This is a genomic window from Teichococcus rhizosphaerae, from assembly GCF_002631185.1.
Classification (GTDB): domain Bacteria; phylum Pseudomonadota; class Alphaproteobacteria; order Acetobacterales; family Acetobacteraceae; genus Pseudoroseomonas; species Pseudoroseomonas rhizosphaerae.
This window is the reverse complement of record NZ_PDNU01000005.1, coordinates 1-55,554: the sequence shown is the minus strand read 5'-3', so window position 1 is coordinate 55,554 and position 55,554 is coordinate 1. Positions and strand designations below refer to the sequence as shown.

The window sequence follows — 55,554 nt, the reverse complement described above, 5'->3', positions numbered from 1 at the left end:
GGCCGCCGCCTGGCCCTGGCTGGCCTGGGGCTGGCTGACCGGGGGCTGGGCGGCGGGAGGCGCGGCGGGCGCCGGGGAGGGCGCGGGCTGGGCCAGGACAGGGGCCGCGGCAAGCAGCAGGGGGAGGATGAGTGCAGTGGATCGCATGGGATGCATGTGCCTTCGCGGCTGGACGGTTCAAGATGACGGATGGCGCCCCGCATCACAATCGGCGCGGGCCCGGCGGGTGAGGACGCGGGCAGGGCAAGGCCCGGAGCGGCGGCGGCGGAGGCCCACGCCGCCTTGGGCCTGGGCTTTCCCGGCCGTCATTCCGGCTTTCGTTGACCCTGAGGCGGCCGGCGCCTATCTGTCACGGCCAAAGCAGCCTGTTGCCCGCCCCAGGCGGACCCGGAGGCCCGGGCCCGGCCTTCCTCGGACTGGCCCCCGCGCCCCCCGGCCGGAGGGGGAAGGGGCGCCGGCGGCCCTCGGAGAGTTTCGAAACAGCATGTTCGCCCGCCTCGCCCGCGCCATCTTCGGCACCTCGAACGACCGCATGCTGAAGCAGTTCAGCGCCCGGCTGCCCGACATCACGGCCTTCGAGCCGAAGCTCGCCGCGCTGCCGGACGCGGAGCTGCAGGCGCAGACCCCGAAGCTGAAGGCCCGCCTCGCCGCCGGCGAGAGCCTGGACGACCTGCTGCCCGAGGCCTTCGCGACCGCCCGCGAGGCCTCGAAGCGCGTGCTCGGCATGCGCCACTTCGACGTGCAGATGATCGGCGGCATGGTGCTGCATTCGGGCCGCATCGCCGAGATGAAGACGGGCGAGGGCAAGACGCTGGTGGCGACGCTGGCGGTCTACCTCAACGCGCTGTCCGGCAAGGGCGTGCATGTCGTCACCGTGAACGACTACCTGGCGCAGCGCGACAGCGCCCAGATGGGGCGGCTCTACAACTTCCTCGGCCTGTCCTGCGGCGTCATCGTCCATGGCCTGACGGATGTCGAGCGGCGCGACGCCTATGCCTGCGACATCACCTACGGCACCAACAACGAGTTCGGCTTCGACTACCTGCGCGACAACATGAAGTACCGGCTGGACGAGATGGTCCAGCGCGACTTCAACTTCGCCATCGTCGACGAGGTGGACAGCATCCTCGTGGACGAGGCGCGCACGCCGCTGATCATCTCCGGCCCCGCCGAGGACAGCTCCGAGCTGTACCGCAAGGTGGACGCGGTGGTGCGCGAGCTGGTGCGCGACAAGGAGACCTTCGAGAAGGACGAGAAGCTGCGCACCGCGGCGCTGACCGAGGCCGGCACGGCGACGGTGGAGCGCATGCTCTCCGAGGCGGGGCTGCTGGAGGAAGGCAACCTCTACGACTTCCACAACGTCACGCTGGTGCACCACGTCAACCAGAGCCTGCGCGCGCATGTGCTCTTCGCGCGCGACGTGGACTACATCGTCAACCGCGAGGGCAAGCTCGTCATCATCGACGAGTTCACCGGCCGCATGATGGAGGGCCGCCGCTACAGCGAGGGCCTGCACCAGGCGCTGGAGGCCAAGGAAGGCGTCGAGGTCCAGCCCGAGAACCAGACGCTCGCCTCCATCACCTTCCAGAACTATTTCCGCCTCTACCCCAAGCTCGCCGGCATGACCGGCACGGCCTCGACCGAGGCGGACGAGTTCGCCGAGATCTACAAGCTGGAGGTGGTCGAGATCCCGACCAACCTGCCGGTGATCCGCCAGGACAGCGACGACGAGGTGTACCGCTCGGCGGCGGAGAAGTACGAGGCGGTGGCGAAGCTGGTGAAGGAGGCGCAGGCGCGCCGGCAGCCGGTGCTCGTCGGCACCACCAGCATCGAGAAGTCCGAGCTGATCAGCGAGCTGCTGCAGAAGCAGGGCGTGCCGCACAAGGTGCTGAACGCGCGCTACCACGAGCAGGAGGCGGGCATCATCGCCCAGGCCGGCCGCCCGGGCGCCGTCACCATCGCCACCAACATGGCCGGCCGCGGCACCGACATCAAGCTCGGCGGCAATGCCGAGATGCTGGCCGAGGCGAGCTTCCCCGGCGCCCGCGAAGGCGCCGAGTGGGAGGCGCATCTCGCCGCCATTCGCGAGCAGGTGAAGGCGGACGAGGCGGTGGTGAAGCAGGCGGGCGGCCTGTTCGTCATCGGCACCGAGCGGCATGAGAGCCGGCGCATCGACAACCAGCTGCGCGGCCGCGCCGGCCGCCAGGGCGACCCGGGCGCCAGCCGCTTCTTCCTCAGCCTCGAGGACGACCTGATGCGGATCTTCGGCTCGGACCGCATGGGCGGGATGCTGCAGAAGCTCGGCCTCAAGGAAGGCGAGGCCATCATCCACCCCTGGATCAACCGGGCGCTGGAGAAGGCGCAGAAGAAGGTCGAGGCGCGCAACTTCGATACCCGCAAGAACCTCCTCAAATACGACGACGTCATGAACGACCAGCGCAAGGAGGTGTACGCCCAGCGCCGCACCTTCATGACGGCGGCGGACGTGTCGGAGACGGTGGAGGAGATGCGGCGCGAGACGATCGACGCCATGGTCGCGCGCGCCATCCCGGAGAACGCCTATCCGGAGCAGTGGGACCTCGTGGGCCTGCAGGAGCGCGTGCGCAACGACCTCGGGCTCGACCTGCCGGTCGAGGCGTGGGGCAAGGAGGAGGGCATCGACGAGGTGGCGGTGCGCGAGCGCCTCCAGGCCGCCGCCGAGCAGATGGCCGCCAGCCGCGCCGCCAATATCGGCCCCGACCTGATGCGGATGGTCGAGAAGCAGCTCCTGCTGCAGGTGTTCGACGCGGTGTGGAAGGAGCACCTGCTGTCGCTCGACCACATGCGCCAGGGCATCGGGCTCCGTGCCTATGGCCAGCGCGACCCGCTGAACGAGTACAAGAGCGAGGCGTTCAACCTCTTCAACACCATGCTCGAGGACCTGCGCGAGCGCGTCACCTCGCTGCTGCTGCGCATCGAGCTGAGCCCGGCCTCGCCGCCGCCCATGCCCGAGCCGGTGATGGTGACCGACATGCGCCACCCCGAGCCGGACATGGCGGGTGCTGCGCCAGCGGATTGGGGCCACGCCCCGGCCGAGGCCGGCTTCGCCCCGGCGGTGCCGCGCGCCGTGGAAGGGGTCGATCCGCAGGACCCCGCCACCTGGTACCGCACCCCGCGCAACGCGGCCTGCCCCTGCGGCTCGGGCAAGAAGTACAAGCACTGCCACGGCAGGCTGGGCTGAGGGCCGGGCGGACGGAAGGGGCGGGGGAGGGAACTTCCCCGCCCTTTTTCCATCCCGCCGCTTCAGCCGGCATGCGCCATGCCGGCATGGTGCTGGGCCAGCCAGCCATGGATGGCGCGCGTCATGGAGCGGGCGAGCAGGGCGCGGTGCGCGGCGCGGTTCAGCGCCGCCTCGTCCCGTCGGTCCGACAGGAAGCCCATCTCCACCAGCACGCTCGGCACGTCGGGCGCCTTGAGCACGGCGAAGGAGGCCTGACGGTGGGTGTTGGGCAGCAGCGGCACGCTGCGGCCGAGCGCATCCACCACGAAGCGGGCCATGCGGGCCGAGCCCACCTTGGTTTCCTGCCGCACCAGCGAATAAAGGATGCGCTCCACCTCCGGCGAGACATCCGGCAGGCGCAGCCCGCCCGCCGCGTCGGCGCGGTTCTGGCTCTGCGCCAGCCGGGCGGACAGGCTGTCCGAGGCACGGTCGGACAGGGTGTAGACGCTGGCGCCGCGCGCGCCCGGCGCGGAATCGGCGTGCAGCGAGACGAACAGCGCCGCCTGCCGCTTGCGGGCGAACTCCACCCGGCCATCGAGCGAGACGAACACGTCGCGCCCGCGCGTCAGGGCCACGCGGCAGCGGCCGCCGGCCTCGAGCTGGCGCTTCAGCTCCAGCGCCGCGGCCAGGGTGATGCGCTTCTCCAGCGTGCCCGCCGCGCCGATCGTGCCGGGGTCCTTGCCGCCATGGCCGGGGTCGAGCACCACCAGGGGAAGGGATGAGCCGGAGGCGGTGGCCGTGGCGCCGAACCGCCCTTCGGCGATGGTGCCGCGCGCCAGCTGCGCGAAGCCGGGCTGCGTGCCGGGCGCGATGTGGATGGCGAGCTGCCGCCCCTCCGCCCTGGCCTCGGCGACCGAGACGGGCCCGGCGAGGTCGATCAGCAGCCGCTTGTTGGCGTTGTCCCAGCGCGCGCCCCGCACCAGCCCGGCACCGGCCAGGCGCGCCGGGCCGCGCCAGCTGCTGCCGGGCAGGCTGAGCACCAGCCGCGCCGGCCGCGTCGTGGCGCGCAGCGACCAGCGCGTGGCGCCGTTGACGTCGATGGTCAGGCGGCTTCCGCCATCGGCGCGGACCAGCCGGGCGGCGGTGACGGCGGCCTCGGCCGGGGCCGGCAGCCCGGCGAAGGCGAGCCCCAGCGCCATTTGCAACAGCTGCCGGCGGCCGGGTGAATCAGACATGGCGCGGCGAACTCCCCCTCGATGAGCCTGGCGGAGCCGGCGGGCTTTCCCCCTCCCGGCGGCCCCGGCCGGGCGCGGCCCTCCCCAGGGCGCGCCCGCCACCGCCGGCGCGGGGCGCGGCGGTGCCCCGGGGGCGGGCAGGAGCGGGAAAAGGCGGCCATGCCGGCCGGCCCGCTCCAGGCCGCACCCTCGGTGGCCCAGCCTCTATCATGGCAATGCCTGATGATCACGGCATTACTTCATGTAACATCTCAGGAATGCTATGCCTTGTGGAAGGAGCAGGCCCCGCCTATGGTGGCTTGCCCCGGCGGCGACGCTGCCGGTGGAGGTTCCGGGCACGGCCGCCCGGGCTTTTCCTGGCCCCGCCGCGCTGCGGCGGGCCGGAAGTCCGCGTTGGCCTGAAGGATCTGGCAAGGGATTGCCCCTTATGATCGGGGGCGCGTGCATCCCGGCTTCGCCAGAGCCCCGCTGCCCGCTCCGCCGGCGCGTGCACCATGGCGCGGAGGGATGATGCGGCGTTTCCACCCGTCATCCTGGCTCGTGCCTGCCGCTGGCCCGTTCGTGCCCGCCCGGCGTCGCTTCGCGATGTGGCGGCACGGTCCCGGGGCCTGCGCGCGGCGCGCCCAACAAGGGCCCCCCCATCATGGGGCGCGGCCCGCCGAGACGAGAGGTCGAGACCAGAGCCGCATGGCACGCCCATCGCCACGCCGCCTGCGCGACCCCGCTGCCTCGGGCCTGCCCACCCATTGCCGCCACCGGCAGCGCGACCGCGCCGGTGGCTCGGAGCATCCCGGTTCATGACCAAGCGCATGCTGATCGATGCATCCCACGCGGACGAGACCCGCGTGGTGGTGCTGGACGGCAACCGGCTCGAAGAGTTCGACATCGAGACCGAGAACAAGCGCCCGCTGAAGGGCAACATCTACCTCGCCAAGGTGATCCGCGTGGAGCCCAGCCTCCAGGCCGCCTTTGTCGAGTATGGCGGCAACCGCCACGGCTTCCTCGCCTTTGGCGAGATCCACCCCGACTATTACCAGCTCCCCGTCGCCGACCGTGAGCGCCTGCTCGCGCTCCAGGCCGCCGAGGCCGCCGAGGACGAGGCGGATGACGACGGCGAGGAGGTGAGCGAGGCCGAGGCCGACGCCATGGCCGCGCGGATCGAGCGGATGGCGGATGCCGACGAGGGCGCCGGCACCGAAGGGGCCGCCTCCGGCGAGGCCGAGGCGCTGCTGGCCACCGAGGCCGCCGCGGCCGAGGCCACCGTGCCGCATGAGGGCGTGCCGGTGGGCGACGAGGCCGACAGCTCCGCCCCCGAGGCGGCGCCCGAGATGGTCGGCGGCCGCGACAAGGACGAGGAGAACGGCCGCGACGAGCGCCGCATCCCGCCCCGCTTCCTGCGCCACTACAAGATCCAGGAGGTGATCCGCCGCCGGCAGATCATGCTGGTGCAGGTCGTCAAGGAGGAGCGCGGCAACAAGGGCGCGGCGCTGACCACCTATATCAGCCTCGCCGGCCGCTTCTCCGTGCTGATGCCGAACAGCCCGCGCGGCGGCGGCATCTCCCGCAAGATCACCTCCATCGCCGACCGCAAGCGCCTGCGCGAGGTGATCGAGGAGCTGAACATGCCGCGCGGCATGAGCATGATCGTGCGCACCGCCGGCGCCGGCCGGCCGAAGCCCGAGATCCGCCGCGACTGCGAGTACCTGCTGCGCCTGTGGGACGACATCCGCGAGCGCACGCTGGATTCCACCGCGCCCGCGCTGATCTACGAGGAAGCCGACCTCATCAAGCGCTCGATCCGCGACGTGTTCGGCCGCGACATCGAGGAGATCCAGGTGGAGGGCGAGGGCGCCTACCGCCAGGCGCGCGACTTCATGCGGATGCTGATGCCGCAGAACGACCGCAAGATCCGCCTCTACAAGGACGCCACCGTGCCGCTCTTCGCGCGCCATGGCGTGGACCAGCAGCTCGACGCGATGATGTCGCCCGTCGTGCAGCTGAAGTCGGGCGGCTACATCGTCATCAACCAGACCGAGGCGCTGGTCGCCATCGACGTGAACTCGGGCCGCGCCACGCGCGACCGGCACATCGAGGACACCGCGCTGCGCACCAACCTGGAGGCCGCCGACGAGGTGGCACGCCAGCTCCGCCTGCGCGACCTCGCCGGCCTCATCGTCATCGACTTCATCGACATGGAGTCGTCGCGCAACGACGCCCAGGTGGAGCGCCGGCTGAAGGAGGCGCTGAAGCAGGACCGCGCCCGCATCCAGGTCGGCCGCATCAGCCATTTCGGCCTGCTGGAGATGAGCCGCCAGCGGCTGCGCCCCAGCCTGACCGAGCATTCCTTCGCCACCTGCCCGCATTGCCAGGGCCTGGGCATCGTCCGCACGCCGGAAAGCAGCGCGCTGCAGGTGCTGCGCCAGATCGAGGAGGAAGGCGCCAAGCGCCGCGCCGCCGAGATCGTGGTCTCGATCGCGCCGGAACTCGCGCTGCACATCCTCAACCGCCGCCGCGAGCGGCTGGCGGAGATCGAGGCGCGCTATGGCATGGCCGTGCTGTTCGAGCCCGACGCCAAGCTGCTGCCGCCGGCCATCCGCATCGAGCGCACCCGCGCGCAGACCGTGGTGGAGCCGCCGAGCGCCCCCGCCGCGCTGCGCATGGACTACGCCCCCGAGGCGGAAGCCCCGGCCGCCGCCCCCGTTTCCGTGCCGGAGGCGCCCGCCGCCGAGCCCGCCGCGGATGAGGCGGTGGCCGAGCAGGCCGGTGCCGCCGCCATTCCCGCCGCCGCCGCCGAGAATGGCGAGGACCGTGGCAATGGCGAGAACCGCCGCCGCCGCCGCCGCCGCCGCCGCCGTGGTGGCCGCCGCGAGGATGGCACGCCGCTGCAGGCCGGCGACTTCGTGGGCGCGGAGGAGCCGGAGGGCGAGGGCGAGGGCGAGGAGGACGAGGCCGAGGCTGAGGGCGTGACCTCCGCCGAGGCCGCGCCGGAGGCGCAGCCCGCCGCCGCCGGGACCCCCGCGGCCGATGGCCCTGCCCTGGATGGTGAGGAGGAGCTGCGGCGTGGGCGGCGTGGCCGCCGCGGTGGCCGCCGCCGCTTCGGCGAGGGGGCGGCGGTGGAGCAGCCGCGTCCGCGCTATGCCGGCCCGACGCCCGCCGATCCCTTCGGCGGCACGCTGGACGACATCTTCGACGCCATGGCGGCGGCCGAGGAGGCGGCGCAGCATTCCCCGGCGCCCAAGCCTGCCGCCGCACCGCCCGTGACGCCGCCCGCCGTGCCCGATGTGGCGCCGGTGGCCTCCGTCGCGCCGGTGCCGCCGCTGCCGGGCGCGGAGGAGGTGCTGCCGGCCACCGGAAGCGTGGCCCTGCCGGGGTCCGCACCATTGCCGGAAAGCGCGCCGGCCGAGGTCGCCCCGGTGGAGGTCGCCCCGGTGGAGGCCGCGCCGGTCGCTCCGGTGGAGGTCGCTCCGGTGGATGTTGCGGTGGAGGCGGCGCCCGCCAAGCCGCGCCGCGCCCGCAAGGCGCCGGCCAAGGCCGCCGCCGCGGCGCCGGAGGCGGCCGAGGCTGCCGTGCCGGATGCGGAGGCCGTGCCCGCCAAGCCGCGCCGTGCCCGCAAGGCGCCGGCCAAGGCCGCCGCCGCGCCGGAGGTGGCCGGGGCTGCCGTGTCGGATGCGGAGGCCGTGCCCGCCAAGCCGCGCCGTGCCCGCAAGGCGCCGGCCAAGGCCACTGCCGCGCCGGAGGTGGCCGAGCCCGCCCCGGTGAGCGGGGCCGCCGCCGCGCCGGAAGCGGCGCCTGTGGCAGAGCCGGAGGCCGCGCCCGCGCCCGTTGCCGTGTCGGAGCCTGCTGCGGCTTCCGCCCCGGCCGAGCCGGAAGCGGCCGCGCCGGTGCAGCCCGTGCTGGTGGACGCCCTGCCGGACGCGCCCAAGAAGCGCGGCTGGTGGAAGCGCTGAACCCCATGGCCCCGTGGCGCGCCGCGCCACGGGGCCTGGACCTTTCCGCATGAACACCGCCGAATTCGCCCCCCTTCGCACCGAGCGCCTGACGCTGCGGCCCCTGCGCGCCGAGGACGCGCCGGCGCTGCACCGGCTGATCAACGACTGGGAGGTGGTGCGCTGGCTCAGCCGCGTGCCCTTCCCCTATTCCCGCGAGCTGGCCGATGAGTGGATCGCCTCCACCCACAAGCGGCTGGCGGAAGGCTCCGCCTGGCACCTCGCCATTGTCGGCCAGGATGGCGACACCGAGGTGCTGGTGGGCTGCGTCGGGCTGACGCGGGAGCCGGATACCCGCCGCGCCGAGCTGGGCTACTGGATCGGGCGCCGCTTCTGGGGCCATGGCGTGGCGGCCGAGGCGGCGGGCCGGCTGGCCCGCTGGGGCCTCGCCAATCTCGACCTGGACAGCATCTTCGCCCATGCGCTGGAGGACAATGGCCGCTCCGCCGGCGTGCTGCGCCGCATCGGCCTGCGCGAGACGGGCAAGGGCGAGGTGCAGTTCCTGGCGCGCGGCGCCCGCCTGCCGGTGACGCTGTTCGAGGGCGGGCGCGAGGACCTCACCGCGCCCGTGCCGCTGCCGGAGACCTTCGTGGCCGAGCCGCCGCCGGACGCGAAGCCGATGCTGCTGGTGGCCGCCTGCGCGCTGATCGACCCCGATGGCCGCGTGCTGCTGGCCCGCCGGCCGGAAGGCAAGCCGATGGCCGGGCTGTGGGAGTTCCCCGGCGGCAAGCTCGACCCGGGCGAGACGCCGGAGGACGCGCTGATCCGCGAGCTGAAGGAGGAGCTGGGCATCGATGTCTCGGCCGCCTGCCTCGCCCCCTTCACCTTCGCCAGCCACGATGCCGGGCGGTTCCACCTGCTGATGCCGCTCTATCTCTGCCGCCGCTGGGAAGGCGCGATCACGGCGCGGGAAGGCCAGGCGCTGGCCTGGGTGAAGCCGCAGAAGCTTTCCGAATACGCCATGCCGCCGGCCGACAAGCCGCTGGTCGCGCTGCTGCGCGATTTCCTGTGAACCGGGCGGGGGATAGACTCCCCCGCGACGCCGCCCAGGGGATTCGCGCATGACCAATCCAACCGCCTGCCTGCTCATCATCGGCAACGAGGTGCTGTCGGGGCGCACGCAGGATGCCAACCTGAAGTTCATCGCCACCCGGCTGGGCGAGATCGGCATCCCGCTGCGCGAGGTGCGCGTCATCCCCGATGTGCCGGACACCATCATCGCCACGGTGAACGAGGTGCGGGCGAAGTTCACCTATGTGTTCACCACGGGCGGCATCGGCCCGACGCATGACGACATCACCGCCGAATGCGTCGCCGCCGCCTTCGGCGTGCCGTGGGAGCCGCATCCGGAGGCGTGGGAGCGGCTGGCCGCGCATTACGCGCGCCAGGACCCGCCGGCCGAGTTCAACGCCGCCCGCCAGCGCATGGCCACCATGCCGCGCGGCGCGGCGCTGATCGACAACCCGGTTTCCGTGGCGCCCGGCTTCATCATCGGCAATGTGCATGTGATGGCCGGCGTGCCGCGCATCATGCAGGCGATGTTCGAGGGGCTGGCGCCGAGGCTCGCCGGCGGCACGCCGGTGCAGTCCCGCGCCGTGCACGCCACCGGCATGCTGGAAGGCACCATCGCCGAGGGGCTGGGCGCCATCCAGGCGCGCTACCCGGAGCTCGACATCGGCTCCTACCCCTATTACCGCCCGGAAGGGAACGGCGTGGCGCTGGTGGCCAAGGGCACCGAGCCCGCGCGGGTGGAGGCGGCCCTGGGCGAGATCACCACCTTCATCACCGAGCTGGGCTACGTGCCGGTGCAGGGCGAGCCGCGCTGAAGGCAGGGCCGGCTGAAGGCAGGGCCGGCTGAAGACAGGACGGGGGCGCATGAACCCGCCCCCGGCGCCCCGCTTCCCTTTCCCGGCGCTCAGGCGGCGGGGGGGAGGCCGGAAAGCTCGGCCACCAGCTCGCCCAGCGCCGCCGAATCCATCCCCCCCCGGCCGCTGTTGACCAGCGCCTCCATCATCTGCGCCGCGAGCGCCGTGGCGGGCGCGAACACCCCGTGGTCCCGCGCGGCGCCGATCGCCAGCCGCATGTCCTTGCGCATCAGCTCGGCGCGGAAGCCGGGCTTCAAGGCGCCGTCCAGGTAGCGCTTGGCGTGCGCCTCCAGCACGGCCGAGCGGGCGGAGCCGCCAAGCAGCGCCTGGCGCATCGCCTCCGGGTCGAGCCCCGCCTTGCGGCCCAGCGCCAGCGCCTCGAACACCGCCTGCATGGTGGCGGTGATGATGAGCTGGTTGGCCGACTTGCAGACCTGCCCGGCGCCCGCCGGCCCGAGATGCGTGGCGCTGCGCCCGACCGCGCCGAACACGGCGGCGGCCGCCTCGAAGGCGGCGCGGTCGCCGCCCACCATGCAGGTCAGCGTGCCGTCCCGCGCGCCGGCCGGGCCGCCCGAGACGGGGCTGTCCAGCAGGTGGGCGCCGCGCTCGGCCAGCAGGCGCGCGGCGAAGCCGGCGGCGGGGGCGGCGGCGATGGAGGAGAAGTCGATCACCACGGCGCCGGGGGAGATCCCCTCCGCCACGCCGCCGGGGCCGAACAGCACCGCCTCCACATCCGGCGTGTCGGGCACGCAAAGGCCCACGCAGGCGGCGCCGCGCGCGGTCTCGGCGGGGCTTTCCGCCCAGCGCGCCCCGTCCGCCTCCAGCGTGGCGGCCTTGGCCCGGCTGCGGTTGTGCACGGCCAGCGCGAAGCCGGCGCGGCGCAGATTGGCCGCCATGGCGGCGCCCATGACGCCGAGGCCGACAAAGGCGACGGAAGCAGGCGGGGCGATCGGGGTCATGCTGTTCTCCTCAGCTCCGGCGCAGCGCGCCGCGGATGTCGTCCAGCAGCGTGTCCATGGCGCGCTGGAAGTCGGGGCCGCTGGCATAGCCGTCCACCTCGCGGATGCGCTCCATGAAGCGGGTCCAGGCGGGCGCCTTCATGCCCTCGCGGAAGCGGTCGTGGTGGTAGGTCACCATGGCGTCGGTCAGCCCCGCCGGGCCGATCCAGCCCTTCTGGTTGTCCGCCTGCACGTCCCAGCCCAGCTCGCGCAGCGTCGGCACCTCGGGCCAGGCGGGGGACCGCTCGGCGGAGGCGAGGGCGATCGGCACGATGTCGCCCGAGGCGGCGAGGCCGCCCAGCTCGTCCGAGGCCTGCACGCCGAGGTCGATCTCGCCCGAGAGCAGCGCCTGCGCCACCGGGCCGCCGCCGGTGTAGGGGACGTGCAGGAACTCGACGCCGGCGCGCCGCTCCAGCAGCAGGAACAGCGAGTGGGACAGGGTGCCGGCGCCGGCCGAGCCATGGGTGATGCGCCCCGGCTCGGCCTTGGCCGCCGCCATCACCTGCCGCATGTCGGAGAAGCGGCCGCCCTTGCCGCGCACGCAGATGAAGTGGCCGTTCCGCGTCAGGCGGATCACGGCGCGGAAGGAGGATTTCGGGTCGTAGGGCACCTCGCGGTGGGCGGGGATCGAGGTGCTCTCGCTGCCGCCGGCCAGCAGCAGGGTGTGGCCGTCGGGCGCGGCGCGGGCCACGAAGTCCGCGGCGAGCGCGCCGCCGGCGCCGGGGCGGTTCACCACCACCAGCGGCTGCGGAAAGAGCGGTGCGCAGGCCTCGGCGATGGTGCGGGCGATGATGTCGCTGCCGCCGCCCGGCGCGAAGCCGGCGATGAGCTGCACGGGGCGCGTCGGCTGCCAGCCCTCCTGCGCCAGGGCGGGACGGGCGCGCGGCAGGGCGGGGGTGGCGAGCAGGCCGGCCAGCATGGCGCGGCGGGGCATCCTGAACATGGCTATTCTCCCGTGGTTCCTGTTCTTTCTCGCGGCCGTCTGGCGCGGCCCGCTTGTTCCGGCGCGCGGCGGGCGGTCCCGCCGCGCCTGCCGGCTTTTCCGGCTCCGGGGCCGGGCTTCCTCAGGCCAGCACGTATTCGGCGCCGCAGCGGGCGCAGATCTCCCGCACATGCCGGTCGAGCGTTTCCGGCACGGGAATGCCGGCGGCGAGGCGGGCGGCGCGCTCGGCATCCTCCGGCTCGCCCGGGATCAGCACGGGGCGGTCCGCCCGGGTGGGGGGCGTGGCGCGCATCGTCGCCAGCAGCTCGCCCAGATCGGCCTCGAACGCCTCCGGCGGGCGGAAGGCGGCGGGGTCGATGGCCAGGAAGAAATGGCCGATATTGTCCGGCTCGCCGGGCTTCGCCGTGCGGTTGTGCAGCACGGAAAGGGCGCCGCCGGTCAGGGTGCCCGCCAGGATCTGCACCATCAGCCCGAGGCCGTAGCCCTTGTGGCCGCCGCCTTCCCCCGTGCCGCCGAGCGGGGTGAGCCCCCCCTCGGCCCGCTTGAACAGGTAGGCCATGCCCTCGGCGGCATCGGTGACGGGGCGGCCCTCGCCATCCACCACCCAGCCCTCCGGCATCGGCTTGCCGTTCAGGTCATAGACCTTGACCTTGTTGCCGGCCACCGTGCTGCTCGACATGTCCAGCACGAAGGCGGGCTCGCGGCCGGCGGGGGCGGCCAGCGCGATGGGGTTGGTGCCGAGCATGGGCTGCGCGCCGCGCGTGGGCACCACCAGCACGCTGCGCGCCGTGGTCATCACCATGCCGATGACGCCGCGCCTCGCCGCCAGCCGGACATAGTAGCCGGCGGCGCCGAAATGGTGCGAGTTGAACACCCCCACCGCGCCGATGCCGCCCGCCAGCGCCATCTCGGCCGCCAGCGCCATGCCCATGGCCGCCACGGGGTGGCCGAGCCCGGCGCCACCATCCACCAGCGCGGTGGCGGCGTTGCGCCGCGCCACGCGGGGCTTCGCCGACAGGTCGAGCTGCCCGCCGTCGCGCAGCGCCTCGTACATCATCAGCATCGACAGGCCGTGCGAGTCGATGCCCATGAGGTCGGTCTCCACCATGGCCTCGGCCGTGGTGTCGGCCAGCACAGGGTCCATGCCCCAGGCCAGCAGCACGTTCAGGATCTGCCGCCGGACACGCCCGGCGGGCACCTGGGCGACGGGAATGGCCATCTGCGCGGCCCTCAGCGGGTGACGGCGAAGCCCTTGGCGGCCAGGATCTGCTCGACCCAGCCACGGTTCCAGCCGGCGCCGCGGATGGCGGCGGTGGTGTCCGCCTCCTTGGCCGCGTGCGCCTCCGCCGCGGCGATCACCGCCTCCGCCGCCTCGCGCGGGACGACGACGACGCCATCCTCGTCCGCCGCGATCAGGTCGCCCGGGGCGACCACCAGCCCGCCGCAGGCGATGGGGTAGCCGATCTCGCCCGGCCCCTCCTTGTGCGGCCCGGCCGGCGTGGCGCCGAGCGCCCAGACGCCGAGGTCGAGCTGCGCCAGCTCCTTGATGTCGCGCACCGCCCCGTCGATCACCAGGGCGCCGACGCGGCGGCTGACGGCGTGGCTCGCCATCAGGTCGCCCGCCACCGCCATGGACAGGTCGCCGCCGCCGTCGCAGACGATCACGTCGCCCGGCTGGGCCAGGTCGATGGCGCGGTGCAGCAGCAGGTTGTCGCCGGGACGGACGCGCACCGTCAGCGCCGGCCCCACCAGCGCGCGGCGCCCGCCATAGGCCTTGAAGCCGCCGCGCATGGCCTGCATCCGGTTCATGACGTCGCCGATATTGGCGACCGGCAGCTTGGCCGCGCGGTCGATCAGCGCGGGGGCGACGCGGGTGAACTGCTCGGCGATGCGCAGGCCAATGGCCATCCTGGAAATCCTCCGGAGTGCTGGATGTCTTGAGCGGGCGAGGCATTCCGCCGGCTGCCGGCAGGGTGGCATGGGGTGTTCACTGTCGGCAATCCCCCCGCCCGTCCGCTCCGTTTGCGCCGGGGGGAGAGGGTTGGGCGCCGGCGCGCCCGGCGCCGCGGCGCGTCAGCCCTCGACGGGGTCCAGGAAGCGCGCCAGGCGCACGGCGGTGTGGCCGCGCATGGTGCGCGGGCTCGGCATCACCAGCAGGCAGTCGTCATGCGGGGTGCGGATCTCCGTTTCGCCATCCAGCGCCAGCAGCGTGTTGCGGCGGGGGATGACGGTGCCGCCGCGGAACGGCTCGACGAAGCTGAAGCTGTGCGTGCCGGCGATGACGGTGCGGGTCACCACCGCCATGCGGGAGGGGGCAACCCATGGAGCGGCCAATGGAAGGGCGGGCGGCGGCTCCAGCACCCCCGTCTCGCGCAGCAGGGCGGTGGCGCAGGCTTCCAGCGTGGCGAGCGTCGCCGCTTCCCAGTGCTGGCCGCCCTCCACCAGCAGGGCGGCCCGCCCCCCCTCCGGGCGGGTGAAGCCGCGATGGTCGATCAACCGCAGCCCGGTGGTGTGGCCCTGGTCCGCCACCACCAGCGGCGGCACGCCGAGCCGCAGCCCGAGCGCCTGCGCGCGCGGCACGCTGCCGCAGAGGATCAGCGGGTCGGAGGGCCAGAGCATGCTGTGCAGGTCGAGCAGCACGTCCACCGTGCCGATCGCCGGCAGCAGCTCCCGCGCGCGGCTCAGCTCCGCGCTCTGGCGCGGCCCGTTCAGCACCCGCTCGCACCAGACGCGGTTCAGGTCCTCGTCCACGTAGCGGCTGAGGGTGGGGTCGGCGGGGTCGAAGCGGGCAAAGGCGCGGAGATTGGCGAAGATGAAGGTGAGCCGCCCCCGCGCCGGGCGCATCCCCTGCTCGAGCCAGCGCGAAAGCAGCAGCGCGCCGGCGATCTCGTTGCCATGGATCAGGCTGCACAGCGCGACATGCGGGCCGGGCGCCTCGGCGGCGAAGCTCCACACCCCGGGCAGCATGTTGCCCGGCAGCCAGGGCCGCAAGTCCGGGACCGGCAGTTCCACCGGGAAATGCGGCAGAAAGGACCGGTCCGGCCCGCCGCTCATCCGCCCGCGCCCCGCGGGCCCGCCAGCGGGCGGAGAAGGCCAAGTCTCCCGGCGGCCCGGCGGTGGCCCGGGCGCGGCTCCGGCGCCTGCATGCATGCTCGCAAACCCATCCCCCCGCGAAGCTCTCCCGCCCTCACTCTATACGCAGGTGCGAGATGGGCAACGGGGCGGGGGCGTGGCGTTTCGGACCCAGCGCCTCGATGCCTCACTGGTCCTTGCGGCCGGCGCCCTCCCGCCGCGCCTGCTCCACCAGCTGCCGCAGCGCCGGCAGGTCCACCGCGCCCGGCACCAGCGTGCCGCCGATCACCAGCGCCGGCGTGCCCTGGATCGACATCTGCCGGGCCAGCTCCAGGTTGTGCCGCAGCCGCGCCTGGATGGCGGGATCCTCCATGTCGCGCCGCAGCCGCGTCCAGTCGAGGCCGACGCGCTCGGCCTCGACCCTCAACGCCGCCTCGGTGGGCTCGCCGCGCAGCTGCATCAGCGCGTCCTGGTACGCGGCGTAGCGGTCCTGGCGCTGCGCGGCCAGCAGGGCGCGGCTGGCCATCACGCTGGCCGGGCCCAGGACCGGCAGGTCCTTCATCACCACGCGGATCTGCGGGTCCTCGGCCAGCAAGGCCTGGATGGCGGGGTGCATCATCTTGCAGTAGCCGCAGCGCACATCGAAGAACTCGACGATGGCGAGGTCGCCCCGCGGATTGCCTCTCACCGGGTCGGCCGGGTCGCGCAGCAGGGCGGCGGACTGGGCGAGGATGGCCTCGCGCTGCGCCGCCGCGCGCTCCTGCTGCTCGGCCTGCTCCAGCGTGGCGAAGGCCTCGCGCAGGATGGAGGGGTCGCGCTTCAGCGCCTCGCGCAGGATCTCCACCACCTCGCCGCGCTGCTCGGGGGTGAGGGGCTGGGCCAGGGCGGGGGCCGCTGCCAGGGGTGCCAGCGCCAGGGGTGCCAGCGCCAGGAGCGCCACCCGCAGGAACGGCAGCACCGGGATGGCGAGGCGGGGGGCGCTGCGGGTCATCGGGGTCACGCGCTTATCGTCTCCGTCGTTCGTGCTCGCGCTCGGCGGCGCGCTGGTCGAGTGTCAGGTTGTCGCGCCGGGCGGCATTGCGAAGGTCGGCGGCGCGCAGCCGCGCGGGGCCGGGGGGCAGCGCCTCCTCGGCGCGGCGGGCCAGGAAGCGGGCGGCGGGGAAGTCCTCCTCCAGCATCGCCTCCTCCGCAAGGGCGAGGTCGGCCAGCGGCATCCGGCCGAGCCGGCCCTGGGCGATGCCGAGCTGGCGCCAGGCGAAGGCGGAATCGCGGTCCAGCGCCAGGCTGGCCTCCAGCTCGGCCACGGCGCGCGGCAGCAGCGCGGGCTCGCCCAGCTCGATCATCACCCGCGCATGGGCGGTGCGGATCAGCGGCTCGGCGGGGGCGAGGCGGGCGGCGGCGGCATAGGCGGGCAGCGCCTCGGCGGCGCGGTGTCCCTCGAACAGCACCTGCCCCTTCATCTCGTGCAGCCAGGGATTGCCGGGCTGTTCGGCCAGCAGCGAATCCAGCCCCGCCGCCGCCTCCGCGATGCGCCCCGACCGGAAGGCCATGATGGCGCGGGCATAGCGGGCGGGGGCGGAGGCGTCCTCCGCCGGATAGCGCCGCAGCACCAGGGCGGGATGGTCGAGGAAGCCGTGCAGCTTGGCCTTCGCCATGGCGAAGGCGCCCTCCAGCGCCGCCGGCGGCATGGCGCGGGCGGCGCGGCCATGGCGCATCCGCTCGCGCACGAAGTCCAGCCGGTCCCGCGAAAGCGGATGGGTGCGGAAATACGGGTCCTGCCGGCCCACCGCCAGCAGCTCCTGGTCCAGCAGCCGCTCCAGCAGGCGCTCCAGCCCGGCGGCGGACCAGCCCACCGTCTCCAGGTAGTGCAGCGCGGCCTGGTCCGCCGCCTGCTCCTGGCCGCGGGTGAAGGCGAACAGGCCGCCCAGGGCGCTGGCCTGCCCGCCCATGGCCACGGCGCCGAAGGCCTCGCCCTGGCCGGTGGCCACCGCCGCGCCGGCGCCGAGCAGCATGGCGGCGAGGGAGCGGAGCATCGCCATCCGCATCTCGTCGGGCAGCCGCGCCAGGTGGCCGCCGGCGATGTGGCCGGTCTCGTGCGCCAGCACCCCCGCCAGCTCCGAGGCCCCGCCCGCCTGCAGGATCAGCCCGGTGTGGATGAACATGCGGTTGCCGGTGGTGACGAAGGCGTTTATGGCCCGGTTCTGGATGAGGGTGATGTCCACCCGGGCCGGGTCGATCCCGGCGGCGCGGAACAGGGGATCGGCGAAGCCGCGGAGCATGCGCTCCGTCTCGGCGTCGCGGATCACCACCACGCCCCGCCCGCCTTCTCGTCCCCCGTCCCGTCCACCCTGGGCCGCCACGGTCCCGGGAACCAGCACCGGAGTGAAGAACGCCAGCATGAGCAGCAGCGCGCGGAACGGGGCCAGCAGCTTTCCCATGCCGGCCATTCTACCCCGAGCGGAGGGGGAGCGGCCAGGACGACGGTTCCGGCGGCGCGTCGCCCCGGGCCTTCCGGCGGCCGCCCCGCTGCTGGCCCTCGGCCTGGTGGCGCTGGCGGGCTGCGGCACCGTCGGCAACGCGGTGAGCGGCCTGACCGGCGGCGGCCCGGCCGAGGGCCAGCCCGGCTATGTTTCCGGCTTCCTCGGCGGCGCGGTGGCCGACGAGCCGCGCGCCGCGCTGGTGGCGCGCGAGGTGCTCTCGGTGGGCGGCACGGCGGCGGACGCGGCGGTGGCGGCGGGCTTCGCCATGGCGGTCACGCTGCCCTCCCGCACCGGCCTCGGCGCCAGCGGCGCCTGCCTCGTCTACACCCACAGCCGCAACGTGACCGAGGCGCTGCTCTTCCTGCCGCCTTCCGGCGCGGCGGGCGGCGGCGACCGCCCGGCGGCGGTGCCCATGCTGGCGCGCGGCCTGTTCGCGCTGCACACCCGCAATCCGCGCCGGCCTTTCGAGGAATTGATGGCGCCGGCCGAGCAGCTCGCCCGCTTCGGCGCCACCGTCTCGCGCGCCTTCTCGCAGGACCTCGCCGCCGTGGCCGGCCCGCTCCTCGCCGACCCGGGCGCCCGCGCCCTCTACGCCGACGCCACCGGCCGGCCGCTGGCCGAGGGCGAGCGGATGACCCAGGCCGATCTCGGCGCGACGCTCGGCGCGCTGCGCGTCTCGGGCGTGGGCGACCTGCACCAGGGCGTGCTGGCCCGGCGGCTGGAGGCGGTGAGCCCCGCCATCGGCGGCCCGCTGACGGTGGAGCAGCTCCGCCCGGCCATCCCGGCCGTGGTGCCGCCCCTGCAGATGACGGTGGGCAGCGACATCCTCTCCTTCCTGCCGCCGCCGGCCGATGGCGGCCTGGCCGCCGCCGCCGCCTTCCAGGCGCTGCAGGCGGGTGAGGGGGTGGACGCCGCCTCGCAGCGCGGCCTCGCCGTCTCGCAGGCCTGGCGCCAGGGCTGGGGGGATGCCGCCGCGCTGCTGGCGAGCCCGCCCGCCTTTGGCGGCATCGCGCCGGCGCTGCCCGCCTCGGCCGGGCTGATGACGCTGGACCGCGACGGCAACGCCGTCTCCTGCGTGTTCACGCTGAACAACCTGTTCGGCACCGGGCGCGTGGTGCCGCAGATGGGCTTCCTGCTGGCCGCGGCGCCGGGCGTCGGGCGCGTGGAGCCGCCGCTGCTGGCGGCCGCCCTGGCGCACAACGCCAATCTGCGCGCCTTCCGCTACGCCGGCACCGGCACGGGGCAGGCGGCGGCGCCGGTCGCGCTCGCCCTGCCGGCGGCGCGGCACCTGCTGAACCGCACCGGCATCGACGCGGCGGTGGCGGGCGTGCCGGAGCCGGGGCGCGGCAACGCCATTGGCTGCGCCGCCTACCTGCCGGGCAATTCCGCCCAATGCGCCGCCGCCACCGACCCGCGCGGGTCGGGGCTGGCGATCGGCGGCGGCCTGTAAGCGCGCGGGGAGGGCGCCGCCCTTCCCGCCGGGAGTTCGAGAACACATGCTGAAGACGGGCCGCGGGGCGGAAGCGCCCCCCTTCCTGGTGATGGACGTCATCGCCGCCGCCAATGCGCGCGAGGCCGCGCTGCCGCCCGGCGCGCCGGGGGTGCTGCGCATGGAGGTGGGGCAGCCTTCCACCGGCGCGCCGCGCGCGGCCGTGGAGGCCGCCATGCGCGCCCTCTCGGCCGGGGCGCCGATGGGCTACACGGAAGCCTTCGGGCTGCGCAGCCTGCGCGAGCGCATCGCCCGCCACTACGAGGAGAAGTACGCGGTCACCGTGGCGCCCAACCGGGTGGCCGTGACGGTGGGAGCCTCCGGCGCCTTTCCGCTGGCCTTCCTGGCCGCCTTCGACCCGGGCGACCGCGTGGCCATGGCCGCGCCCTTCTACCCGCCCTACGCCAACATCCTCACCGCCCTCGGCATGGTGCCGCAGCTGCTGCCCTGCGACGCCTCCACCCGCTTCCAGCCCAGCATCGCCATGCTGGAGGCGCTGGACCCGCGGCCCGACGGCCTCATCGTCGCCTCGCCCTGCAACCCGGCGGGCACCATGCTTTCGGCCGGGGAGCTTGGCGCCATCGCCCGCTGGTGCCACGAGAACGGCGTGCGGCTGATCTCGGACGAGATCTACCATGGCCTCTCCTACGGCATGGAGGAGACCACCGCCGCCGCGCTGAGCGACAGCGCCGTGGTGATCAACAGCTTCTCCAAGTACTTCTCGATGACCGGCTGGCGCATCGGCTGGATGGTGCTGCCCGAGGACCTGATCCGCCCCGTCGAGTGCCTGGCGCAGAACATGTTCATCAGTGCGCCCCATGTGGCGCAGGTGGCGGCGGAGGCCGCCTTCGGGGGCGTTGAGGAGCTGGAGGCGAACAAGGCCGCCTATGCCCGCAACCGCGACCGGCTGCTGGCCGGCCTGCCGGCGGCGGGGTTCGACCGCCTCGCCGCCGCCGACGGCGCCTTCTACCTTTGGGCCGATATCGGCCACCTGACCAATGACAGCGTGGCCTTCGCCGCGCGCATGCTGGCCGAGGCCGGCATCGCCGCCACGCCGGGGGTGGATTTCGACCCCGCGCGCGGCGGCCGCTTCCTGCGCTTCTCCTATTGCGGCGCCGAGGCCGCGATGGCCGAGGCGCCGGCGCGGCTGTACTCCTGGCTGCGCCGCTGAACCGACGGGGAAGCGGGACGGGCCGGGGAAAACCCTTCCCCTGGCCCGTTCCTCAGACGAAGGTCCCCATTCCCCCCGGCCCCCGCCCCAGCAGCGCCGCCAGCGCCAGCAACCCGCGCTCCAGCGCCTCCCGGCCCGGCGCCGCGCCAAGCGCGATGCGCAGCCCGCGCGAGCCCTCGCCAAAGGCGCTGCTCGGCACCAGCGCGAGCCCGGATTGCCGGGCTTCCGCCACCAGCTCCGCCTGCCGCCAGCCTTCCGGCAGGTGCAGCCAGAGGTGGTGCCCCTCCGGCTGTGCGCGCATCGCCCAGCCGCGCAGCACCCGCGCCGCCAGCGCCTGCCGCGCCACGCTCTCGGCGCGGATGGCGGCCGTGATCTCGCCGGCCACCCCTTCCTGCACCCAGCGCGTGGCCAGCGCCGCCATCAGGGGTGGCGCCATCAGCGTGGCGGCGCGCAGCTCGGCGCCGAGGCGCTGCGCCGCGGCCGGGCCGGGCGCCGCCACATAGGCGGTGCGGAGCGCGGGCGTCAGGCATTTCGACAGGGTGGCGACGTGCCAGGCGATGTCCGGCGCCAGCGCCGCCAGGGGCGGTGGCGCGGCGCGGGCCAGCGCGCCATAGGCATCGTCCTCGATCAGCGAAAGGCCGAAGCGGCGCGCCAGGGCGACGATGGCTTCCCGCCGCGCGGGAGGGAGGGTGGCGGTGGTCGGGTTGTCCAGCGTCGGCACGCAATAAAGGGCGCGCAGGGCCTCGCGCCCGCAGGCCTCCTCCAGCGCGGCGGGGACCAGCCCGTCCGCGTCCATGGCCAGCGGCACCAGCCGCACCCCCTGCCGCGCCGCTGCCGCGCGCAGCCCCGGATAGGTGAGGGCGGGCACGCCCAGCGCCGTGCCGGCCGGCAGCAGCACGCGCAGGATGGCGGAAAGCGCCGCCTGCGCCCCCGCAGCCACCACCAGCCGCGCTGGCGGCACCGTGCCCAGCCGGGGTGCCAGCCAGCGCGCGGCGGCGGCGCGGTCCGGCGCGGCGCCGAGGCTGTCCTGGTAGTGCAGCGCCATCAGCCCGCCGGACTCGGCCAGCAGCCCGGCCAGCCCTTCCTGGATGCGGGCGCGCAGCCGGGCCGCCTCGGGTTGCGGCGGCATGTTCATGCTGAGGTCGATGACCGGGGGCACGGGCGGCCCCACCGCCTCCGCCGCCGCGGCGCGGATGAAGCTGCCGCGCCCGGCCCGCGCTTCTGTCAGCCCCATCTCGCGGGCCAGGTTGAAGGCGCGGGTCACGGTGGTGAGGTCGAGGTCGAGGGCCGCGGCCAGGGCGCGCTGCGGCGGCAGGCGCTGGCCGGGCGAAAGGCGGCCGGCGCGCAGATCGTCCCGCATCGCCCGCGCGATCGCCTGGTAGCGCGGGCTGCCATCCGCGGGGAGGTCCGGCTTCCAGGAGGACATGCGGCGGGCGCTCCGGGCACTTGGCCGGCGGGCCGGCAGGAAGGGAAGGCGGAAGGATAAGGCAACACGTATGGATGAACAATCCATGCAAAACCCGCGGCGGCTCTCTTTCGAATCTTTGCAGGAACATGCTTATTGCCTGAATTTGTTGGCCGATCTGGCCGGTGAGGGCAGGCAGGCTTCCATCGCTGCTTGACCGCGCATCCCTGCATTGCCCATACAATCGGGCGGCGACGGGACGGCCTGGGGCGCCGGCCAGCACACCCGCCACGGAAAGGAACCGCCATGTCTCCCGAGAAGCAGTGGCCGGCCCTGCCGCCCACCCGCACCGGCCTTCGCGGCCGCTGCCCGCGTTGCGGCGAAGGCCACATCTTCCAGGGCTTCCTGAAGATGCGGCCCTCCTGCGAGGTGTGCGGCCTGGACTACAGCTATGCCGATCCGGCCGATGGGCCCGCCTTCTTCGTCATCTGCTTCGCCTGCATCCCGAGCGTGGTGCTGGCGCTGTTCATCGAGGCGAAGTTCGAGCCGCCCTTCTGGGTGCATCTCGTCACCAGCATCCCCTTCATGCTGCTGACCTGCATCCCGCCGCTGCGGCCGCTGAAGGGCTGGCTGGTGGCCACCCAGTATTTCTACAAGGCCGAGGAGGCCCGCTTCACCCGCAAGGCCGGGCCTGGCCGCTGAGTTCTTGGCCGCTGAGCCCCTGGCCGCAGAACCTTTGGCCGCTGAGCCCCTGGCCGCTGAGCCTCTGGCCGCTGGGCGCCAGGCCGCTGGATGCCGGGCGGCCAGCATAGGCAACCGCGCGGCCTGCCCGGCCGTTCAAGCGCCGGCCGGAGAAAACGGAGGGCGCGGATGATCATGGGTTCCAGCGGACGTTCCAGCCGGGTTTCCGGTGGGGGTTCCAGCGGAGGGTTCGGCCTCCGCCGCCTGCCGGGCTTCCTTTCGCGGCGCAACTTCCTGCGCGGCTCCGGCACGGGCGTGGTAGCGGCCTCGGCGCTGGCGGCCGGTCCGCAAGGCGCCGGGGCAGCGGCCAGCGGCGGGGAAGGCATGCGGGATGCATGGCCGGTTGAGGCCCCTGGCCGCCCGGAACAGTGACCAGAACAGCCATCAAGGCCATCGCCAGGGCCGCCACGAGACCCCGGGCGGCTGAGCGGAGGGCCGCCTCAGTTCGGCGCGAAGAAGCGTTGCAGCCGTTGCAGCATGTCCCGCAGGTTGAAGGGCGGGGGCGGCTCCTCCGCCTGCTCGGCCGGCGCCCGGGCCCGGAAGGCGGCCAGCGCCGCCGGGGTGCCGGAAAGCGGCAGCTCGCGCGGCGGCCCCTCGGCGGTGGCGCTGCCCAGGCCCAGAACGCGCAGCAGCACGCGGTCGGCCACCGCCAGCTCGGCGGCGGCGCGCGCCGCATCCTCCGGACGGGGGGCGCAGACCACCGAGCGCCCTTCCAGCCCGCAGGGCATCTCGAACAGGGCGTTGGGCGGGAAGCGCAGCTGCACCGTGCCGGTCAGCGCCAGCAGGCCGCGCGTGGCGCTTTCCAGCCCCAGCTCGCGCGCCGTCACCACCGGCACCAGCCGGCCCCGGCGCGGCGCCACCTCCAGCGCCAGCGCGCCCTGACTGTCGGTGGCGGGCTCCACCGGCTGGTTGTGGGTCATGCGGCAGGTGGAGCGGTCGGTCATCGGGTCCGCGGCGCAGGTGAGGATCCATGGCCCGTGGCTTTCCGTGGCGGCGCGGGCGGGCGCGGCGGCAAGGCCAGCGGCGAGCAGCAGCCCGAGGCCGGCCAGGGCAGGGGCCAGGGCAGGCACCAGGGCAGGGGCCAACGCAGGGCCGGGCGGGGCGAGGGTGACGGTGCGACGCATGTTGCGCAACATAGGAAGGCGGAGAGGAGCTTGCCATGAACACCATCACCCTGCCGGATGGCCGCGGCGTTCCGGTGCTCGGCCAGGGCACCTGGCGGCTGGGCGAGCGGGGCGCCGACCGCGCCGCCGAGGCGCGGGTGCTGCGCCTCGGCCTCGACCTCGGCCTGACGCTGATCGACACGGCCGAGATGTATGCCGAGGGTGGCGCGGAGGAGGTGGTGGCCGAGGCCATCGCCGGCCGGCGGGACGAGGTGTTCCTGGTCACCAAGGCCTATCCGCAGAACGCCTCCCGCGCCCGGCTGCCGCAGGCCTGCGAGCGCAGCCTGAGGCGCCTGCGGGTGGAGACGATCGATCTCTACCTGCTGCACTGGCGCGGCGCCGTGCCGCTGGCCGAGACGGTGGAGGCGATGCGCCGGCTGGTGGAGCAGGGCAAGATCCGCGCCTGGGGCGTTTCCAACCTCGACGTGCCGGACCTGGAGGAGCTGGGCACCGCCCTGTCCGAATGCGCCACCGACCAGGTGCTCTACAACCTCGAGGCGCGCGGCGCGGAGTTCGACCTGCTGCCCTATGCGGCGCGGCTGAAGATGCCGGTGATGGCCTATTCGCCCGTGGGGCAGGGCGGCGCGCTGCTGGACCACCCCGCGCTGCGGCGGGTGGCGAAGCGCCAGGGCATCACGCCCGCGCAGGTGGCGCTGGCCTGGACGCTGCGCGCGCCCGGCCTCATCAGCATCCCCAAGGCCGCCACCGAGGCGCATCTGCGCGAGAACGCCGATGTCTGGAAAACGGTGCTGACGCCGGAGGACCTGGCCGAGCTGGACGGCGCCTTTCCCCCGCCCCGCCGCAAGCAGCCGCTGGAGATGCTCTGAGGTGGCGCCGTGCCGCCCGGGCCGGTCTCCCCACGCGGTTTCAGGCCGTTGGGGCCGCACACCGCTTTGTCGTTTCCGCCCGCGCGGGGCGGCGCCTATCCTGCCGGGGTGACATGTCCTGACCTCCGCGCGCCGTGACCGCGGCGCTCGTCCTGCCGCCCTGCCTCCTGTTGCTGCTGGCCGCCGCCGGGGCCCTGGCGGGCCGGTGGCCCGCGCCCGCCGGCCTGCCCATGGCGCGGCTGGTGCATGGCGGCTGCGCCGCCGTCTCGGCCGGGCTGGCGCTGCTGGCGGTGCTGGCGCTCGCGCAAGGCGGGGTGGCGGCGGCGCTGCTGCCGCTCGGCCCGCCCTGGGCGCCGCTGAGCCTGGGGCTGGATGCGCTGTCCGCCTGGTTCCTGCTGTTGCTCGGGCTGGCCGGGCTGGCCGCCGGCCTGTTCGCCTGGGAGCGCGAGGGGGCCGCGCCGCCGCGCCGGCTGCTGCCCTGCCCGCTGCTGCTGGCGGCCATGGCGCTCACCCTGCTGGCCGCCGATGCCTTTACCCTGCTGCTGGGCTTCGGGCTGATGTCGGTGGCCGCCTGGGCGCTGCTGGCCGCCGCACCCCCCGAGGCGGGAGAAGGGGCGGAGGCGGGCGCCGCGGCGCGGCACTATCTCGGCTTCGCGCTGTTCGCCGCCGCCTGCCTGGTGCCGGCGGCGGGGCTGATGGGCGGGCCGGCGGGCGACCTTTCCTTCGCCGGTCTGCGGAACGCGCCGCCGCAGGGCTGGGTGGCGGTGGCGGTGCTGGCGCTGGTGCTGCCGGGCGCGGGGGCCATGGCGGGGCTCGTGCCGCTGCATGGCTGGCTGCCGCTGGTCCAGCCCGCCGCGGCGGGGCCGGCCTTCGCCCTGCTTCCGGGCGTCGCGGCCCCGGTCGCGCTCTATGTCATGGCGCGCCTGCTGCTCGATCTCGGCGGGCTTGGCCAGCCGCTCTGGTGGGGCGCCCCGCTGATGGTGGCGGGCGCCGCCTCGGCCGTGCTGGGCGCGCTGCGCGCCGGGCAGGAGCGCGACACGGGCGTGCTGCTGGCCTGCTCCGCCATCGGCCATGCCGGGCTGGTCACCCTGGCGCTCGGCCTCGCCGCCACGCTGCGCGCCGCCGATCTCGGCCCGCTGGCCGCACTGGCCGCCGCCGCCGCGCTGCTGCACGCCCTGGCGCACGGGCTGTTCACGACGCTCCTCCTCCTGGTGGCCGGCGAGGTGCGGCACGCCGCCGGCTCCCGCCACCTGGACCGGCTGGGGGCATTGGTGCACGCCATGCCGGTGGTGGCGCTCTGCGCCCTGCTCGGCGCCGCCGCCGCCGCCGCCCTGCCGCCGCTGTCCGGCTTCGCGGGGGGGTGGCTGCTGTTGCAGGCGCTGCTCGGCGCCTGGCGGGTGGGCGAGCTGGGCTTCCAGCTCCTGGTTGCCGCCTGCACGGCCCTTGCCGCGCTTTCGCTGGCGCTGGGCGCAGCCGCCATGCTGCGCTTCTGGGGCCTCGCCTTTCTCGGCCGCCCGCGCGGGCCGCGCACCCTGGGCGCGCAGGAGGCGCCGCCGGTGGTGCGCGCCGCGCTCATGGGCCTGGCCGGGCTTGCGGTGCTGCTCGGCCTGCTGCCGGGCCCGCTGCTGATGCTGGGCTCGGGGGCCATCGCCGCGCTCAGCGGCCATCCTGGCCTGGCCGAGGCGGCGCCGCTTTCGGTCAGCCCCTCCCTGCGGGGCTCGGACTATGCGCCGCTGCCGCTGGCGGTGCTGCTCGGCCTGCTGGGGGCGGGGCTGGTGGCGCTGCGCCACCGCCTCTCGCCGCTGCCGTCCCGGCGCGGCCCGGCCTGGGATGGCGGCTTCCAGGCGCCGCCGCCGCACCTGCCCTTCGGCGACCCGGCCACCCAGCCCAGCGCCGACGGCTTCGCCCGGCCGCTGCGCCGGATGCTGGCGGACATGCTGGGCGGAACCCGGGGCGGGCACCCGCCGCCACCCCCGCACGACACCGGCCCCGCCCGGCCGGAGGACGGCTTCCGCGGCCCGCCGCGGGGGCGGGTGCCGGGCTTCCTCGCCACCTTATGGGAGCGGCTGGCGGCGGCGGCGGAACGGCTCGGGGGCCCTGGCCCGCGGCAAGGCCTGGTGCTGGGCTTCGGCACGCTGGCGCTGCTGCTCCTGCTGCTGGCGCTGCTGCCCGAGGGAATGCCGGGCGGGCCGGCGCCGTGACGCTGTTTCCCGCGATCCTCACCCAGCTCCTGCACGCCGCGCTGCTGGTGGCGCTGGCGCCGCTGCTGGTGGGGCTGGTGCGCTGGCTGAAGGCGCGGCTGCTCGGCCGGCGCGGCGCCCACCCGCTGCAGCCCTGGCGGGACCTGCGGAAGCTGCTGCGCAAGCAGCCGGTGCTGGCCGAGGGCGCATCCCCCGTTTCCGTGGCCGCCCCCTATGTGGCGCTGGCGGCGACGCTGGCCGCCGCGCTGATGGTGCCGGGCTTCGCCCGCGGCATGGCCCTGGCGCCGATGGGCGACCTCATCCTGGTCGGCGGCCTGCTGGCGGTGGCGCGCTGCGCGCTCGCCCTGGCGGGGATGGATGCCGGCACCGCGCTGGGCGGCCTCGGCGCCGCGCGCGCGATGGGCTTCGCCAGCCTCGCCGAGCCGGCCTTCCTGCTGGCGGTGATGGTCCTGGCCATGCTGGCGGGCACCACCAACCTCGACGGCATCGGCGCGGCGCTGGGGGAAGGCCCGGCGGGGCTCCGCCTCCCGCTCGGCCTCGCGCTGCTGGCGCTGCTTGCCGTGGCGCTGGCCGGAAACGGGCGCCTGCCGGTGGACAGCCCCGGCACCACCCTGGAGCCGGCCATGGTGCAGGAGGCGATGCTGCTGGAGGCCTCGGGCCGCCACCTGGCGCTGTGGGAGATGCAGGCCGCGCTGCGCCTCGCCCTGTGGCTGTCGCTGCTGGCGGCGGTGTTCCTCCCCTTCGGCACCGCCCCGGCGGATGCGGGCCCGCTCGGCTGGCTGCTGGGCCTCGCCGCCTGGGGGCTGAAGCTCGGCCTGCTGGCGCTGGCGCTGGCGGCGTTCGAGGCGGCCGCCGCCCGGATGCGCGTCCTCCGCGTGCCGGAGTTCCTGGGCGCGGCGCTGCTGCTGGCGCTGCTCGGGGTGGTGCTCCTGTTCCTTTCCAACGGCTTGGCCTGAGGGGAGGCGCGGCATGGGCACCGGCCAGCTTTTCCACGACATGGCGCAGCTGCTGGGGGGCGGCATGCTGCTGTTCTCCTTCGTGATGCTCTACCGGCGGCGCGTCTCCGGCGTGATCGGCGCCTTTGCCGCGCAGGCGGCGCTGCTGGCGCTGGCATTGATGTGGCAGGGCTGGGCGCAGGGCGCGCCGGGCCTTTACCTCGCCGCGCTGCTGGCGGCGGCCAAGGCGGTGCTGCTGCCGCTGGCGCTGCGCCGGCTGGCGCGCCGGCTCGGCCTGCACCCGGCGGTGGAGCCCGCGATCGGCATCGGGGCCGGCATGGCGGCGGGTGTTGCGCTGGTGGCGCTGGCGCTGGCGGCGCTGCCGCCTTCCGCCGCCGGCGCCCTGCCCCAGCCGCGCGGGGACCTCGCCATCCCCCTTTCCGTGGTGCTGCTCGGCCTGCTGATGACAGTCACGCGGCACGGCGCCATCAGCCAGGTGCTGGGCCTGCTCAGCCTGGAGAACGGGCTGGCGCTGGCGGCCTCCGGCCTGGGGGGCGCGCCGCTGGTGCCGGGGCTTTCGGCCGCGTCGCTGGTGCTGGCGCTGGCGGTGGTGGGCGGCTTCCTGGTGTTTCGCCGGCATGGGGTCCTGCCCGGCCCGGATGCCCCCCTGCCGGCCCGGCGGGGCGCCGGGCGGGAAGGGGAGGGCGCATGATCCAGCCCGCCTGGCTCGTGCTGCTGCCGCTGCTGGGGGCGGCGGTGCTGGCCCTCATCCCGCGCCAGCGCGTGGCGGCCCTGCTCAACATCGGCCTCTCGGCGGCGGGGTTCCTGCTGTCCCTGGCGCTGCCGGCGCTGGAGCGCGGGCCGGCGGGCCTGCTGCACCTGGATGCGCTGAACCTGCCGCTGCTGCTGCTGTCCGGGCTGGTGGGCCTTGCCGCCTCGGTGTTCTCGGCGGCCATGCTGCCGGCGGAAGGCTTCGGGCCGCGCGCCGGACGGGCCTACCACGCTGGCTTCCAGCTCTTCCTCGGCGCCAGCCACCTGGCGCTGCTGGCCGGCGATCTGGGTCTGATGTGGGTGGCGGCCGGACTGGCGACGCTGGCCGGCGTGCTGATGGTGGCGCTGCGCCGCACCCCCGCCGCCATCGGGGCGGCGTGGCGGTTCCTGATGCTGGGCGGGCTGGGGCTCGGGCTGGCGCTGTTCGGCACGGTGGTGCTGGCGCTGGCGGCGCAGCCGCCGGCGGGGGAGGGCGTGGCCTCGCTTTCCCTCGCCACCCTCGCCCGCGTGGCGCGGGAGGCCGATCCGGGGCTGATGACCCTGGCCTTTGTCTTCCTGCTGGTGGGCTACGGCACCCAGGCGGCCCTCGTGCCGCTGCATGCCTGGCTGCCCGATGCCCAGGCCGAGGCGCCGGCGGTGGTTCCGGTGCTGCTGTCCGGCCTGCTGATGAACGTGGCGCTGCACGCCATCCTGCGGGCCAAGGCCGTGGTCGGGCTGAACCCAGGCCCCCTGCCGCCCGGCGCGCTGATGGTGGCGCTGGGGCTGGCCTCGCTGCTGCTGGCCGCCTTTGCGCTGTGGCGGCAGCGGGATGCGCGGCGCCTCCTCGCCTGGAGCGGCATCGGGCATGTGGGGCTGGCCAGCTTCGCCTTCGGCCTGGGCGGGGCGGCGTCCATGGCGGGGCTGCTGCACATGCTCGGCCACGCCCTGGTGGCGGGGGCCGGCTTCATGGCCCTGGGCCGCGCCATGGCGCTGGGGGGCGGCCCGCGCGTGGCCGGCCTGGGCGGGCTGGCCCTGTCCCATCCCGCGCCGGGCTGGACGCTGGCGCTCTGCCTGCTGGCCCTGGCCGGGCTGCCGCCCTTTTCCCCGTTCGCCAGGCTGTTCCTGATGGCGCAGCAGAGCGTGGTGCGGCTGCCCTGGCTTGCCCTGCCGCTTGGCCTCGGCCTGCTGGCGGGGGCGCTGGCCATGCTGCGCGCCGCGCAGCATCTCTGCCGCGGCCCGGCCAGTGCCGAGGCGCCGCGGGAGGCTGATCCGCCGCCGCTGCCGGGCGCGGAATGGATGGCGCTGGCGCCGGCACAGCTTCACCTGCTGCTGGCGCTGATCCTGGGCCTGGCCCTGCCGGCGCCGCTCGCGGCGCTTCTGGCCGAGGCGGCGAGGATCGCCGGATGACCTGCCCGGCTGGCGCGAGGGAACAGCTGACGTGAACGGACCCGCGACCCGCCTGATCCAGTCCGGCACCCGTCGCTCGCCGATCCGCTGGCGGATGGACGAGGCGGGGTGGACGGCGCTGCCCGCCGCGCTGCGGCAGGAGCCGGAGCTCGAGTTCCTGGGCCTCTGGGGGGAGGCGGAGCGGGTGCACGCCGCCTTCCGCCACGCGGGCGGCGGCCCGCCGCTGCTGGCCACGGCGGATGCCGCCGGCGGGCGCTATGCCGCGCTTTCCCCCGCCCGCCCGGCGGCCGGCCTCTTCGAGCGCATGGCGGCCGACCTTTGGGGCCTGCGGGCCGAGGGCGCGGCCGATTCGCGGCCCTGGCTGGATCATGGCTTCTGGCCGCGCCACGCGCCGCTCGGCCGCAACCCCAAGCCCCCGCTCGGCGAGCTGCCGCAGCCGGCCTTTCTTCCCGCCGGTGGCGAAGGGGTGCACCAGATCCCGCTCGGCCCCGTTCATGGCGGGGTGACCGAGCCGGGGCATTTCCGCTTCCATGTCCGGGGCGAGACCATCCTCCGGCTGGAGGCGCGGCTGGGCTACGCGCACAAGGGCATCCTGGGGCTGATGCGCGGCAAGTCGCCGAAGCTGGCGGCACGGCTCGCGGCGCGCATCTCGGGCGATTCCACCGTCGCCCATGCCTGGGCCTTCGCCGCCGCCGCCGAGGCCGCCACGGGTGTCGCGCCACCGCCACGCGCCATCCTGCTGCGGGGGGTGATGGCGGAGCTGGAGCGCATCGCCAACCACCTCAACGATGCCGGCTTCCTGTGCGACGCCGCCGGCTTCGCCTGGCCGCATGCCCGCTGCGGCGCGCTGCGCGAGGTGGTGCTGCGGGCGGCGGACAGCGCCTTCGGCCACCGGCTGATGATGGACCGCGTGGTGCCCGGCGGCGTGTCCATCGACATCGCGCCGAGCGGGCCGGACGCCATCCTGGCCGCGCTGGCGGCGGTGGTGGCCGAGCTGCCCCCGCTGCGGCGGGCGATCGACGGCCATGCCGGGTTGCAGGACAGGCTGGCCGGCAGCGGCGCGCTCGCGCCCGCCCTGGCCGCGGGCTTCGCCGCCGGCGGCTTTGTCGGCCGCGCCTCGGGGCGTGACTTCGACGCGCGGCGCGACCTGCCCTACGCGCCCTATGACCGGCTCGGCTTCACCGTGCCGCTGCGCCAGGCGGGGGATGTGGCGGCGCGGCTGCAGGTCAGGCTCGACGAGATGGCCGAGAGCCTCGCCATGGTGGCCGCCCTGCTGGCGCGGCTGGAGCCGGGGGAGACGCTGCTGCCCCTGCCGGCGCGGCCAGGCGAGGGGCTCGGCCTGGTGGAGGGCTTCCGCGGCGAGGTGATGTGCTGGATGGCGCTCGACGAGCAGGGGCTGATCCGCGCCGTCTTCCCGCGCGACCCCTCCTGGCTGCACTGGCCGCTGCTGGAGGCGGCGGTGCAGGGCGGCGCCATGGCCGACTTCCCGCTTTGCGAGCGATCCTTCAACGCCTCCTGCAGCGGGGTGGACCTGTGAACCCGTTCCGGCGCGGAGCCCGACCGATGCTGTTGCCCCGATTGGCGCGCACCCTGTTCCGCCGGCCGCTGACCGACCCGGCGCCCGCCACCTATCCGGAGATCGTCGCGGCGCTGGTGGAGCGGCTGGACGCCATGGCGCGCGGGCGCCTCGGCCGCAGCCTGGCCATCCGCCATGTCGGCGCCGCCTCCTGCAATGGCTGCGAGCTGGAGATCAACGCCCTGTCCGGCGTGGTCCACGACCTGGAGCGCTTCGGGCTGCGCTTCGTCGCCTCGCCCCGCCATGCCGACGTGCTGCTCGTCACCGGGCCCTGCGGCCGCAACATGAACGAGGCGCTGCTGCGCACCCATGCCGCGATGCCCGACCCGAAATGGGTGGTGGCGGTGGGGGACTGCGCCGTGGATGGCGGGGTGTTCCAGGGCAGCGACGCGGTGGAGCCGGGCGGCGTCGGGCGGCTCCTGCCGGTGGACCTGCTGATCCCCGGCTGCCCGCCCAGCCCGACCCTGCTCCTGGAGGGGCTGCTGGCGCTGCTGGAGGCCGAGGTCACGGCCGCGCCGCCGCCGCCGCCGCTCCGGCCGGTGGAGCCCACCATGGAAAGCTGGGCGGAGCCGCGGCGCGACGGGCCCGTGCCGGAAGACGGCCCTGGGTGAGCGGGCGGGCCTTCGGGAAAGCGGCCGGCGTGGAAAAAAAAGGGCCGGCCGGATCGCTCCGGCCGGCCCAACAGCCGGCCCCCGGAAGGGCTGGCTGATCGGACGGCGGCCTGCCGGGAAAAAGGCCGCCGCCGAAGCCGTGAGCCTGTTCGGCCGGCCGCGCGGCAGGACGCGGCGGCGGCTGCCTGGTGCCGGGGGAAGGCGGCTCCCCCTCCGCTCCAGGCTGCGAAAGCCGCCCTCTCGGCGGGATGGGCCCGCGCTGAATTCAGCGTAATGAAACGGGCGGCTCAGAGCAGGCAGAGCAGTTGCAGCTCGCGCCGCAGCGCTTCCGGCAGGGCGGCGATGCCGTCCTCCCCCGCGCCCGGCGGGCGGGCGGCGATGTCGGGCGGCGCGGCCTCGGCCTCCAGGTATCGCCAGCCCTGGCAGGCCTTCACCGGCCGCGCGGCCACGGCCACCAGCGCGGGGTCCAGCACCAGCGCGGCATGGGCCGTGCCGTCCTCCGCCGCCTCCGCACGGATGTCGAGGATGCGCTGGCGGACGCAGGCGAAGCCCGCCACCACCCAGTAGAGCGAGCCGCCCTCCAGGATCTCGGCGGCGCGCTTGGGCTGCATGCGGGTGAGGTGGCGCAGCGGCGGGTCGAGCCGGGCGCGCCGCTCCTGCGCGGCGCGGAGGGAGGCCACGTCGCGCGGGCCGACGCAGAGCTTGATGATGTGCAGCACGCCGCCTGATCTACGCACCCGCCGCCCCGCCGCAAGAGGGGCATCGCGGGGGTGGGGCATGCGTCGGCGCTTCCTTTGGCCGGCCGGCTGCGGCAGGCTGTGCCTCGGCCACACCTGGCGCGACGACCGGGGCCGGGCCGGGACGGCGGCGTGCCCGCCACGAACAGGGAAGGAAAACACATGCTACGACGCGAGATGCTCTTCGGTGCCGCCCTGGCGGCGACGCTGCCGGCCCTGGGCGCGCGCCCGGCGGCGGCGCAGCCCAAGCAGGCCGGCTGGCCGCGCGCGCTCACCATGGGCACGGCGGCGCCGGGCGGCACCTACGCGCTGTATGGCCCCGCCTGGGGGCAGATGGCGCAGGAGGCCACGGGCGTCGCCATCTCCTACCGGACCACCCAGGGGCCCAACCAGAACATCCTGCTGGTGGAGCGCAAGGAGGTGGAGATCGGCATGACCACCATGGGGGTGGCGCTGCAGGCCTGGGAGGGCAAGGGCGACTGGACCCAGGGCAAGAAGTTCCGCGAGATCCGCGCCCTGTTCCCCATGTACGACACGCCCTTCCACGGCATCGCGCTGAAGCGCAGCGGCATCACCCGCTTCGAGCAGCTGGCGGGCAAGAACATCGGCGTCGGGCCCCGCGGCGGCACGCCGGGCACCTACTTCCCCATCATCATGGACACGCTGGGCTACAAGCCGGCCGCGGTGCGCTACGGCTCCGGCTCCGACATGGCGGGGCAGCTCCAGGACGGGCTGCTGGATGCCTACCTCTTCGCCTCCGGCGTGCCGGTGCCCTCCTTCAGCGAGGCCGAGACCCAGGGCGAGGTGACGTTCCTCGACTTCACCGAGGCGGAGGTGGCGAAGCTGACGGCGGCGCTGCCCGAGCTTTCCCCGGGCACCATCTCCGCCAGCACCTACCGCACCGCCGGGCGGGACCTGCGGGTGGTGGGCATGTTCAACTTCGCCATCGCCCACCGCAGTCTGGGCGAGGACCTGGTCTATGCCATCGTCAAGGCCGTGATGGACAACAACGCGCAGCTCGTTCAGGCGATCGCCGCGGCGCGTGAGACGGTGCCGGCCAATGCCGGAAAGAACGGCTTCCTGCCCTTCCACCCGGGTGCCGCGCGCTATTTCCGCGAAAAGGGCATCTCCCTGCCGGACCGGCTGGTGGCGGCCTGACGCGGCCGGCCTGACGCCACCAGCCTGACGCTGGCATTCCGGACATCGGCAGTCTGGAGATCGGCCGCCTGGCTGGTGGCGGCCATGGCGCGGCGGCGGCGGGTGCCGCGCCATGGCCGGGACGGGCGCGGTCCCGGGGGTGCAAAACAGTTGCGCCGCGCGGCGGGGGGGCGCTAAGCCACGCCACTTTTCCGCCGAATGCTGATGCGAGGGGATACACCTATGGGCTACCGGGTCGCGGTCGTCGGCGCCACCGGCAATGTGGGGCGCGAGATCCTCAAGACCCTGGCCGAGCGCGAGTTCCCGGTGAGCGAGGTCATCGCCCTCGCCTCGGGCCGTTCGGCGGGGCAGGAGGTGTCCTTCGGCGAGAAGGGCGTGCTCAAGGTGCAGAACCTGGAGAAGTTCGACTTCGCCGGCACCGATATCGGCCTGTTCTCGCCCGGCGCCTCGGTCTCGGCCGTGCACGCGCCGCGCGCGGCGGCGGCGGGATGCGTGGTGATCGACAACACCTCGCAGTTCCGCATGGACCACGACGTGCCGCTGGTGGTGCCGGAGGTGAACCCCGGCGCGCTCAAGGGCTTCCGCCGCCGCAACATCATCGCCAACCCCAACTGCTCCACCATCCAGATGGTGGTGGCGCTGAAGCCGCTGCACGAGATCGCCACGGTGAGGCGCGTGGTCGTCGCCACCTACCAGTCGGTGTCCGGCGCGGGCAAGGAGGCGATGGACGAGCTGTTCACCCAGACCCGCGGCGTCTTCGTCAACGACGCGGCGACGCCCGAGGTGTTCACCAAGCCCATCGCCTTCAACTGCATCCCGCACATCGACAAGTTCATGGATGACGGCTTCACCAAGGAGGAGTGGAAGATGGCGGTGGAGACCCGCAAGATCCTCGACCCCAACATCCAGGTGGTGGCCTCCTGCGTGCGCGTGCCCGCCTTCATCGGCCATGGCGAGGCGGTGCATGTGGAGTTCGAGCGGCCGATCAGCGTAAACCAGGCCTGGGCGGCGCTGCGCGAGGCGCCCGGCATCACCGTGCTCGATCGGCGCGAGGATGGCGGCTACGCCACCCAGGTGGAGATCGCGGGAGAGGATCCGGTGTTCGTCTCCCGCCTGCGGGCCGATCCCACCGTGCCGAACGGCCTGGCCTTCTGGTGCGTGGCCGACAACCTGCGCAAGGGCGCGGCGCTGAACGCGGTGCAGATCGCCGAGGAACTGGTGCGGCAGGAGCTGCTGGAGAAGCAGGCGGCCTGAGGCGCGCCGGGCCGCCCCACCCGGCGGGGGCGGTTCACGCGAACGTATGGAATTGCGGCGGCATGGCCACGCTGCCGCCGCATCTTCGCCGGGGGACCGGCCCAAGCCTTCTGGTGTTTGGCAGACCAGGAGGATTGACCATGCGGAACAACCTGACACGTCTGGGGCTGGCGGCCGGCCTGGCGCTTGGCCTGGCGGCATGTTCCGATCCCTACAGCCCCGGCCAGCGGGCCGTGGGGGGCGGGCTGCTCGGCGCCGGCGCCGGCGCTGGCGTGGGTGCCCTGACCGGCGGCAATGCCGGCACGGGCGCGCTGATCGGCGGCGCGCTGGGCGCCGTGGGCGGTGCCGTGACGACGCCGGAGCGCCCCGACCCCTATTACGGCCGCCGCCATCCCCGCGGCGGCTATCACGGCTACTGACCCGGCCCCCCGTGGCACCCTCCGGCGGGGACGGCCGCCCCGCCGGAGGGGAGGCGCGAGTCGGCGCCGGCGGCGCGACGGCCCCGGGCTCTGCCATCGAGGGCGGAGGCGAATGAAAAGGCCGGAACGTTAACCCGCAATTCCGCCGCGCCATGACATGGTGCGGGCCGGCGCGTTGACGCTGCACGGCAGCGCACCATAAAAGGTTCCACCGCTTCCCCCGGCCGCTTGCCCAGGCCGGGGCGGGAGCGTTTCAGAATAAGGCGGAGCGGGATCGGCCCATGTCCAGTACGAAAGACGCGCGCGAGGCGACCATGGTGGGGCGCCGCACGGACGGGACGCGCGTGAGGCGCCCCTTGTCCCCGCATCTGCAGGTCTATGACATGATGCAGATCACCAGCGGCCTGTCGATCGCCAACCGCGCGACCGGCATCGCCTGGACGGTCGGCCTGCTCTTCCTGGTGTGGTGGCTGGTGGCCGCCGCGGCCGGCCCCCGGGCCTTCGCCACGGCGCAGTGGTTCTTCTCGTCCTTCCTCGGCATCCTCATGCTGTTCGGCATGACGGCGGTGGCCTGGTTCCACACCCTGGGCGGCATCCGCCACCTGATGTGGGACGCGGGCTACGGCTACGACCTGCCGACCACCTACCGCACCGGCCGGGCCGTGCTGATCGGCACCGCCGTGCTGACGGTGCTGACCTGGCTCATCGTCATCATCGCCTGGGGCTGAGGAACGGGACATGAGCGACACTCCGACCCGCATCCCCCTGCAGTCGCCGCTCGGCCGCGTGCGCGGCCTGGGCTCGGCCAAGCAGGGCTCGCATCACTGGTGGATCCAGCGCGTGAACTCGGTGGCCATGGTGCCGCTGATGCTGTGGTTCATCATCTCCGTGGCCACCATGGGCGGCAAGGAGCATGCCGAGGTGGTGGCCTGGATCGGCCATCCGCTGAACGCCACGCTGCTGCTGCTGTCCATCGGCCTCGCCTTCCAGCATGCCGCCTCCGGCATGCAGGTGGTGATCGAGGACTACACGCGGAGCGAGATGGTGCGCATGGCGATGATCCTGGCGGTCAAGGCCGCCTGCGCCCTGTTCGGCGTCCTGGCCGCCGTGGCCGTGCTGAAGATCGCGATCTGAGCCATGGACGGGGGGTGGCATCGCGCCGGCCCCGCCCATCTCTGCGGTGACTGGTTTCTGGAAAGGCGGCGGCTCCCTGTGCCCGCCGCGCAAGTGACGGACGGATCGGGACGATGAACGCGATCACCATGCCCAACACCGGTGCCCCCGGGGGCGCCTACCGCATCGTGGACCACACCTACGACGTCGTCGTCGTGGGCGCCGGGGGTGCCGGGCTGCGGGCCACCTTCGGCATGGGTGCGGCGGGGCTGAAAACCGCCTGCATCACCAAGGTCTTCCCGACCCGCAGCCATACCGTGGCGGCGCAGGGCGGCGTGGGCGCGGCGCTGGGCAACATGGGCGAGGATGACTGGCGCTGGCACATGTACGACACCGTCAAGGGGTCGGACTGGCTGGGCGACCAGGATGCCATCGAGTACATGTGCCGCGAGGCCGTGCCGGCGATCATCGAGCTGGAGCACTTCGGCGTGCCCTTCTCGCGCACCGAGGACGGCAGGATCTATCAGCGGCCCTTCGGCGGCCACATGCAGAACTACGGCAAGACGCCGGCGATGCGCGCCTGCGCCGCCGCCGACCGCACCGGCCACGCGATCCTGCACACGCTCTACCAGCAGTCGCTGAAGCACAACTGCGAGTTCTTCGTCGAGTACTTCGCCCTCGACCTGATCATGGACGAGGAAGGCGCCTGCCGCGGCGTCATGGCCTGGAACCTGGAGGATGGCTCCATCCACCGCTTCCGCGCCCAGACCGTGGTGCTGGCGACCGGCGGCTATGGCCGCGCCTACTTCTCCTGCACCTCCGCCCACACCTGCACGGGCGATGGCGGCGGCATGGTGCTGCGCGCCGGCCTGCCGCTGCAGGACAACGAGTTCGTGCAGTTCCACCCGACCGGCATCTACGGCTCGGGCTGCCTCGTCACCGAGGGTGCGCGCGGCGAGGGCGGCTACCTGACCAACTCCGAGGGCGAGCGCTTCATGGAGCGCTATGCCCCCACGGCCAAGGACCTCGCCTCGCGCGACGTGGTGTCCCGCGCCATGTCGATGGAGATCCGCGAGGGCCGTGGCGTCGGCCCGCACAAGGACCACATCCACCTGCACCTGGAGCATCTGGGCGCGGACCTGCTGCATGAGCGGCTGCCGGGCATCTCCGAGACGGCGAAGATCTTCGCCGGCGTGGACGTGACCAAGGAGCCGATCCCGATGCTGCCGACCGTCCACTACAACATGGGCGGCATCCCGACCAACATCCACTGCGAGGTGCTGGCCGCCACCGGCGCGGACCAGGATCGCGTGGTGCCCGGCCTGATGGCGGTGGGCGAGGCGGCCTCTGTCTCGGTGCACGGCGCCAACCGCCTCGGCACCAACTCGCTGCTCGACCTGGTGGTGTTCGGCCGCGCCGCGGCGCTCCGCGCCGCCGACACGATCAAGCCCGGCGCCACCCAGGCGCCGCTGCCGGCCAAGGCCGGCGAGGCCGCGCTGGAGCGGCTGGACCGCGTCCGCCACGCCAAGGGCGGCACGCCGGTCGCCGAGCTGCGCCTGCAGATGCAGCGCACCATGCAGACCCATGCCGCCGTGTTCCGCACCTCCGAGCTGCTCAAGGAAGGCTGCGAGAAGATGGCGAAGGTGGCCCAAGGGTACAGCGACATCCGCATCGCCGACCGCTCGCTGATCTGGAACAGCGACCTCGTCGAGGCGCTGGAGCTGGACAACCTCATCGGCAACGCGCTGACCACCGTGGTGGGCGCGGAAGCGCGGCACGAGAGCCGCGGCGCCCACGCGCATGAGGACTACCCGGAGCGCGACGACCAGAACTGGATGAAGCACACCCTCGCCCGGGTGAACGAGAAGTACGAAGTCTCGCTCGACTACCGCGACGTGAAGATGCGGACCCTCACCAACGAGGTCCAGGTCTTCCCGCCCAAGCCGCGCGTGTACTGAGGAAGGAGCGGGACATCATGGCCACCTTCACCCTGCCCAAGAACTCCACCATCGGCGCCGGCAAGACCTACAAGGCCGAGCCGGGCGCCAAGAACGTCAAAGCGTTCAAGATCTACCGGTTCGACCCCGACACGGGGGAGAACCCGCGCTACGACACCTTCGAGATCGATCTCGACAAGTGCGGGCCCATGGTCCTGGACGCGCTGATCAAGATCAAGAACGAGGTGGACACCACCCTGACCTTCCGGCGCTCCTGCCGCGAGGGCATCTGCGGCTCCTGCTCGATGAACATCGACGGGATGAACACGCTGGCCTGCCTGAAGCCGATCGAGGATGTGAAGAAGGACGTGCGCATCACGCCGCTTCCGCACATGCCGGTGGTGAAGGACCTGGTGCCGGACCTGACGCACATCTACGCGCAGCTCCGCTCCATCGAGCCCTGGCTGAAGTCCGACACGCCCCCGCCGCCGGACGAGGAGCGCCGCCAGTCCAAGGAGGAGCGCGCCAAGCTCGACGGGCTGTGGGAGTGCATCCTGTGCTTCTGCTGCTCCACGGCCTGCCCGTCCTACTGGTGGAACGGCGACCGCTATCTCGGCCCGGCCGTGCTGCTCCAGGCCTATCGCTGGATCGCGGATTCGCGCGACGAGTACACGGGCGAGCGCCTCGACAACCTCGAGGACCCGTTCCGCCTGTATCGCTGCCACACCATCATGAACTGTGCCGCGACCTGCCCCAAGGGGCTGAACCCGGCCCAGGCGATCGGCAAGATCAAGCAGATGATCGTCGAGCGGCAGGGCTGATCCCGGCGCCGCGCGGCGGATAAGGGAAGGCCCGGGGGAGCGATCCCCCGGGCCTTTCTCATGCGCGAATCGCTCTCAGCCCTGGGCCTGGAAGTTGGGTCCGGTGCCTGCCTCGGGCGCGTCCTGGAGGAGCGATTGCGCGGCCTTGTGATTCACCAGGGTGATCACCCGCCCCGGCTCGGTCGAGGCCACGGCGGAGATCGGCAGGTATTTGTGCCGCCCATCCGTAGAATCCGCGGCCGTCAGCTTGATGAAGTCGCCCTCGATATGATCGACGGTGCCGACATGGTTGCCGCAGGAGCCGACGATTTCAGCGTGTTCGGTGATCGTGGACTTGTCGATCATGGGTGCCGCTCCGTTTTGTTGTTTCACCCGGGCGGTAAACGCGGTGCCGGCGCAGAGGATGCAGCACGGGGACATGACCGCGTTTTCACCAGTTCACGGAATCTAAAAAATCCATCCTTTCCGTGGGTTGGAGAATGTTGTGAAAGTGCGGTTGCCGGTTCGGGCCTCACAGGCTATGCCGCAACGCGATGGATGCTCCCTTGAAGCCGGGCGGTGCCGCGAGCCCCCCGTCCTCCGCTGAAGGTCCACTGCCCGCCTATCGCGCGAAGGTGGCGGCGGGCGAGCTGCGCGCCGACCCCGCCCAGGCCCTGGCGGCCGAAACCCTGCAGGACCTGTGGCGCCGCACCCGCGGCTACGAGCCGAAGCGCGAGGCGCCGACCGCCGAGCCGGGCAGCGGCTTCATGAGCCGCTTCTTCCGCCGCAAGCCGGTGGACGAGGCGCCGGGCAACGTGCCGCAGGGCCTCTACCTCGTGGGCGAGGTGGGGCGGGGCAAGTCCATGCTGATGGACCTGTTCTTCGCCTGCGCCGACGTGCCGCGCAAGAAGCGCATCCACTTCCACCAGTTCATGCAGCAGTCGCACCAGCGCATCCATGCCTGGAAGAAGCAGCACGGCGACACGGCGGACCCCATCCCGCCGCTGGCCGACCAGATCACCGGCGAGGCCTCGCTGCTCTGCTTCGACGAGTTCCAGGTGCACGACATCGCCGACGCGATGATCCTGGGGCGGCTGTTCGAGGCGCTGTTCGCGCGTGGCACGGTCATCGTGGCCACCTCCAACACGGCGCCCGACGACCTGTTCAAGGGCCGCCCCGGGCGGGATGCCTTCCTGCCCTTCATCGCGCTGATCAACCGGAACGTCTCGGTGCTGCACCTGCAATCGGCGCAGGACTACCGGCGTGACCGCATCCAGGGCCTGCCCACCTGGCACAGCCCGGCCGATGGCCGCGCGGAGCGGGCGCTGGATGCCGCCTTCCGGGAGCTGACCGGCAAGGCGCATGGCGCGCCGGAGGTGATCTCCGTGCTCGGCCGGCGGGTGGAGATCCCGCAGGCGCTGGGCGGCGTGGCGCGGGCGGATTTCGACGCCCTCTGCGGCAAGCCGCTGGGGCCGGCCGACTACCTGGCCATCTCCACCCATTACCACACGCTCGTGCTGGACGGCGTGCCGCGCCTCGGGCCCGACAATTTCGACAAGGCCCGCCGCTTCATCACGCTGATCGACACCCTCTACGAGCACCGCTGCAAGCTGGTCGCCTCCGCCGCAGCGGCGCCGGACCAGCTCTACGAGCAGGGCGAGAACGCCGCGATGTTCCAGCGCACCGCGTCCCGCCTGATGGAAATGCAAAGCCACGAATATCTGGGCCTGCCGCATCTCACCTGAGATGGGCCGCCCGCTGCCAGAAGGAGCTGCCATGCGAATGATCCCGCTCTGCCTGCTCGGCCTCCTGGCCGCGGCCATGGTCCCGGCGATGGCCCCCGCGGCCGAGGCCGCGTCGAGCCGTGGCGAGAGCCGCGCCTCCGCCAAGTCGGCCAAGTCCACCAAGGCGGGCAGCGCCGCCCGCGCGGCGGCCCGGCCGGCCGCGCAGCCCCAGCGCGCCGCCCTCCGCCCCGCTTCCGCCAAGGCCGGCCAGCTGCTGCGCCGCCCCGCCCTCCAGCCGCAGCGCGGCACCGCCCGCGTTGTTTCCAGGGCCGCCGCCCAGCCGCCCGCGGGCGGGGCGCGCCTCACCTCCTGGCAGGCGGGCCTGCCGCTGGCCTCCGGCACGCAGCGCGAGTGCCCCGTGGGCACCCTGGCCACCCTGGCGCGCGGGCATGATGACGTGATTCGCTGCATGCCGCTTTGAGCGGCATTCCGGCACCCGGCTCGTGCGTCGATCGGGCTGAAACGGCACTGGCCCGCCTTGCCCATATGGGTGGGGCGGAGTAGGTAGCCGCTGCAAGATTTCCCTGATCTCGCCCATCTACGAACGCCTCGGGAAGGAGCCTCCTCATGGCCCGTAAGAAGATTGCGCTCGTCGGCGCCGGCAATATCGGCGGCACGCTCGCCCACCTGATCGGCCTCAAGGAACTGGGCGACGTCGTCCTGTTCGACGTGTTCGCCGGCGTGGCCGCCGGCAAGGCGCTGGACATCATGCAGTCCGGCCCGGTCGACGGCTTCGACAGCAAGATGGTCGGCTCGGCCGACTATGCCGCCATCGAGGGCGCCGACGTGGTGATCGTCACCGCCGGCTTCCCCCGCCTGCCGGGCATGACGCGCGACGACCTGCTGACCAAGAACGCCGAGGTCATCACCAAGGTCGCCGAGGGCATCAAGACCTACGCCCCGAACGCCTTCGTCATCTGCATCACCAACCCGCTCGACGTGATGGTGTGGGTGCTGCAGCAGAAGTCCGGCCTGCCGCCGGAGAAGGTCGTCGGCATGGCCGGCGTGCTGGACTCCGCCCGCTTCCGCCTGTTCCTGGCCGAGGAGTTCGGCGTCTCCGTCGAGGACGTGACCGCCTTCGTGCTGGGTGGCCATGGCGACACCATGGTGCCGCTGACCCGCTACTCCACGGTCGCCGGCATCCCCGTGCCCGACCTGGTGAAGATGGGCTGGTCCACCCAGGAGAAGATCGACGCCATCGTGACGCGCACCGCCAATGGCGGCGGCGAGATCGTCAAGCTGCTGGAGAAGGGCTCCGCCTTCTACGCTCCGGCCGCCTCGGCGATCGCCATGGCCGAGAGCTACCTGAAGGACAAGAAGCGCGTCCTGCCCTGCGCCGTGCTGCTGAACGGCGAGTACGGCATGAACGACTTCTATGTCGGCGTGCCCGTCGTCATCGGCGACAAGGGCGTGGAGAAGATCGTCGAGGTCCAGTTCACCGAGGCCGAGAAGGCCGCCTTCGACAAGTCCTGCGACGCGGTGAAGAAGCTGATCGCGGACTTCAAGAAGCTCGGCGTCTGATCTCCCGCGGCCGGGGCGGGGTCGCCCTGGCCGTTTCCATCCGGCCGCGCCCCGGCCGTCCAGCCCAGCGAAGGGTGAGCGGATGAACATTCACGAGTATCAGGGCAAGGAACTGCTGCGCCGCTATGGCGTCGCGGTGCTCGACGGCCATGTGGCCTGGACCGCCGAGGAGGCGGCCGAGGCGGCGCGCAAGCTGCCCGGGCCTGTCTATGTGGTGAAGAGCCAGATCCATGCCGGCGGGCGTGGCGCCGGCCGCTTCGCGGAGGACCCGAACGGCAAGGGCGGCGTGCGCGTCGTCAAGTCGGTCGAGGACGTGCGCGCGGCGGCCGAGGCGATGATCGGCAAGACCCTCGTCACCAAGCAGACCGGCCCGGCCGGCAAGGTGGTGAGCCGGGTCTATGTCGAGGATGGCTGCGACATCAAGCGCGAGCTGTACCTCTCCCTGCTGGTGGACCGCGACACCTCCCGCATCGTCATCATGGCGTCGACCGAAGGCGGCATGGAGATCGAGGAGGTCGCCGAGCACCACCCGGAGAAGATCCTGAAGGCGGCGATCGACCCGGCCTCGGGCATCTCGGGCTTCCATTGCCGCAAGCTGGCCTTCGGCCTCGGCCTGGAAGGCAAGCAGGTCGCCTCCTTCACCAAGTTCGTCACGGCCATGTACCAGGCCTTCGTCGAGCTGGACTGCGCCATCGTCGAGATCAACCCGCTGGTGGTGACCGGCGCCGGCGAGATCGTGGCGCTCGACGCCAAGGTGTCCTTCGACGACAACGCGCTGTTCCGCCACAAGGACCTCGAGGCCCTGCGCGACGACAGCGAGATGGACCCGAAGGAGCTGGAGGCCGTCAAGAACGACCTGAACTATGTGGCGCTCGACGGCGAGATCGGCTGCATGGTGAACGGCGCGGGCCTCGCGATGTCCACCATGGACATCATCAAGCTCTACGGCTCCTCCCCCGCCAACTTCCTCGATGTGGGCGGCACGGCGACGGCCGAGCGCGTCACCGAGGCGTTCCGGATCATCACCTCCGACAGCAACGTCAAGGCGATCCTGGTCAACATCTTCGGCGGCATCGCCAAGTGCGACATGATCGCGACCGGCGTGGTGCAGGCGGCCAAGAACCTGACCCTGTCCGTGCCGCTGGTGGTGCGCCTCGAAGGCACCAATGTGGAGCTCGGCAAGAAGATCCTGGCCGAGAGCGGCCTGAAGATCATCCCCGCCGACAACCTGGCCGACGCCGCCGAGAAGGTGGTCCGCGCCGTGAAGGGAGCCAACTGAGATGGCCATCCTCGTCGACGCGAACACCAAGGTGATGACCCAGGGCTTCACCGGCTCCCAGGGCACCTTCCACGCCGAGCAGGGCATCGCCTACGGCTCGAACTACGTGGGCGGCGTGACCCCGGGCAAGGGCGGGCAGACGCATCTGGGCCTGCCGGTGTTCAACACCGTGGCCGAGTGCGTGGAGGCCACGGGCGCCAACGCCTCCGTCATCTACGTGCCGCCGCCCTTCGCCGCCGACAGCATCCTGGAGGCGATCGACGCCGAGGTGCCGCTGATCATCTGCATCACCGAGGGCATCCCGGTGCTGGACATGGTCAAGGTCAAGCGCGCCCTGTCCGGCTCGAAGTCCCGCCTGATCGGGCCGAACTGCCCGGGCGTGATCACGCCGGACGCCTGCAAGATCGGCATCATGCCGGGCCACATCCACAAGCGCGGCTCGGTCGGCATCGTGTCCCGCTCGGGCACGCTGACCTATGAGGCGGTGGCGCAGACCACGGCGGCGGGCCTCGGCCAGTCCACCTGCGTCGGCATCGGCGGCGACCCGGTGAAGGGCACCGACTTCACCGAGGTTCTGGAGATGTTCCTGGCCGACCCCGAGACGCAGTCGATCATCATGATCGGCGAGATCGGCGGCCAGAGCGAGATCCAGGCGGCCGAGTTCCTGGGCCGCGAGAACCGGCCGGGCTCGGCCAACTACAAGCCCGTGGTCGGCTTCATCGCCGGCGCGACCGCCCCTCCGGGCCGTCGCATGGGCCATGCCGGCGCCGTGATCTCGGGCGGCAAGGACACCGCGGAAGCCAAGATGAACGCCATGCGCGAGGCGGGCATCCATGTGGCCGAGAGCCCCGCGGCGCTGGGCTCGACCATGGTGAAGGCCCTGCGCGGCTGATGCCGGAACGGTCGCGACAAGGGGAGCCGGGCCAACCGGGCGGGTCTGCCATGCAGCCCCGTCGGTGCTGGCTCCCATGCCGCGACTTTAACCTCTATGTTAACCAGCGCCGTCCCTATATCGGGGACGGCGCTGCGTTTTGTGACGCCGGGTAGTGAAATGTGCCGCCGCGCCCGTTCGAGGTGCGGGCGAGGAGGAGATGATGGCCGGTATCGATATCCTGGCAAGCGCGATGACGGGGGCGAACGCCACCTTCCTCGCCGACCTGTATGCGCGCTGGGTGGAGAATCCGGACAGCGTGGACGTCTCCTTCCAGGAGCTGTTCGCGGCGCTGAACGATGACGCCCGCGCCGTGCTGCACGATGCCACCGGCGCCTCCTGGGCGCCCCGCCCGCGCGGCGGCTTCGCGCCCGAGCCCGAGGCGCCCAGGGCCGACCCGAAGAAGGGGGGCAAGCCTGCCGCCCCCGCCGCCGCCGATCCCGCTGCCTCGCGCCAGCAGGTGCTGGATGCGATCCGCGCCCTGATGCTGATCCGCGCCTACCGCGTGCGCGGCCATCTGGAGGCGCAGCTCGATCCGCTCGGCCTGCAGCAGGCCAAGCCGCATCCGGAGCTGGACCCCAAGACCTACGGCTTCACCGACGCCGACCTCGACCGCCCCATCTTCATCAACAAGGTGCTGGGCAAGGAAACCGCGACGCTGCGCGAGATCATGCAGATCCTGCGCGCGACCTATTGCGGGCCGATCGGCGTCGAGTTCATGCACATCCAGGACCCGGAGCAGAAGTCCTGGATCCAGCAGCGCATCGAGGGCGCGCCCTGGGGCCGCGCCTTTGACGGCCAGGCCCGCCGCACCATCCTGCAGCAGCTGACCGAGGCGGAGGGCTTCGAGGCCTTCTGCGCCCGCAAGTATGTGGGCACCAAGCGCTTCGGGCTGGAGGGCGGCGAGGTCACCATCCCGGCGCTGCAGGCCATCATCGAGACGGTGGCGGGGCTCGGCGTCAGCGAGATCGCCATCGGCATGCCGCACCGCGGCCGGCTGAACACGCTGGTCAACGTGGTGAAGAAGCCCTTCACGCAGGTCTTCTCCGAGTTCAAGGGCAACCCGGCCCACCCGGACGACGTCCAGGGCTCGGGCGACGTGAAGTACCATCTCGGCACCTCGACCGACATCGAGATCAACGGCCGCCAGGTCCACCTCTCGCTGCAGCCCAACCCGTCCCACCTCGAGGCGGTGGACCCGGTGGTGGTGGGCAAGGTGCGCGCGCGCCAGGACATGGCGGGCGACACCAAGAGCCGCCGCTCGGTCATGGGCATCCTGCTGCATGGCGACGCCGCCTTCGCCGGCCAGGGCCTGGTCTATGAGACCCTGGCGATGAGCCAGCTCATCGGCTACCGCACCGGCGGCACGGTGCATGTGGTGGTGAACAACCAGATCGGCTTCACCACCGTGCCGCTGCACGCCTATTCGGGCCTCTACTGCACCGACGTCGCCAAGTCGGTCCAGGCGCCCATCCTGCACGTCAACGGCGACGAGCCGGAGGCGGTGGTGTTCTGCGCCCGGCTCGCGGCCGAGTACCGCATGCAGTTCGGCGCCGACATCGTGCTCGACATCGTCTGCTACCGCCGCCACGGCCACAACGAGACGGACGAGCCCGCCTTCACCCAGCCCGCCATGTATGGCCGGATCCGGGAGATGAAGACGACCCGCACCAAGTATGCCGAGGCGCTCGCCGCCTCCGGCGCCGTGCCGGCCGAGGACGGCAAGGCGATGCTGGACGCCTTCAACGCCCGCCTGGAGGAGGCCTACCAGGCCGCGCAGACCTTCAAGCCCAACAAGGCGGACTGGCTGGAAGGCCACTGGGCCGGCCTCAAGGCCGCGGGCTCGGATGACGAGGAGAAGGAGGACGGCACCGCCGTCGACCTCGCCACGCTGCGCGAGGTGGGCGGCGCGCTCTCCCGCGTGCCGGAGGGCTTCAACGCCAACTCCAAGATCGTCCGCCAGCTCGAGGCCAAGAAGAACGCCATCGAGACGGGCGAGGGGATCGACTGGGCGACCGGCGAGGCGCTGGCCTTCGGCACCCTGCTGCTGGAGGGCCACCGCGTCCGCCTCTCGGGCGAGGATGTGCAGCGCGGCACCTTCAGCCACCGCCATTGCGTGCTGGTCGACCAGCGGAACCAGGCGGAATACATGCCGCTGAACAACATCCGCGAGGGTCAGGCGCGGATGGAGGCGTTCAACTCGCTGCTGTCCGAGATGGGCGTGCTGGGCTTCGACTACGGCTACACCCTGGCCGACCCGCAGACCCTGGTGCTGTGGGAGGCGCAGTTCGGCGACTTCGCCAATGGCGCGCAGGTCATCATCGACCAGTTCATCGCCAGCGCCGAGACCAAGTGGCTGCGCATGTCCGGCCTCGTGATGCTGCTGCCGCACGGCTATGAGGGGCAGGGGCCGGAGCATTCCTCGGCGCGCCTGGAGCGCTACCTGCAGCTCTGCGCCGAGCGCAACATGGCGGTGTGCAACTTCACCACGCCGGCCAACTACTTCCACGCCCTGCGCCGGCAGCTGAAGCGCAACTACCGCAAGCCGCTGGTGGTGATGACGCCGAAGTCGCTGCTGCGCCACAAGCTGGCGGTCAGCAGCCTGTCCGAGTTCGCGCCCGGCTCCACCTTCCGCACCGTGATCCCCGAGACCGACGCGATCGCGCCGTCCGAGAAGGTGAAGCGCGTCGTGCTCTGCACCGGCAAGGTCTATTACGACCTGCTGCAGGAGCGCCGCGACAAGGGCGTGCAGGACGTGGCCATCGCCCGGATGGAGCAGATCCATCCCTTCCCGCGCATCAGCCTCGCCAAGGTGCTGGCCGAGTACAAGAACGCCGAGGTGGTGTGGTGCCAGGAGGAGCCCGAGAACATGGGCGCCTGGACCTTCGTTGACCGGCGCATCGAAAAGGTGCTGAAGGATCTCGGCATCAAGGCCAAGCGGCCGGACTATGTCGGCCGTGCCGAGGCGGCGAGCCCCGCCACGGGCCTTGCCAAGGTCCATCAGCAGCAGCAGGAGGCCCTGGTGCGCGAAGCGCTGGGCCTCAACTGACCCATTCCTGAGCATCGCACCGGCAAGAAGGCGACGGCAGAATGACCGAAATTGTGGTGCCCACACTGGGCGAGAGCGTGTCCACCGCGACTGTGGCGAAGTGGATGAAGAAGGCCGGTGAGGCGGTTGCGGCCGACGAGCCGCTGGTGGAGCTGGAAACCGACAAGGTCACGGTCGAGGTCAACGCGCCTTCCGCCGGCGTGCTGGAGTCGATCGCGGCCGATGAGGGCGCCGAGGTGGAGCCGGGCGCCGTGCTCGGCGTGATCGGCGCGGGCGATGGCAAGGCCGCCGCGCCGAAGCCCGCCGCCGACAAGGCCGCGAGCCCGGCCGCGGCCCCCGCCGCCGCGCCCTCCGGCCCCAAGGTGGAGGCGCCGCGCGCCGAGACCGGGCCGGGGGGCCGCCCCGGCGTCGGCCACGCGCCGCTGCCCGCCGCCGCCAAGATGATGGCTGAGAACAACGTGTCGGCCGAGCAGATCGGCGCCGGCACTGCGAAGGACGGCCGCATCAGCAAGGGCGACGTGCAGTCCTTCCTGGCCCGCCCGGCGCCCGAGGCGGCCAAGCCCGCCGCGCCCAAGGCCCCACGCGCCCTGGAAGGCGGCGAGGAGCGGGTGAAGATGACCCGCCTGCGCAAGACCATCGCCAACCGGCTGAAGGAGGCGCAGAACACCGCCGCCATGCTCACCACCTTCAACGAGGTGGACATGGGCGCGGTGATGGCGCTGCGCAACGAGTACAAGGACGTGTTCGAGAAGAAGCAGGGCACCAAGCTCGGCTTCATGTCCTTCTTCGTGAAGGCCTGCGTCGCGGCGCTGAAGGAGTTCCCGGCGGTCAACGCCGAGATCGACGGCGACGACATCGTCTACAAGAACTTCGTGCACATGGGCATCGCGGTGGGTGGCCCGTCCGGCCTCGTCGTGCCGGTGCTGAAGAACGCCGACCAGATGTCCTTCGCCGAGATCGAGAAGTCGATCGCGGGCTTCGGCCGCAAGGCGCGCGATGGGCAGCTGAAGCTGGACGAGCTTTCGGGCGGCTCCTTCACCATCACCAATGGCGGCATCTACGGCTCGCTGATGTCGACGCCGATCCTGAACCCGCCGCAGTCGGGCATCCTGGGCATGCACAAGATCCAGGAGCGCCCGATGGTGGTGGGCGGCAAGATCGAGATCCGCCCGATGATGTACCTGGCGCTCTCCTACGACCACCGCATCGTGGACGGGAAGGAGGCGGTGTCCTTCCTGGTGCGCGTGAAGGAGAGCATCGAGGATCCGCGCCGGCTGATGCTGGACATCTGATCCGGCTGCTCCGCGTTGGAGTGAGGAGCGGGGGCCGCATCATGCGGCCCCCGCTTCGCGTTCTCAGCTGTCGATGCTGAGGTTGAGGCGGGTCACCATCTCCTTCTCATAGGCGGCGCGCCGCACCGTGAAGTCCCGGTAGGCCTCGGTGTCGAGGTAGTTCAGCGGCATGTCCCACTTCTCGCGGATCGCCGTGTTCTCCGGGCTGAGCAGCGCCGCCTTCAGCGCGTCGTGCAGCACCCGCACCACGCCGGGGTCCATGCCCTTCGGCCCGGCGATGCCATAGGGCGAGGTGACGGCGAGATCGATGCCGAGGTCGCGCAGCGTCGGCACGTCGGGGAAGCGCTTGGCGCGCTCGGGCGACCAGACGCAGAGCAGGCGGAACTGCCCCGCCTCCACCTGCGGCACCCAGGCCGAGCTGTCGGCGATGCTGTCGATCTGCCCGCCCAGCATCGCCGTCACCCCCTCCGTGCTGCCGCGGAAGGGCACATGCGTCAGCTGGATGCCGAGGCGCGTGCAGATGTCCTCCATGGCCAGGTGGTTGGTGGTGCCGATGCCGCTGGTGGAATAGGTCATCATCCCTGGCCGCGCCTTGGCCGCGGCCACGTAGTCGGCCCAGCTCTTGATCGGGCTGTCGGCGCGCACCACCACGCCGAACAGCCAGCCGGTGAGGCCGATGACGGGGGTGAAGTCCTCCACCGGGTGCCAGGACTTCGCCTTGGTCAGGAAGGGGTGGCGGATCACCGAGAGGTGGTGCTGCGCCAGGGTGTAGCCATCGGGGGCGGCCTGCAGCAGCGCCTGCGCGGCGAGCAGCCCGCGCGCGCCGGAGCGGTTCTCGATGACGATCGGCTGCCCCAGCGTCCGGGTGGCGAGGTCGGCCAGGGAGCGGAGCTGCGCATCGGCCGAGCCGCCGGGCGGCCAGGGGATCATCAGCCGGATCTGCCGGCTGGGGAAGCCCTGCGCCAGGGCGGGGCGCGCCAGGGCGCCGGCGGCCATGCCCGCCGCCAGCGCCAGGGCGCCACGGCGTGGCCATGCTCGGTTGGAACCAGTCACCATTCTTCATTTCTCCCCTGGGCGGGGCTTCATCCTGGCCCCGGCCCGCCGGCGAGCGTGGCAGAGGCGGCAGGCGGCTGGCAACAATCCAGACGGGAAACGGCCCCTGCGCACAAGGCGCCGCATGCGGGGGCGGGAGGGCAGCCGCGCGCGCCGCAGGGCCGGCCGGGCCACGCTGCCCCTTGCCCGATGGCGCCGGGCAGGCCAGTTTGCCCGTCACATTCCATTGCCAAGCAGGACTTTTGCCCCATGTCCGACAGCTTCGACGTGATCGTGATCGGCGCCGGCCCCGGCGGTTATGTCTGCGCCATCCGCGCCGCGCAGCTCGGGCTCAAGGTGGCCTGCGTCGAGAAGCGCGAGACGCTGGGCGGCACCTGCCTGAACGTCGGCTGCATCCCATCCAAGGCGCTGCTGCAATCCTCGGAAAGCTTCGAGGAGACGAAGCACAAATTCGCCGAGCACGGCATCATCGTCGAGGGCGTGAAGCTCGATCTCGCGCGCATGCAGGCGCGCAAGGGCGAGGTGGTGTCCGCCAACACCAAGGGCGTCGAGTTCCTCTTTAAGAAGAACAAGATCACCTGGCTGAAGGGCACCGGCAAGGTTGTCGCACCCGGCAAGGTCGAGGTCGCCGGCCAGACCTTTGAGACCAGGAACATCGTCATCGCCACCGGCTCGGACAGCGCGCCGCTGCGCGGCGTCGAGGTGGACGAGAAGCAGGTCGTCACCTCCACCGGCGCGCTGGAGCTGGAGAAGGTGCCGGGCCACCTCGTCGTCATCGGCGGCGGCGTGATCGGGCTGGAGCTGGGCTCCGTGTGGCGCCGCCTGGGCTCGGAGGTGACGGTGATCGAGTATCTCGACCGCCTCGCCCCCGGCATGGACGCCGAGACGGCCAAGCAGTTCGAGCGCGTGCTCGCCAAGCAGGGCATGAAGTTCAGGCTGAAGTCCAAGGTCACCGCCGCCGCCAAGTCGGCCGAGGGCGTGACCCTGACGGTGGAGCCCGCCGCCGGCGGCGCGGCCGAGGAGATCAAGGCGGACGTGGTGCTGCTGGCGATCGGCCGCCGCCCCTACACGGAGGGCCTGGGCCTGGCCGAGGTGGGCGTGGAGCTGGACGAGCGCGGCCGGGTGAAGACCGATGGCCACTTCGCCACCAACGTCCCCGGCATCTATGCCATCGGCGACGTCATCGCCGGCGCCATGCTGGCGCACAAGGCCGAGGATGAGGGCGTGGCTCTGGCCGAGATCCTGGCCGGGCAGGCCGGCCACGTGAACTACGGCGTCATTCCTGCCATCGTCTACACCTGGCCCGAGATCGCCAGCGTGGGCGAGACGGAGGAGGAGCTGAAGGCGCGCGGCCAGGCCTACAAGGTCGGCAAGTTCCCCTTCATGGCCAATGGCCGCGCCCGCGCCATGGGCGACGTGGACGGCTTCGTGAAGATCCTGGCCGACAAGGAGACGGACCGCGTGCTGGGCTGCCACATCCTGGGCCCGGATGCCGGCACGCTGATCGCCGAGGTGGCCATCGCCATGGAGTTCGGCGCCAGCGCCGAGGACGTGGCGCGCACCTGCCACGCCCACCCGACGCTGAACGAGGCGGTGAAGGAAGCCGCGCTGGCCGTGGACGGCCGGCCGCTGCACATCTGAGCGGGCGGCGCGGGTGGGCAAGCCTCGCCCGCGCGCCCGATCTTCTCGTCTCGGGTCTTCCCGTTTTGGGCCCTCGCGGCTCCGGCTGGTCCGCCGCCGGCTCGCCCGCCCTCTGCTTGTCCGCTGGTTCCGGGGCGGCGGGCTGAGCGAGGCGGGGCTCAGCCTCTGCCTTGCCGCCGTGGCGGGGGCGGTGAATGCCGGCGGCTTCCTGCTCGTCGGAGCCTATACCTCTCACATGTCCGGCATCGTCTCGGCCATGGCGGATCACCTGGTGCTCGGCGCCATGCCGGTGGTGCTGGCGGGGCTGCTGGCGCTGCTGGCCTTCACGGCGGGCGCCGGCGTCTCGGCCGTGCTGATCAACCGCGGGCGGCGGCGGGGGCGGCGCAACCCCTATCTCGTCCCGCTGCGGCTGGAGGCCGGGCTGCTGCTGGCCGGTGGCGGCGTGGGCTGGCTGGCGGCGCGCGAGGCCGGGGGCGTGCCGCCTGTGGCGCTGGCCACCCCGCTGCTGTGCTTCCTGATGGGGCTGCAGAACGCCACCATCACCAAGATCTCCGGCGCGCGGATGCGCACCACCCACATGACCGGCGTCATCACCGACATCGGCGTGGAGCTGGGCAAGCTGCTCTACTGGAACCGCGCCGGCCTGCTGGAAGGCCGCCCCTTCGTGCGGGCGGACCGCGCCAGGCTGCGGCTGCTGCTGGCGCTGCTCGGCAGCTTCTTCCTGGGCGGGGTGGCGGGGGCGGCGGGCTTCCTGGCGCTGGGCTTCGCCTTCTGCCTGCCGCTGGCGGCGCTGCTGATGCTGGCCGCGGAGGCCATGCGCTGCCCTTGAGGGAACGGCGCGGCAGCGCCATCTGCCCTGCCATGCTCGTCTACCGCCCTTCCTGGAAGCGCAAGATGGCCGGCTGGTCGCTTCTGGCGCTCGGCGTGGCCGGGCTGATCCTGCCGGTGATGAATGGCACGCTCTTCCTGCTGCTCGGGATCTTCGTGCTGCGCGAGCAGCATGCCTGGTCGCAGCGGGCGCTGGGCTGGTGCCATGCGCGCTGGCCCGCCCGGGTGGACAGCCTGGGCGCGCTGGAGAAGCAGATGGTGGAGCGCGGCCGGGGCTGGGCGGGGCGGCTGCGCTGGGGCTTCCGCCGCCCCTGATGGCGCCTGCAGCGCCTCAGCGGGCGCGGGGATGCGCCTTCTGCCAGGTTTCCAGCAGCTTCACGGAATCGACGCTGGTGTAGCGCTGGGTGGTGGACAGGCTGGCATGGCCCAGCAGTTCCTGGATGGCGCGCAGGTCGCCGCCCGCCCCCAGCAGGTGGGTGGCGAAGGAATGGCGCAGCGCGTGCGGCGTGGCGCTCTCGGGCAGGCCCACGAGGCGGCGATAGGTGCGCAGCGCCTTCTGCGCCACGCCGGGGTCCAGCCGGTCGCCGCGCGCGCCGAGAAAGAGCGGGTCGTCCGGCAGGGCGCCGCCGCGCAGCCGCAGATAAGCGGCAACCGCCTCGGCCACGGCGGGCAGCACCGGCACCAGCCGCTCCTTCTCCCCCTTGCCGAGGATGCGCAGCGCCTGCCCCGCCTTGGGCGCGTCCTTCACGTTGAGCGCCAGCCCCTCGGAGATGCGCAGGCCGCAGCCATAGAGCAGGGTGAACAGCGCCGTGTCGCGCGCCGAGAGGAGGGGGGTGTTCTCCACGTCGCCCGCCGCGCGCGAAACGTCGAGCGCCTGCTCGGGGGTCAGCGGGCGCGGGGCGGGGGGCACCACGCGAGGCCCGCGCAGCCCGGCGAGCGCCAGGGGCGGCAGGCCGTGGTGCCGCGCCAGGAAGCGCAGGAAGCCGCGTATGGCCGCGAGCTGCCGCGCGCGGGTGGCGTTGCCCACCCCGTCCCGCGTCGCCCGCTCGGCCAGGAAGGCGCGGAGGTCGGCCGGCCGCAGCGCGGCAAAGCTGGCCATGCTGGGCTCCTCGCCCTGGTGGCGGGTGAGGAAGTCGAGGAAGTCGGTCAGGTCGCCGCCATAGGCGACCAGGGTGTGGCGGCTGGCCCGGCGCTCGCGCGCCAGCCAGTCCAGCCAGAGCTGGCGTGCCTCGAAGCCGGTCATGGCGTCCTCGCTCATCGCAGCAGGGCGGCGGCCAGGGCGCGCGCCAGGAACAGCAGCTCAGGCCCCGCGCCCCGGGCCGGCAGGCCGGCCACGGCGCGGGCGCCCAGCACCAGCATGGCGGGGGCGCCGGGCAGGGGCAGGCGGGCCAGGGCGTCGCATTGCACCAGGCCGGCGGCCTCGGCGTGCAGCAGCGGCAGCTCGGTGGGGGAAGGGCGCACCCGCGCGTCGCGCCCCGCCGGCAGCAGCCGCGCCACCGTGCCGCGCGGCAGGCTCAGCCGGTGGGGGCGGGGCATGCCCTCATCGGCCAGGGCGCAGTGCTCGAGCCCCAGCAGGGCGGGCCATTCCTGGCTCACCGTCTCGGCCGGGTCGCGGCTCGGGATCAGCGCCAGCACGGCGGCGCGGGCACGGGCGGCGAAGCCCGCCCCCTCGCGCGCCGCCTCGGCCAGGTCGCGGCTGGCGGCGCGCTCGGTGGCCAGCATCGCCGCCATGTGGTCGGCCAGCTCCTCGCCATGCACGCGGCGGGGCGGCGCCAGCATCCGGTACAGCTCCGGCCGCTCGGCCAGGAAGCCGGGATGGGCGCGCAGCCAGGCGGCCACATCCTCGGGCGTCATGCCGGCCGGCCCCGCGCCGCTCCCATCTCCCCTCAGAGGATGCTCTGGCCGGTCTTCTTCCAGTCGGCCAGAAAGGCTTCCAGGCCGCGGTCGGTCAGCGGGTGCTTGATGAGCTGGCGGATCACGGCGGGGGGCAGGGTGGCGACGCCCGCGCCGAGCTTGGCCGCCTGCGCCAGGTGCAGCGGGTGGCGGATGGAGGCCACCAGCACCTCGGTCCGGATCGCCGGGTAGTTGCGGTAGATCTGCACGATGTCGGCGATGAGCTGCATGCCGTCCTGCGCCAGGTCGTCCAGCCGGCCGACGAAGGGCGAGATGTAGGTGGCGCCCGCCTTGGCCGCCAGCAGCGCCTGGGTGGGGGAGAAGCACAGCGTGACGTTGACCGGCGTGCCCTCGTCCGTGAGCGCCCGGCAGGTGCGCAGCCCCGCCTCGGTCAGCGGCACCTTCACCGCCACGTTCGGCGCGATGCCGCGCAGGAAGCGGCCCTCGGCCAGCATGGTCTCGTGGTCGGTGGCCGTCACCTCGGCGGAAACATGGCCGGGGGTGATGGCGCAGATCTCGGCGATCACCTCGGCCATGTTGCGGCCGGACTTGGCGATCAGCGACGGGTTGGTGGTGACGCCGTCCACCATGCCAAGCTCGGCGAGCGCGCGGATCTCGGACACCTCGGCGGTGTCGACGAAGAACTTCATGAGGCGGTTTCCTGTGGCGCGGCGGCGACGGGCGCCGGTTGCAAGGAGAAGGGGGTGCGCCCGGGGGGCGTGTCGCCCTATCTAGCGGATGGCGGGTGCCGAACGAAAGGCCGCCCGGGCGGAAGTGAGGTGCCGGCGGGCGGCGCCGCGGGAAGGTCTGG

At 73.1% G+C, this 55,554-nt stretch carries 49 protein-coding genes (1 of these 49 only partly in view); 32 read left to right on the top strand and 17 right to left on the bottom strand.

Annotated features, from left to right (window positions below; all coding sequences use genetic code 11):
* Positions 1-147 carry the start of a peptidylprolyl isomerase gene (locus CR162_RS05265; protein WP_099094554.1) on the bottom strand. Its footprint begins 810 nt before the window's first position, so the window shows 147 of its 957 coding nt (coding positions 1-147); it begins with the start codon at positions 145-147; its stop codon lies off the left edge, out of view.
* Between the two features lie 337 nt (positions 148-484).
* Between CR162_RS05265 and secA the strand changes: the two genes are divergently transcribed.
* Positions 485-3,220 carry a preprotein translocase subunit SecA gene (gene secA / locus CR162_RS05260; protein WP_099094495.1) on the top strand — a complete coding sequence of 912 codons (2,736 nt, stop codon included), beginning with the start codon at positions 485-487 and terminating at the stop codon, positions 3,218-3,220.
* A 62-nt stretch (positions 3,221-3,282) separates the two neighbouring features.
* Here secA and CR162_RS05255 read toward each other — a convergent pair whose 3' ends face one another.
* Positions 3,283-4,434: an N-acetylmuramoyl-L-alanine amidase gene (locus CR162_RS05255; RefSeq protein ID WP_099094494.1), complete on the bottom strand. Its 1,152-nt coding sequence runs from the start codon at positions 4,432-4,434 to the stop codon at positions 3,283-3,285.
* Between the two features lie 797 nt (positions 4,435-5,231).
* On the opposite strand from CR162_RS05255, the gene CR162_RS05250 reads away from it, so the two are divergent.
* Genes CR162_RS05250 through CR162_RS05240 form a run of 3 tightly spaced genes read left to right on the top strand, consistent with a single transcriptional unit; the run spans position 5,232 to position 10,246 of the window.
* Complete coding sequence (locus tag CR162_RS05250) at positions 5,232-8,381, top strand: Rne/Rng family ribonuclease (RefSeq protein WP_099094493.1); 3,150 nt, start codon at positions 5,232-5,234, stop codon at positions 8,379-8,381.
* A 49-nt stretch (positions 8,382-8,430) separates the two neighbouring features.
* Positions 8,431-9,432, top strand: coding sequence for an 8-oxo-dGTP diphosphatase MutT (gene mutT, locus CR162_RS23065; protein ID WP_099094492.1), 1,002 nt, complete (start codon positions 8,431-8,433; stop codon positions 9,430-9,432).
* Between the two features lie 49 nt (positions 9,433-9,481).
* Positions 9,482-10,246 carry a competence/damage-inducible protein A gene (locus tag CR162_RS05240; protein ID WP_099094491.1) on the top strand — a complete coding sequence of 255 codons (765 nt, stop codon included), beginning with the start codon at positions 9,482-9,484 and terminating at the stop codon, positions 10,244-10,246.
* An 89-nt stretch (positions 10,247-10,335) separates the two neighbouring features.
* Here the strand turns inward: CR162_RS05240 and CR162_RS05235 are convergent, their stop codons facing one another.
* The 7 genes from CR162_RS05235 to CR162_RS05205 all read right to left on the bottom strand — a co-directional run bounded on the left by CR162_RS05235 (position 10,336) and on the right by CR162_RS05205 (position 17,736).
* Positions 10,336-11,244, bottom strand: a complete 909-nt coding sequence (locus CR162_RS05235) for an NAD(P)-dependent oxidoreductase (protein ID WP_218014836.1) — start codon at positions 11,242-11,244, stop codon at positions 10,336-10,338.
* Between the two features lie 10 nt (positions 11,245-11,254).
* Positions 11,255-12,226, bottom strand: a complete 972-nt coding sequence (locus CR162_RS05230; RefSeq protein ID WP_176559731.1) for a Bug family tripartite tricarboxylate transporter substrate binding protein — start codon at positions 12,224-12,226, stop codon at positions 11,255-11,257.
* A 121-nt stretch (positions 12,227-12,347) separates the two neighbouring features.
* Positions 12,348-13,445, bottom strand: coding sequence for an Ldh family oxidoreductase (locus CR162_RS05225; RefSeq protein WP_099094489.1), 1,098 nt, complete (start codon positions 13,443-13,445; stop codon positions 12,348-12,350).
* Positions 13,446-13,456: 11 nt separating this feature from the next.
* Entirely contained in the window at positions 13,457-14,134 is a 678-nt protein-coding gene (locus CR162_RS05220) for an RraA family protein (RefSeq protein ID WP_176559730.1), read from the bottom strand.
* A gap of 165 nt (positions 14,135-14,299) precedes the next feature.
* Complete coding sequence (locus CR162_RS05215) at positions 14,300-15,238, bottom strand: M14 family metallopeptidase (RefSeq protein ID WP_245870137.1); 939 nt, start codon at positions 15,236-15,238, stop codon at positions 14,300-14,302.
* A 247-nt stretch (positions 15,239-15,485) separates the two neighbouring features.
* Entirely contained in the window at positions 15,486-16,289 is an 804-nt protein-coding gene (locus tag CR162_RS05210) for a DsbA family protein (RefSeq protein ID WP_245870140.1), read from the bottom strand.
* A gap of 13 nt (positions 16,290-16,302) precedes the next feature.
* Positions 16,303-17,736 carry a M48 family metalloprotease gene (locus CR162_RS05205; protein WP_176559729.1) on the bottom strand — a complete coding sequence of 478 codons (1,434 nt, stop codon included), beginning with the start codon at positions 17,734-17,736 and terminating at the stop codon, positions 16,303-16,305.
* On the opposite strand from CR162_RS05205, the gene CR162_RS05200 reads away from it, so the two are divergent.
* Together CR162_RS05200 and CR162_RS05195 are read left to right on the top strand one after the other, a co-directional pair.
* Positions 17,735-19,228, top strand: a complete 1,494-nt coding sequence (locus CR162_RS05200; protein ID WP_099094485.1) for a gamma-glutamyltransferase — start codon at positions 17,735-17,737, stop codon at positions 19,226-19,228. The genes CR162_RS05205 and CR162_RS05200 overlap by 2 nt on opposite strands.
* Before the next feature lie 46 nt (positions 19,229-19,274).
* Complete coding sequence (locus CR162_RS05195; RefSeq protein WP_099094484.1) at positions 19,275-20,438, top strand: pyridoxal phosphate-dependent aminotransferase; 1,164 nt, start codon at positions 19,275-19,277, stop codon at positions 20,436-20,438.
* A gap of 52 nt (positions 20,439-20,490) precedes the next feature.
* Here the strand turns inward: CR162_RS05195 and CR162_RS05190 are convergent, their stop codons facing one another.
* The gene (locus tag CR162_RS05190) at positions 20,491-21,864 is read right to left on the bottom strand and encodes an aminotransferase-like domain-containing protein (protein ID WP_099094483.1); all 1,374 of its coding nucleotides are present in this window, start codon (positions 21,862-21,864) and stop codon (positions 20,491-20,493) included.
* 70 nt (positions 21,865-21,934) lie between these two features.
* Here CR162_RS05190 and CR162_RS23060 point away from each other — a divergent pair, with 70 nt between their 5' ends.
* Both CR162_RS23060 and CR162_RS05185 read left to right on the top strand, forming a co-directional pair.
* Positions 21,935-22,060, top strand: a complete 126-nt coding sequence (locus CR162_RS23060) for a hypothetical protein (RefSeq protein ID WP_281254954.1) — start codon at positions 21,935-21,937, stop codon at positions 22,058-22,060.
* Positions 22,061-22,149: 89 nt separating this feature from the next.
* Positions 22,150-22,545 (top strand): DUF983 domain-containing protein, encoded by a 396-nt coding sequence (locus tag CR162_RS05185; RefSeq protein WP_099094482.1) that lies wholly within the window; start codon positions 22,150-22,152, stop codon positions 22,543-22,545.
* 479 nt (positions 22,546-23,024) lie between these two features.
* On the opposite strand, the gene CR162_RS05180 is transcribed toward CR162_RS05185, so the two are convergent.
* Positions 23,025-23,708, bottom strand: a complete 684-nt coding sequence (locus tag CR162_RS05180) for a hypothetical protein (protein WP_141563076.1) — start codon at positions 23,706-23,708, stop codon at positions 23,025-23,027.
* 35 nt (positions 23,709-23,743) lie between these two features.
* On the opposite strand from CR162_RS05180, the gene CR162_RS05175 reads away from it, so the two are divergent.
* The 7 genes from CR162_RS05175 to CR162_RS05145 all read left to right on the top strand — a co-directional run bounded on the left by CR162_RS05175 (position 23,744) and on the right by CR162_RS05145 (position 32,054).
* Complete coding sequence (locus CR162_RS05175) at positions 23,744-24,574, top strand: aldo/keto reductase (protein WP_099094480.1); 831 nt, start codon at positions 23,744-23,746, stop codon at positions 24,572-24,574.
* A 134-nt stretch (positions 24,575-24,708) separates the two neighbouring features.
* Positions 24,709-26,775, top strand: a complete 2,067-nt coding sequence (locus CR162_RS22725) for a proton-conducting transporter transmembrane domain-containing protein (RefSeq protein ID WP_099094479.1) — start codon at positions 24,709-24,711, stop codon at positions 26,773-26,775.
* The gene (locus tag CR162_RS05165) at positions 26,772-27,731 is read left to right on the top strand and encodes a respiratory chain complex I subunit 1 family protein (protein WP_245870136.1); all 960 of its coding nucleotides are present in this window, start codon (positions 26,772-26,774) and stop codon (positions 27,729-27,731) included. Before CR162_RS22725 ends, CR162_RS05165 begins: the two co-directional genes overlap by 4 nt.
* 13 nt (positions 27,732-27,744) lie before the next feature.
* The gene (locus tag CR162_RS23055) at positions 27,745-28,422 is read left to right on the top strand and encodes a hydrogenase-4 component E (protein ID WP_099094477.1); all 678 of its coding nucleotides are present in this window, start codon (positions 27,745-27,747) and stop codon (positions 28,420-28,422) included.
* Positions 28,419-29,867, top strand: a complete 1,449-nt coding sequence (locus tag CR162_RS05155; protein WP_099094476.1) for a proton-conducting transporter transmembrane domain-containing protein — start codon at positions 28,419-28,421, stop codon at positions 29,865-29,867. Before CR162_RS23055 ends, CR162_RS05155 begins: the two co-directional genes overlap by 4 nt.
* Before the next feature lie 31 nt (positions 29,868-29,898).
* On the top strand, positions 29,899-31,404 hold the full coding sequence (locus CR162_RS05150; protein ID WP_141563075.1) for a hydrogenase large subunit: 1,506 nt from the start codon (positions 29,899-29,901) through the stop codon (positions 31,402-31,404).
* Between the two features lie 26 nt (positions 31,405-31,430).
* Positions 31,431-32,054: an NADH-quinone oxidoreductase subunit B family protein gene (locus tag CR162_RS05145; RefSeq protein ID WP_099094474.1), complete on the top strand. Its 624-nt coding sequence runs from the start codon at positions 31,431-31,433 to the stop codon at positions 32,052-32,054.
* Between the two features lie 287 nt (positions 32,055-32,341).
* On the opposite strand, the gene CR162_RS05140 is transcribed toward CR162_RS05145, so the two are convergent.
* Positions 32,342-32,833, bottom strand: a complete 492-nt coding sequence (locus tag CR162_RS05140; protein ID WP_176559728.1) for a DUF1489 family protein — start codon at positions 32,831-32,833, stop codon at positions 32,342-32,344.
* Between the two features lie 120 nt (positions 32,834-32,953).
* Between CR162_RS05140 and CR162_RS05135 the strand changes: the two genes are divergently transcribed.
* The 7 genes from CR162_RS05135 (at position 32,954) to CR162_RS05105 (ending at position 39,493) form a co-directional block, all read left to right on the top strand.
* Complete coding sequence (locus tag CR162_RS05135) at positions 32,954-33,949, top strand: TAXI family TRAP transporter solute-binding subunit (protein ID WP_099094472.1); 996 nt, start codon at positions 32,954-32,956, stop codon at positions 33,947-33,949.
* Between the two features lie 222 nt (positions 33,950-34,171).
* Positions 34,172-35,203 carry an aspartate-semialdehyde dehydrogenase gene (locus CR162_RS05130; protein ID WP_099094471.1) on the top strand — a complete coding sequence of 344 codons (1,032 nt, stop codon included), beginning with the start codon at positions 34,172-34,174 and terminating at the stop codon, positions 35,201-35,203.
* Between the two features lie 140 nt (positions 35,204-35,343).
* Complete coding sequence (locus CR162_RS05125; RefSeq protein WP_099094470.1) at positions 35,344-35,622, top strand: hypothetical protein; 279 nt, start codon at positions 35,344-35,346, stop codon at positions 35,620-35,622.
* Positions 35,623-35,903: 281 nt separating this feature from the next.
* Positions 35,904-36,350, top strand: a complete 447-nt coding sequence (gene sdhC / locus CR162_RS05120) for a succinate dehydrogenase, cytochrome b556 subunit (RefSeq protein WP_099094469.1) — start codon at positions 35,904-35,906, stop codon at positions 36,348-36,350.
* Between the two features lie 10 nt (positions 36,351-36,360).
* A complete protein-coding gene (gene sdhD, locus CR162_RS05115; protein ID WP_099094468.1) occupies positions 36,361-36,756 on the top strand; it encodes a succinate dehydrogenase, hydrophobic membrane anchor protein in 396 nt (131 codons plus the stop codon).
* Between the two features lie 113 nt (positions 36,757-36,869).
* Positions 36,870-38,693 (top strand): succinate dehydrogenase flavoprotein subunit, encoded by a 1,824-nt coding sequence (gene sdhA / locus CR162_RS05110; RefSeq protein ID WP_099094467.1) that lies wholly within the window; start codon positions 36,870-36,872, stop codon positions 38,691-38,693.
* Positions 38,694-38,710: 17 nt separating this feature from the next.
* Positions 38,711-39,493 carry a succinate dehydrogenase iron-sulfur subunit gene (locus CR162_RS05105; protein ID WP_099094466.1) on the top strand — a complete coding sequence of 261 codons (783 nt, stop codon included), beginning with the start codon at positions 38,711-38,713 and terminating at the stop codon, positions 39,491-39,493.
* Positions 39,494-39,568: 75 nt separating this feature from the next.
* Here CR162_RS05105 and CR162_RS05100 read toward each other — a convergent pair whose 3' ends face one another.
* Positions 39,569-39,838: a DUF2171 domain-containing protein gene (locus tag CR162_RS05100; protein ID WP_099094465.1), complete on the bottom strand. Its 270-nt coding sequence runs from the start codon at positions 39,836-39,838 to the stop codon at positions 39,569-39,571.
* Positions 39,839-40,026: 188 nt separating this feature from the next.
* On the opposite strand from CR162_RS05100, the gene zapE reads away from it, so the two are divergent.
* From zapE to odhB, 7 genes are all read left to right on the top strand, one after another.
* A complete protein-coding gene (gene zapE, locus CR162_RS05095) occupies positions 40,027-41,217 on the top strand; it encodes a cell division protein ZapE (protein WP_099094464.1) in 1,191 nt (396 codons plus the stop codon).
* Between the two features lie 31 nt (positions 41,218-41,248).
* Positions 41,249-41,677 carry a hypothetical protein gene (locus CR162_RS05090; protein ID WP_141563074.1) on the top strand — a complete coding sequence of 143 codons (429 nt, stop codon included), beginning with the start codon at positions 41,249-41,251 and terminating at the stop codon, positions 41,675-41,677.
* A 146-nt stretch (positions 41,678-41,823) separates the two neighbouring features.
* Entirely contained in the window at positions 41,824-42,777 is a 954-nt protein-coding gene (mdh, locus tag CR162_RS05085) for a malate dehydrogenase (protein ID WP_099094462.1), read from the top strand.
* A gap of 82 nt (positions 42,778-42,859) precedes the next feature.
* Positions 42,860-44,056 (top strand): ADP-forming succinate--CoA ligase subunit beta, encoded by a 1,197-nt coding sequence (sucC, locus tag CR162_RS05080; RefSeq protein WP_099094461.1) that lies wholly within the window; start codon positions 42,860-42,862, stop codon positions 44,054-44,056.
* A gap of 1 nt (position 44,057) precedes the next feature.
* Positions 44,058-44,948: a succinate--CoA ligase subunit alpha gene (gene sucD / locus CR162_RS05075; RefSeq protein ID WP_099094460.1), complete on the top strand. Its 891-nt coding sequence runs from the start codon at positions 44,058-44,060 to the stop codon at positions 44,946-44,948.
* 202 nt (positions 44,949-45,150) lie between these two features.
* A complete protein-coding gene (locus CR162_RS05070) occupies positions 45,151-48,036 on the top strand; it encodes a 2-oxoglutarate dehydrogenase E1 component (RefSeq protein WP_099094551.1) in 2,886 nt (961 codons plus the stop codon).
* A gap of 41 nt (positions 48,037-48,077) precedes the next feature.
* Positions 48,078-49,328 carry a 2-oxoglutarate dehydrogenase complex dihydrolipoyllysine-residue succinyltransferase gene (gene odhB / locus CR162_RS05065; protein WP_099094459.1) on the top strand — a complete coding sequence of 417 codons (1,251 nt, stop codon included), beginning with the start codon at positions 48,078-48,080 and terminating at the stop codon, positions 49,326-49,328.
* A gap of 63 nt (positions 49,329-49,391) precedes the next feature.
* On the opposite strand, the gene CR162_RS05060 is transcribed toward odhB, so the two are convergent.
* Positions 49,392-50,384: a tripartite tricarboxylate transporter substrate binding protein gene (locus CR162_RS05060; protein WP_099094458.1), complete on the bottom strand. Its 993-nt coding sequence runs from the start codon at positions 50,382-50,384 to the stop codon at positions 49,392-49,394.
* A 246-nt stretch (positions 50,385-50,630) separates the two neighbouring features.
* On the opposite strand from CR162_RS05060, the gene lpdA reads away from it, so the two are divergent.
* From lpdA to CR162_RS05045, 3 genes are all read left to right on the top strand, one after another.
* The gene (lpdA, locus tag CR162_RS05055; RefSeq protein ID WP_099094457.1) at positions 50,631-52,022 is read left to right on the top strand and encodes a dihydrolipoyl dehydrogenase; all 1,392 of its coding nucleotides are present in this window, start codon (positions 50,631-50,633) and stop codon (positions 52,020-52,022) included.
* Positions 52,023-52,107: 85 nt separating this feature from the next.
* Positions 52,108-52,851 (top strand): YoaK family protein, encoded by a 744-nt coding sequence (locus tag CR162_RS05050; RefSeq protein ID WP_367604092.1) that lies wholly within the window; start codon positions 52,108-52,110, stop codon positions 52,849-52,851.
* Positions 52,848-53,165: a PGPGW domain-containing protein gene (locus CR162_RS05045; protein WP_141563073.1), complete on the top strand. Its 318-nt coding sequence runs from the start codon at positions 52,848-52,850 to the stop codon at positions 53,163-53,165. Before CR162_RS05050 ends, CR162_RS05045 begins: the two co-directional genes overlap by 4 nt.
* A gap of 16 nt (positions 53,166-53,181) precedes the next feature.
* Here CR162_RS05045 and CR162_RS05040 read toward each other — a convergent pair whose 3' ends face one another.
* From CR162_RS05040 to fsa, 3 genes are read right to left on the bottom strand one after another with little or no spacing between them, the layout of a single operon-like run.
* Positions 53,182-54,093: a tyrosine recombinase XerC gene (locus CR162_RS05040; protein ID WP_099094455.1), complete on the bottom strand. Its 912-nt coding sequence runs from the start codon at positions 54,091-54,093 to the stop codon at positions 53,182-53,184.
* 11 nt (positions 54,094-54,104) lie between these two features.
* Positions 54,105-54,704, bottom strand: coding sequence for a hypothetical protein (locus tag CR162_RS05035; protein WP_099094454.1), 600 nt, complete (start codon positions 54,702-54,704; stop codon positions 54,105-54,107).
* A gap of 32 nt (positions 54,705-54,736) precedes the next feature.
* The gene (gene fsa / locus CR162_RS05030) at positions 54,737-55,393 is read right to left on the bottom strand and encodes a fructose-6-phosphate aldolase (RefSeq protein WP_099094453.1); all 657 of its coding nucleotides are present in this window, start codon (positions 55,391-55,393) and stop codon (positions 54,737-54,739) included.
* Positions 55,394-55,554: the final 161 nt, after the last annotated feature.

What these genes read in the sequence shown, in the direction of transcription:
- CR162_RS05220 (WP_176559730.1), bottom strand. Translation starts at nt 14,134, where the DNA reads ATGGCCATTGGCCTGCGCATCGCCGAGCAGTTCACCCGCGTCGCCCCC.
- sdhA (WP_099094467.1), top strand. Translation starts at nt 36,870, where the DNA reads ATGAACGCGATCACCATGCCCAACACCGGTGCCCCCGGGGGCGCCTAC.
- CR162_RS05190 (WP_099094483.1), bottom strand. Translation starts at nt 21,864, where the DNA reads ATGTCCTCCTGGAAGCCGGACCTCCCCGCGGATGGCAGCCCGCGCTAC.
- mutT (WP_099094492.1), top strand. Translation starts at nt 8,431, where the DNA reads ATGAACACCGCCGAATTCGCCCCCCTTCGCACCGAGCGCCTGACGCTG.
- sucC (WP_099094461.1), top strand. Translation starts at nt 42,860, where the DNA reads ATGAACATTCACGAGTATCAGGGCAAGGAACTGCTGCGCCGCTATGGC.
- lpdA (WP_099094457.1), top strand. Translation starts at nt 50,631, where the DNA reads ATGTCCGACAGCTTCGACGTGATCGTGATCGGCGCCGGCCCCGGCGGT.
- secA (WP_099094495.1), top strand. Translation starts at nt 485, where the DNA reads ATGTTCGCCCGCCTCGCCCGCGCCATCTTCGGCACCTCGAACGACCGC.
- CR162_RS05205 (WP_176559729.1), bottom strand. Translation starts at nt 17,736, where the DNA reads ATGGGAAAGCTGCTGGCCCCGTTCCGCGCGCTGCTGCTCATGCTGGCG.
- CR162_RS05125 (WP_099094470.1), top strand. Translation starts at nt 35,344, where the DNA reads ATGCGGAACAACCTGACACGTCTGGGGCTGGCGGCCGGCCTGGCGCTT.
- CR162_RS05070 (WP_099094551.1), top strand. Translation starts at nt 45,151, where the DNA reads ATGGCCGGTATCGATATCCTGGCAAGCGCGATGACGGGGGCGAACGCC.
- CR162_RS05145 (WP_099094474.1), top strand. Translation starts at nt 31,431, where the DNA reads ATGCTGTTGCCCCGATTGGCGCGCACCCTGTTCCGCCGGCCGCTGACC.
- CR162_RS05040 (WP_099094455.1), bottom strand. Translation starts at nt 54,093, where the DNA reads ATGACCGGCTTCGAGGCACGCCAGCTCTGGCTGGACTGGCTGGCGCGC.
- CR162_RS05250 (WP_099094493.1), top strand. Translation starts at nt 5,232, where the DNA reads ATGACCAAGCGCATGCTGATCGATGCATCCCACGCGGACGAGACCCGC.
- CR162_RS05200 (WP_099094485.1), top strand. Translation starts at nt 17,735, where the DNA reads ATGCCGGCCATTCTACCCCGAGCGGAGGGGGAGCGGCCAGGACGACGG.
- CR162_RS23060 (WP_281254954.1), top strand. Translation starts at nt 21,935, where the DNA reads ATGGATGAACAATCCATGCAAAACCCGCGGCGGCTCTCTTTCGAATCT.
- CR162_RS23055 (WP_099094477.1), top strand. Translation starts at nt 27,745, where the DNA reads ATGGGCACCGGCCAGCTTTTCCACGACATGGCGCAGCTGCTGGGGGGC.
- CR162_RS05155 (WP_099094476.1), top strand. Translation starts at nt 28,419, where the DNA reads ATGATCCAGCCCGCCTGGCTCGTGCTGCTGCCGCTGCTGGGGGCGGCG.
- CR162_RS05135 (WP_099094472.1), top strand. Translation starts at nt 32,954, where the DNA reads ATGCTACGACGCGAGATGCTCTTCGGTGCCGCCCTGGCGGCGACGCTG.
- CR162_RS05230 (WP_176559731.1), bottom strand. Translation starts at nt 12,226, where the DNA reads ATGTTCAGGATGCCCCGCCGCGCCATGCTGGCCGGCCTGCTCGCCACC.
- sdhC (WP_099094469.1), top strand. Translation starts at nt 35,904, where the DNA reads ATGTCCAGTACGAAAGACGCGCGCGAGGCGACCATGGTGGGGCGCCGC.
- CR162_RS05185 (WP_099094482.1), top strand. Translation starts at nt 22,150, where the DNA reads ATGTCTCCCGAGAAGCAGTGGCCGGCCCTGCCGCCCACCCGCACCGGC.
- sdhD (WP_099094468.1), top strand. Translation starts at nt 36,361, where the DNA reads ATGAGCGACACTCCGACCCGCATCCCCCTGCAGTCGCCGCTCGGCCGC.
- CR162_RS05140 (WP_176559728.1), bottom strand. Translation starts at nt 32,833, where the DNA reads ATGCCCCACCCCCGCGATGCCCCTCTTGCGGCGGGGCGGCGGGTGCGT.
- CR162_RS05195 (WP_099094484.1), top strand. Translation starts at nt 19,275, where the DNA reads ATGCTGAAGACGGGCCGCGGGGCGGAAGCGCCCCCCTTCCTGGTGATG.
- zapE (WP_099094464.1), top strand. Translation starts at nt 40,027, where the DNA reads ATGGATGCTCCCTTGAAGCCGGGCGGTGCCGCGAGCCCCCCGTCCTCC.
- CR162_RS05255 (WP_099094494.1), bottom strand. Translation starts at nt 4,434, where the DNA reads ATGTCTGATTCACCCGGCCGCCGGCAGCTGTTGCAAATGGCGCTGGGG.
- CR162_RS05105 (WP_099094466.1), top strand. Translation starts at nt 38,711, where the DNA reads ATGGCCACCTTCACCCTGCCCAAGAACTCCACCATCGGCGCCGGCAAG.
- CR162_RS05175 (WP_099094480.1), top strand. Translation starts at nt 23,744, where the DNA reads ATGAACACCATCACCCTGCCGGATGGCCGCGGCGTTCCGGTGCTCGGC.
- mdh (WP_099094462.1), top strand. Translation starts at nt 41,824, where the DNA reads ATGGCCCGTAAGAAGATTGCGCTCGTCGGCGCCGGCAATATCGGCGGC.
- CR162_RS05225 (WP_099094489.1), bottom strand. Translation starts at nt 13,445, where the DNA reads ATGGCCATTCCCGTCGCCCAGGTGCCCGCCGGGCGTGTCCGGCGGCAG.
- CR162_RS05210 (WP_245870140.1), bottom strand. Translation starts at nt 16,289, where the DNA reads ATGACCCGCAGCGCCCCCCGCCTCGCCATCCCGGTGCTGCCGTTCCTG.
- CR162_RS05235 (WP_218014836.1), bottom strand. Translation starts at nt 11,244, where the DNA reads ATGACCCCGATCGCCCCGCCTGCTTCCGTCGCCTTTGTCGGCCTCGGC.
- CR162_RS05100 (WP_099094465.1), bottom strand. Translation starts at nt 39,838, where the DNA reads ATGATCGACAAGTCCACGATCACCGAACACGCTGAAATCGTCGGCTCC.
- CR162_RS05060 (WP_099094458.1), bottom strand. Translation starts at nt 50,384, where the DNA reads ATGGTGACTGGTTCCAACCGAGCATGGCCACGCCGTGGCGCCCTGGCG.
- CR162_RS05180 (WP_141563076.1), bottom strand. Translation starts at nt 23,708, where the DNA reads ATGCGTCGCACCGTCACCCTCGCCCCGCCCGGCCCTGCGTTGGCCCCT.
- fsa (WP_099094453.1), bottom strand. Translation starts at nt 55,393, where the DNA reads ATGAAGTTCTTCGTCGACACCGCCGAGGTGTCCGAGATCCGCGCGCTC.
- CR162_RS05130 (WP_099094471.1), top strand. Translation starts at nt 34,172, where the DNA reads ATGGGCTACCGGGTCGCGGTCGTCGGCGCCACCGGCAATGTGGGGCGC.
- odhB (WP_099094459.1), top strand. Translation starts at nt 48,078, where the DNA reads ATGACCGAAATTGTGGTGCCCACACTGGGCGAGAGCGTGTCCACCGCG.
- CR162_RS05035 (WP_099094454.1), bottom strand. Translation starts at nt 54,704, where the DNA reads ATGACGCCCGAGGATGTGGCCGCCTGGCTGCGCGCCCATCCCGGCTTC.
- sucD (WP_099094460.1), top strand. Translation starts at nt 44,058, where the DNA reads ATGGCCATCCTCGTCGACGCGAACACCAAGGTGATGACCCAGGGCTTC.
- CR162_RS05240 (WP_099094491.1), top strand. Translation starts at nt 9,482, where the DNA reads ATGACCAATCCAACCGCCTGCCTGCTCATCATCGGCAACGAGGTGCTG.
- CR162_RS05090 (WP_141563074.1), top strand. Translation starts at nt 41,249, where the DNA reads ATGCGAATGATCCCGCTCTGCCTGCTCGGCCTCCTGGCCGCGGCCATG.